We start from the raw sequence: 57,671 nt of genomic DNA, 5'->3' as shown, positions 1-57,671 counted from the left end.
GGTTCTGGTGGCTGCGCCGGAAGGGATTAAACGTGTAGAAGCTGCACATCCGGATGTCATTATGTTTACTGCATCCATTGACAGCGGTTTAAATGAAAATGGTTATATCGTTCCGGGTCTTGGCGATGCTGGCGATAAAATCTTCGGTTCAGTTCAAAAAGACTAATTTTTGAATGGAATGAAAAAAGGGGCTACTACAGCCTCTTTTTTATATAATGTAGAAAAGGCATTTTCAGAATAGGACAACAGCATGAAAGATGAATTGTATCAGGGCAAAATCAAGAAGTATGATTCTGCCAAAGGTTTCGGTTTTATTGGCTGCACTGAAGGAGATGTCTTCTTCCATATTTCAGACTTCCCTGCAGCAGAAGGGGAACCAAAACGCAATGAACGCGTGAAATTTAATGTGGTTGAAAATGGTGACAAATATAAAGCGATCAAGATTGAACGTGTCGAAGACAAATCAAAGAAAGCTAAAAAATCTAAGGTTGCTGCACATAACCAGTCAATTACTTCTGCATTATTATCAAACCTTAAGCGCTAATCTACAATGGGTAGGGCTAAATAAAGAGGCATTCGTGCCTCTTTATTTATATAAGAATTTGTCAGTGGCAGGTTTAAAACAGGCTTTGTAACCTAAAGCCTGTTTTTCTTTACGCAAACAATAAAATTTCCACCAAAGCTCTACAATCCTCCCTATTTCTCCTCAATTAAAATACATTTGTTGATTAATAGAGATAAATGTCATGTTTAAGGATGGAAAAATCAAAGCTTATGATTGCGAAGGTGCTGTGGGTATTTTGCAGATCATAGGAGAAGCTCAAGAATTAGGTTTTAAGCTACAGGATTTACCTTCGCCTGAAATTGAACCACAAATCGGAGAACGGCTTAAATTTAGAGTCATTGTCGACCAAGGTCAGATGAAACTGGACAATATGGTGCGCCTTGATATTAAAGTGCAGGATGAGTTTGTGCCAGATATTGTTGCCTTACAGTCCTTGGCACCTACAGTGTCTGTTCCGGTACGCAATTCAATTTTCTTTAGTCCGACACTATGGCTGGCATTGGTATCAGCTGTTGGTTTTATGATTTTTGGTGAAGTTTAAAGTTACGCTAGAGAGTGCCTATTTTCTATTTTTAACTTGGAATTTATCTATTCTTCAATTTTAACAGGCACCTTGCGGTGCTTTTTTGTTTCAGCATCAAAAAAATCAAGAAAGCTTTATAGTCTCTTTTTCATTACAATTATTAAAAATATTAAAGATAAGAGTGAATTATGTTTCAAGAGGGGAAAATTAAAACTTTTCACGAAGAGCGTGGTTTTGGTTTTATTCAGATCGAAGGGCAATCTAAAGAATTATTTTTTCATGTCACAGACTTTCCCAATAAAAAAATTCCGCCAAGAATTGGGGAAAAATTAAAGTTTCTGATTGTGGAAGATAATGGAAAGTTTAAGGCAGACCATATTGTCCGGCTGGATGTTAAAGTTGAAATTGATCGTCATATACCACAGAGTAAATTTGTGAATAATCCCAATCAAAGAAAAAGTAATCTGCGGAAAACAGAGAAGAAGACAAAGGGATTTAATTTTATAAATTTTCTTGTTGGTTTAATTATTTTAACTATATTCGGTGCTATTTTTATTCCATTTATATCGGGAATATATCAAAGAGAAACATTAAAAATGCAGGCTGCTGAAGTAACTAATACATCTCAGCTGGTAAATAACCCTAGAACAAATCATGCTGACTTATATAGTTGTGATGGTCGAAAGCATTGTTCAGAAATGCGTTCTTACGAAGAGGCGGTATTCTTTATTAATCATTGCCCTGGAACAATGATGGATGGTGATCGTGATGGCGAGCCATGTGAAGGGCAATTTAAAAATAGATGGTAATAAAAAAAGCACCTTCAGGTGCTTTTTTTTATTGTTAGCTTTCACAAAAATTCATAAAGGCTTTTAGCCCTGGGCCCTGATATTTCTGGCGATGCACCAGCATAAATAGCGGACGAGTCAACGACCAGAATGGGGTATCCAGAATCACCAATTGACCTTTTTCACGTAATGGTTCAATCGCAAGTTTGGAAATACAGGACATGCCGATTCCACCTGCTACAATTTTCAAGATGGCTTCATTATGTCCAAGGGTGAGACGAATGCTGGCATCTGGCACATCTTTTAAAATGGCATTGTCAAACACTTCACGGGTACCTGAACCTTCTTCACGCAAAATCCATTCCACAGATTTGAAGTCTTCAGCGGTCAGCTCACGGTTCAATTGTGCAAGGGGATGATCTGGTGCACAGCATACGGCCAGCTCATCATCACGCCAATGGATACATTGTAACTGCGGAAGATGACAGGAGCCTTCGATCAGGGCAAGATCCAGCTGGAACTGATTTACCGCTTCAATCATTTGACGGGTATTGCCAACCTGAAGCTGTAAATGGGTTTGCGGCTGAATTTTCAGGAAATCGGCCATCAGGTCAGGAATCAGATAATCTGAAATTGTCAGAGTTGCGCCTAAACGTAAATCGATACTTTGCAGCTCGCCTTTGGCGACTTGTTCAAACGATTCACAGCGACCTAAAATTTCCAGGGCTTGAGGGAGAAGAAAGCGCCCTAGATCATTCAGCTGTAAGCGTTTGCCCAGACGGTCAAATAGTGGAGCACCCAGACCATCTTCCAGATCTGCTAACGCCATACTAGCCGCACTTTGTGTAAGCTTGACGGCATCGCTAGCCTTCGTTACGGTACCCTCTTGTGCCACTGCTACAAAAACAGCCAATTGGCGTAAAGTCATGCGCATGAGTAGAGCCTTAACATTTAAAAAATATTAATAAATTATGCTGCCATGCTACCATGAGCATAGTCTTTCATGCCACGTTGAAATCATGTCAATTGAAAAATTTACCCAAGAAAAAGTTTTATCTGTACATCGTTGGACCAATACATTATTTAGTTTTACGATGACGCGCCCGGCACATTTCAGGTTTACGGCCGGACAGTTTGCGCGTATTGGCCTACAGGTGGGAGATGAACTGGTAGTTCGTGCCTATTCAGTGGTTTCATCACCTTTTGATGAAATCCTGGAGTTTTTCTCGGTAGTCGTACCCGAAGGTAAATTTACTTCCAATTTACAGCATCTCAAAGTCGGGGATGAGCTGTTTCTGGAAAAAATTTCTTATGGCTATCTGACTCTGGCACGTTATCAGTTGCCTTTACCGAAAGACCTGTGGCTAATGGGTACTGGGACGGGTCTGGCACCATTTATCTGCATGTTACAAGACTTTGAAACCTGGAGCAAATACGAAAAGATCAATCTGGTTTATAGTGTACGCACCCAGGATGAACTTGCTTATGTAGAGCGGATTCAGGAAATTGCCCAGACCTTTGGCGAAGGGCATAGCGGTTTTAAATTTATCCCGGTGATTACCCGTGAACCTGATGCACCTTTGCACGACCGGTTGCCGGTCCTGATTGCCAATGGTGAACTGGAAAAGGTAGCGGGTTTAACGTTTAATCCGGAAACGACCCATGTCATGCTTTGCGGTAATCCGGAGATGGTGAACGACACCAAAGAAGCTTTAAAGGCCCGTGGCCTAACCATGAACCGCCGTGGTGAAGGAAATATTGCAGTAGAAAATTACTGGTAAGCAAAAAGCTTAGACTCAAAGCTCCTTCTGAAAATTGAAGGAGCTTTTGAGATGAAAGATGACGAATAAACCTTAATGTAGAATCTTGTTCAGGAATTGCTGGGCACGCTCACCACGCGGGGTATTGAAGAAATCGTCTTTACTGCAATCTTCCACAATTTTTCCCTGATCCATAAAGATCACCCGGTTGGCGACCTGTCGGGCAAAGCCCATTTCATGCGTGACACACATCATGGTCATACCTTCTTGGGCCAGTCCGACCATGACATCGAGCACTTCATTAATCATCTCGGGATCAAGTGCAGAAGTCGGTTCATCAAATAACATGGCAATCGGATCCATACTCAATGCACGGGCAATCGCAACACGTTGCTGCTGTCCTCCAGAAAGTTGTGCCGGATATTTATTGGCTTGCGCACTTAGGCCGACACGATCCAGATAGGCAAGACCTTTCTGTTTGGCTTCGGCTTCAGAACGGCCCAATACCTTGATCTGGGCAATGCTCAGGTTTTCGGTAATGCTGAGATGCGGGAACAATTCAAAATGTTGGAAGACCATGCCGACGCGACTGCGTAATTTATTCAAATTTGTTTTCGGATCATTAATTTTAATTCCATCGACCAGAATATTGCCTTGCTGGATAGGTTCTAGGCCATTGACGGTTTTAATCAGGGTGGATTTTCCTGAGCCTGAAGGACCGCAGACAACGACAACTTCACCTTGCCGGATCTGCGTCGTGCAGTCAGTCAGTACCTGAAAATCTTTATACCATTTACTGACATGCTGGAGGTCAATCATGACTTTGGCTTCGTTCATACAGTTAACCTCTGCTGTAATTTTTTCACGATATATGTGGCAATCAGGCTGACGGTGAAATACACCAATCCGGCAAACAGAATATATTGGGTCAGTAAAGACATCAGGTCCCCCCGGACATAGCTGGTACGGAAAAAGTCCAGCAGGCCAATGGCATAGACCATGGTCGAGTCCTGAAACAGAATAATAGTCTGTTGTAATAACAGCGGTGTCATCTTGCGAAAGGCTTGAGGCAGAACAATCAGTCGCATGGACTGGCCATAACTCATCCCCAGTGCAGAGGCAGCATCGGTTTGACCCTTCGGAATGGACTGAATCCCGGCACGGACAATTTCCGAAAAATAGGCGGCTTCAAACAGCATAAAGGCGACAATACTGGATACCAGGGCTGTATCCATAGTCAGATATTTGCCAGTCAGCCCGGTATAGATAAAGGGCACAGCAAAATAGAACCACATCAGCACCAGCAGCAGGGGAATGGAGCGAAACAGATTCACATAGCCTTTGGCAAGCCATTTCAATACCCGGATTGATGACAGCCGCATCAAAGCAAGCAAGGTACCAATCAGAATCCCGCCAACCGTGGCAAAACATACAACTTTTAAAGTGATACTGAAACCATGCCAGAGTGCTGGTGCGGAAAGCTGTAAATCCTGAAAAAATGCAGTGAACCCTTCCATTATTTCACTCCTGCAATTAGTCCAGGTACCTGAAAGCGCTTTTCCAGAAAATTCATGAAACTGATTAAGCAGACATTAATCAGGATAAAAATCAGGGTGACGTAGGTGTAAATCTCGATGGTATTCTGGGTGTATTCACTGATGGTTTTCATCTGGGAAATGATTTCTGCAACCCCGACCAATGAAGCCACCGAGGTATTCTTGACGCAGTTGGTCAGTTCAGAACTGAGCGGTGGCAAAATCAAACGGAAAGACTGCGGTAAGATCACATAGCGATACAATTGTGCAGTGCTAAAACCCATGGCATAGCCGGCATTGACCTGTCCGCTTGGAATAGCTTCAATCCCGGTACGTACCTGTTCGCAAACCCGCGCTGCGGTAAACAGCCCCAAGCCGATACTGGCAGAAATTAGTGCCGTGGTATTGGCGCCTAAATCATTGATCCACCAGTTATGAATATAGCTGGGCAGAAAGTTGGGCACCACATAAAACCAGATAAATAACTGGATCAGTAAAGGCACATTACGGAAAATGGTCACATAGGCCGTTCCAATAGCCCGAGCTGTAGGACTGGGTAAGGTCCGCATGATGCCTAAGAGGCTGCCCAGCAGCATGGCAATTGACCAGGCGACAATCGCAATCACAGCCAACCAGCCGATACCCGTCATGATCCAGTTCAGATAGGTGGTATCCCCAATCCCGGTCGGTTGCAATAAGACACCCCAATTCCAGCTATAATTCATCGCAACTCCAACAAAGATCCTTAAACATATTAGGCTTAAGTAAGGTGGATAAGATTCAATGCTTATTGATCACGGTCATGCGGGTTGCTGATCAAATTTTTTAACGCATCAGACATGGCATAGTTCAAGTTGATATTCTTAGGTGGAATAGGCGACTGGAACCATTTTTTATACATATTGTTGATTTCACCGGAGCTATACGTGGCTTTAATAGCATCATCCACAACCTGCTTAAACTCGGGGTCACCCTTACGCAGCATACAGCCATAAATTTCATGAATCGGGGCAGTGCCAACAATGTGCCACTTCTCCGGATTTTTAGCCTTGGATTTTTCTCCGGCCAGCAGAATGTCATCCATCATGAAGGCTGCAGCCCGGCCATTTTGCAGCATTAAAAAGGATTCTGCATGATCTTTGGCAGAAATAATTTCACCAATACCCAGTTCTTTTTCGTGCTGGCGGATATAACGTTCAGATGTGGTGCCGGCAGTGGTGACGACCTTTTTACCTTTAAGATCGCTAAAGTCCTTGATTCCGGAATCGGTTGCGGTTAACAGGCGGGAACCCACTTCAAAGAAGCCGACTGAGAAATCGACCTGTTGCTGACGTTCTTTGTTGTTAGTTGTCGATCCACATTCCAGATCAACCGTACCATTGGAAACCAGAGGAATCCGATTCTGGCTGGTTACCAGGTTATAACGGATTTTTAGATCAGGCATGTTCAGCTTCTGTTTGACGGCTTCGACCACTTTTAGTTGCAGATCATGCGCATAGCCGACGGGTTGATTCGGGTTGTCGGCAATATAGGAAAATGGAATCGAGGAGTCGCGATAACCTAAAACAATGGTGCCGGACTGTTTGATTTTATTGAGTGTGCCGGAAGCCTTCTCGCCGCTTTGCTGAGTATTTGGCGCCTGATTATCACTACAGGCACTCAGTCCCAAGATCAGCGGGGTGGCACACAGCAAGGTAGCGAATTGAGATTTTAATTTCATCGTGAAACTCCATTTTTCCATTATTATGATCGAGCCTATTTTTATGCTGAGACTGTATTAAGATTATTGCTATAAAGTCTAAATGCTCGTTTATATTCATCTTAGTGGATAATTCCAGCAGGACTCAAGCTGAATTTATTGCTGAAATGTTACTGACTTAAAAAGAAAACCTGTTGGATCAGGGACAAGATGCAAATAGGGATGAGGCTGAGTTTCAAAAGACGAAAAAACAATAAGTCATAAAAAAACCTCCATTGCGGAGGTTTTTTGTTTCAAGCTTAATGTACAAACATATCCATGGATTCACGGATTTCCTGAATGGCGGTTTCGACATCGGGGCTGAGCCAGGTCGGTTCAAAGAATCCTGCATAGTGCTCAATACGGTCTGCAGGCACGACCAGACGCACTGGACAGTCTTCTTCCAGTAAGCGCCACGGAATAATCGGCACTTCATTATCTAGCCATGCCGTTACATCTCGAATATCGATAATCATTGCATTGACACAGTCCGGAAAAGGCATCACGGAAAATTCCTCGGTACGACGACGGAAATATTCCAGATCCTGCCAGCGAAGCAGGAAGCTTGGCTTGCTGAATTCAATAATTCCAATCAGATGCTGATCGCGGCTGTAGTGCAGCATGCATTGATGTGTGACGTCAGTATCAAGATCAAGCGATACACTTTGTTGACGATACGCCATATAACTCGGGTGTATAAATGAAAAGGTGGATAATTATAACGCATTTCATCGCTGAAAGGCAGCGTTCCGGATGTCTTCGCTGTAGCTCCCGTAACTGGTACGACTTATGCATATTTTCAGGGAACAACGATAAAAATAACGAGGTTGCTATGTCAGAATCAAAAAGTGTGATTGATACCGGTGTGACTGAAACAGCAGTACAGGAAGATTATTTTGCCTTGCGACAGCTCAAGAAAGGTGCTGTAGGCTGGTTGCTTCTTGTTGGTCTGGGGGTCGCGTATGTGATTTCCGGTGATTTTGCCGGCTGGAATTTCGGTCTGGCACAGGCGGGCTGGGGAGGTATGTTTATTGCGACCATTGTAGTGGCATTCATGTATCTGTGTATGTGCTTGGCCATGTCTGAAATGTCCACCATGCTGCCTACCGCCGGTGGGGGATACAGTTTTGCCCGGACTGCTTTTGGTCCCTTTGGCGGCTATCTGACCGGAAGTGCCATCCTGATTGAGTATGCCATCGCTCCGGCAGCAATTGCCTGTTTTATTGGCGCCTATTGCGAGGCCTTGTTTGGTATTGGCGGCTGGATCATTTATCTGGTGAGCTATCTGGTTTTTATGGGCTTGCATCTGAAAGGTGCAGGTGAAGCACTCAAAATCATGTTTGTGATCACCGCCATTGCCGCGATTGCCTTGATGGTGTTTATCTTTGGCATGTTGCCCTATTTTGATAGTGCAAACCTGTTTGATATTGCAGTCAGTACGAAAGCAGTTGGTGCAAGCAGTTTCCTGCCATTGGGTTATCTGGGTATCTGGGCAGCAGTGCCTTATGCGATCTGGTTTTTTCTGGCAGTTGAAGGGGTGCCACTGGCAGCCGAGGAGGCCAAAGAGCCAGCCAAATCCTTGCCGCGTGGCCTGATTGGTTCCATGCTGATTCTGGCATTCTTTGCCCTGAGTATTTTGCTGCTCGGTCCTGGCGCAGCAGGTGCAGATACGCTGAAAGATTCTGGTGCACCACTGGTGGATGCCTTGGTTGCAGTGTATGGCGCCAATACCTGGATGGCAAGTTTCGTGAATTTTGTCGGGCTGGCGGGTCTGATCGCCAGTTTCTTCTCGATTATCTATGCCTATTCCCGTCAAATTTTTGCACTCTCACGTGCCGGTTATTTACCGAAAAAACTGTCCTTGACCAACAGCAATCATGCACCTTATTTGGCCATCATTATTCCGGGGATTATTGGCTTCCTGTTGTCCCTTTCGGGTGAAGGTGATCTGCTGATTCTGATGGCAGTCTTTGGTGCCACTATTTCCTATGTGCTGATGATGATGGCTTATATCAAACTTAAACTGTCCCGGCCGAATCTGGCACGTCCTTATCAGGCACCAGGTGGTATTGTCACGGCATCGATTGCTTTAGTGCTTGCAGCCATTGCAGTGGTCGCAGGCTTTCTGGTTGATCCAAAAGTCTGGTTAATGGCAGCTGCCATTTACGTGGCACTGATTCTCTATTTCCTGCTGTATAGCCGTCATCATCTAGTGGCAGGTACACCGGAAGAAGAATTTGCCCGTATCGAGGCAGCAGAAAAGGAATTGAAATAAATTATCTAGCATGGAGAACACGCTTATGCTGTATCAGATCAATGTGGCCAGTCAGTATTATGTTTTTGAGGATTTAAAAACCCTGTTGGCCAAGGCTACGCCTGAACGTTCTGGTGATCAGCTGGCAGGGATTGCGGCCACTGATGCAACCGAGCGGGTCGCTGCACAAATGTGTCTGGCAGAAGTGCCGTTACAGCAGTTTTTGCAAGAAGCAGTGGTTCCTTATGAAAAGGACGAGGTCACCCGCCTGATCATGGATGAACATGATGCTGATGCCTTTTATCCGATCTCGCATTTTACTGTTGGAGATTTTCGTAACTGGCTGCTCAGTGCAGATGCCACCACAGAAAAGATTACGGCCTTAAAAATGGGCCTGATTCCAGAAATGGTCGCGGCAGTGAGCAAAATTATGCGCAATCAGGATCTGATTCTGGTGGCAAAAAAGTGTCGTGTAATCACACGTTTTAGAAATACCATTGGTCTGGAAGGTCATCTATCGACCCGCTTGCAGCCGAACCATCCGACTGATGATCTAATGGGGATCTCAGCTTCGATTCTGGATGGAATGATGTACGGCAATGGTGATGCAGTCATAGGAATCAATCCGGCCACAGATAATCTGCAGAATTTGACTGAGCTGCTCAAACTGCTCGATCATATTATCCAGGAATATAAGATTCCGACCCAGTCTTGTGTTTTGACCCATATCACGTCCGGAATTCAGTTGGCAAATAAAAATGTTCCGATTGATTTAATGTTCCAGTCCATTGCGGGAACCGAAAAAGCCAATACCGGTTTCGGCATCAATCTGGCGCTGTTACAGGAAGGTTATGAGGCGACCTTAAGCCTGCAACGCGGCACAGTGGGCCAAAACGTGATGTATTTTGAAACCGGACAGGGCAGTGCCTTATCCAGCAATGGCCATCATGGCGTGGACCAGCAGACCCTGGAAGCACGTGCTTACGCCGTGGCGCGTAAGTTTAATCCCTTGCTGGTCAATACCGTGGTCGGCTTTATCGGGCCGGAATATCTGTATAATGGCAAGCAGATTATCCGGGCCGGGCTGGAAGATCATTTCTGTGGCAAGCTGCTCGGTGTACCAATGGGCTGTGATATTTGCTACACCAATCATGCCGATGCCGATCAGGATGATATGGATGTACTGCTGACCTTGCTTGCCAATGCCGGACTAAATTTTATCATGGGTATTCCCGGTTCAGATGATGTGATGCTGAATTATCAGACGACCTCCTTTCATGATGCGCTCTACATCCGGCAGTTACTGGGATTAAAACCGGCCCCCGAATTTGACCACTGGCTGGAGCAGCAGGGAATTTTGGCGCAACAGTCCAATCAGCTGCACTGGCCGACCGAGCTACCGAAGCAATTTTCACGTCTAATCCTGTCTTGAGGAAGTACTATGAAACTGATTGCCGATGTGAAATTTGAGTCCCAATTACAGGATAATCCCTGGCAGAAATTGAAAGCTTTTACTGATGCACGGATTGCCTTAGGCCGAACTGGTGGCAGCTTGCCGACTCGACCAAGTCTGGAATTTCAGCTAGCGCATGCCCAGGCCAAAGATGCCGTACTGAAGCCACTTGATGTTGAATCTTTAAAATCGGTTTTGAGTAAAACAGGACTAGCCATTCTGGAAATTGACAGTCAGGCGGTAGAGAAAGATCTTTATCTTAAACGTCCCGATCTTGGGCGTGTGCTTTCAGAACACTCCAAAGCAATGTTGCAGCAATACCGGGCCGAACATCAGCAATATTGGGATGTAGCCATTGTGCTGGGAGATGGACTGTCAGCACGCGCTATTGAGGAAAATGTACCTTATTTTGTTCCAGCCTTGATAGACGCTTGCAAGGAGGGAGGCTGGAAGGTTGCGCCCATGGTAATTGCACAAGGCAGTCGGGTCGCTTTAGGGGATGAAGTCGCAGAAATCTTGAAAGCCAAAATGCTGGTTATGCTGATTGGTGAGCGGCCAGGCTTAAGCTCACCAGACAGTATGGGTATTTACTATACTTATAATGCTTTTAAAGGCTGTCATGATGCCTTGCGTAACTGTATTTCCAATGTGCGGCCTGCAGGTCTGGCATATCCAATTGCCATTCAGCGACTGGTGGCATTGATGCGTAAATCCTGCGAACTTAAGCTTTCAGGGGTGCAGTTGAAAGATGAACACCAAACCCCAGTCGATATGCAACATACCTCAGTAAAACGGCTATTTTAACCAAGGCATCAATGAGAGAATTCTGAGGGATTAGTGACTTACATCTCGTCACCATCTCACCATGTTTTGTCACAGAAGCCTTATTCACAGCTTGTTATTCTAAAAATCTACTTATGAATAACAAAGAGTGAGGATGGTTATGGTCGATGATTTCAATAAAAAACCACCTTTGAATCATCAGGCAGACGTGACGCAGAAAAAGCGTATCCCTGTTTATATCTTGATTTTGGTCGGTATTTTTTTACTTGCCCTACTGTTTTATATGTTTTCTGACATGAAGCCAGATGCAAGTGATGCGCCTGCTGGGCATCCAAATCCAAATGTGCAGCCTGCTACCCCAAATAATTCGACCCCAGTCGGTGAGCCTACACAAGGCACTGCTACCACGAATAATGGAACCGAAGCAACTGCAACTGATGGTACAGAAGCAACTGCAACCGCGACTGACGGGCAGGCCACCCAATAACTAAAAATACCTGAAAAGCTCTAGTGAACCACTGGGGCTTTTTTGCAATGGAGCATGATGTTTGAAGGTAGTGCCATCTACCTGGTGTAAGTCTGAAAACATCAAATCCAAATATGAATCCGGAAGAAGAAGGGGCTGATTGCTTCAGGGACATGCCCCGATTTCAGATAAATAGCTTAATAACAATGAGGGTAGAACAACATGAATGATTATATGAGAAGCCCGCGTGGTGGCTTCGATGCAATGTACTATTGGGATCAGTTTTATCCCATTCTTAGTGCAATTGCCATCTTAGTAATTGGCTGGATCATTGCGTTACTGGTTTCGGCAGCTGTTAAAAAGCTATTGCAGAAACTGGGAACCAATACACACTTAAATACGGCGACAGGCCATCACTCTAATGTAGAAAGCATTGTGGCTCGTGTCGTATTCTGGATTATTCTGATTATTGCCGTGATTGGTGCACTGAATGTACTGAATCTTACTGGTGTCAGTGGTCCATTCAGTAATATGATCGAGCAGTTCCTGTTATTTATCCCGCAGTTACTAGGTGCAATTGCAATTGGATTCATAGGCTGGATTGTAGCCAATCTGGTCAAGATGGGATTGCAGAAGGTACTTGACCGAACGCAACTGGATGAAAAACTCAGTGCGGAAGTAGGTGTCAGTCCGATCAGCCAAAACATCAGTCAAATTGTTTACTGGTTAATCCTGTTGCTATTTTTGCCAATCGTACTCTCGATTCTAGGTCTCAACGGTCTGTTGTTACCGGTTGAAAATATGCTGACTGATGTCGTAAGTTATTTACCAAATATCTTTATTGCTGCAGTGATCATTTTTGTCGGTTATATCCTGGCTAAAATTTTACGTGGTATCGTGGAAGGACTGGTAAATAGTTTTAATCTACAACAGCATGCTGAAAAAGTAGGAATTTTTAAAAACTCGAATGTCGCCCAGGTAATTGGTACATTCATCTTCGCCGTGGTCATTATTACTGCGCTCATCGTTGCATTTGAAGCACTGGGTATCGAGGCAATTTCTCAGCCTGCTACAGCCATGCTGTATGAAATCATGAATGCCATTCCAAATATCATCGCTGCTGCGTTGATTCTGATACTGGCTTATGTGGTGTCTAAACTGGTTGCTGCTCTGGTAGTTGAAGTAATCGCCGGTACAGGTGTTGATGAAGTTCCTGCCAAACTGGACCTCCAGCGCTTTTTAGGAACGACTAAACTTTCAAGTGTAGTCGGTTACCTGATCGTTTTCTTCACCATGCTATTTGCAGTGTCCGAAGCAGCGAATCGCCTTGGCTTTGAACAGATCAGTGGCCTGATTGCGATGTTCATCTACTTTGGTGCCAACATCCTGCTAGGTGCGGTCATTCTGGTTATCGGTTTCTGGTTGGCCAATATCGTCGCCAATATCGTACAGCGCGGCGAATACAAGAGTTCACACTGGTTAGGGAATCTGGTTCGTGTTCTGATCATGGGTCTGGTTGTAGCAATGGGTCTGCGTGCCATGGGCATTGCTGATTCAATTGTTAACCTGGCATTCGGTTTAACTCTAGGTGCTGTAGCAGTGGCATTTGCCTTGGCATTTGGTCTGGGCGGCCGTCAACCTGCTGAGCGTGTACTTACAGATCTTATTGACAAAGCCAAACGAGAAGCTAAACATCCAAATCCGGTCAAAGACAAAGCTGAAAACAGTATATTCTCTGGCTTAGGTGGCAAAAACCGTACTACCGGAACAGGTACTAATGATTCTTCAATCACAACTCCAGGAGCAGGTATCGTGCCAAATCAAGACTCAGATAATACCCCTATAGATGACGATTTATCTCATACGACACCAGCAATCCTTACGACTGCACCACAGGATGATGAGTCTTTGGGGATTGATCCAGTCTCGGACGAGGATCAAGCTGTACCGGATTCAGTAAAAGTCGATCCGACTCATCCGCCAGCCAATAATCCATTTGGTTCAACCGGAGAAAAAGAGCCGAATGTTGATATTGACCGTTCTACCCAGAACAAAGATGACCTGAAATAACCTGTTATTTCTAAGAGAAATCGACCACGCTTAAGTGGTCGATTTTTTTCAGTCCTAAGGAAAATTGCATGAATACCAAGAAACCTAACAAGGTCCTGGCGCCTTTAGTCATCGCAGGAATTACCATTGGCTTTTTTACTGCTGCCTACCGATTTATTTTTGTGAAGAGCAAACAGGACGAACAGTCTGAGCAAGAGCTGGAAAAGGAACTTCCTGAAACTGATGAATTTAACTAAAAGTGAAATCCAGCTTCGTACTTAAAAATAGAATATGGTCTTTAAAATATATATAATATTCAAGTGAATACTAAAATGATTTTGGTATTCTTCTTGCATTAAAAATATAAGGACAAGGAGATCAACAATATGTGGAAAGCACTACACCATACATTCATTGCATCTACAGCAGATGAACTGCCATTACATCTGCGAGAAGCAACGCGAAAAATGCAGCTTGCGATTAACCGTTTAGAAAGTACGGCCAATCTCAACCTGTTTAAAACAGATTATCTGGAATGAATAAAGTATCAATCCAGATCATCTATTGATTAAACATATTCCGATGCGGCATGCGCAGATGACCATGCCCATTGGAAGTTATAGCCACCTAAATGTCCGGTGACATCCACAACTTCACCAATAAAATACAAGCCTTTCTGCTTTTTACTTTCCATGGTTTTTGAGGATATTTCAGTGGTATCTACACCACCCAAAGTCACTTCAGCAGTCCGGTAGCCTTCAGTTCCGGAGGGTTTCACTTCAAAACCATGCAGACGCGCCGCAATCTGTTCCAGCTTATCATCACTGATGTTACCGATTGAAGTTTCTGCAACATCCACCCAGATCAAATTCTGCAATTCCAGAACCACACTTTTCGGTAAATATTCATTCAGTAACGTACGTAGCAGGACTTTCGGCTGGCTTTGTTTTTTAGATTTGAAGAAATCCAACAGATCAGCACTTGGAAGGAAATCTACCTTAAAACTCTGACCAACATCCCAATAATTGGAAAGCTGCAGGGAACTTGGTCCACTTAAGCCGCGATGGGTAAATAGCAGCGCTTCGGTAAAACTATTAAGCTCATTAGAAAGTGTTGCTTCTACGGCATTACCACTCAAACGCGTGGTAACTTCTTTAAATCCATCAGAGAAAGTAAAGGGGACCAGTCCGGCACGGGTTGGATAGACATGATGTCCAAACTGTTTTGCGATTTCATAGCCAATTCCTGAACCGCCTAAAGTAGGAATCGATAAACCGCCAGATGCCACCACGACCGACTCAACTTCAAAATACCCCAAAGACGTTGCAACCTGGAAACTTTGATCATCTACCGCATTGACTGCTTTGACTTCACAACTGGTTTTAATTTCGACCAGACCGGTTTTATCGCATTCTGCCAATAGCATTGACAGGATATCTTTGGCACCATTTAAGGTAAACAACTGTCCATGTTTGCGTTCCTCATATTCGATGCCATATTCGCACACTAGTCCAATAAAATCCCAGTTGGTATAGCGAGTCAGGGCTGAAATGACAAAATGCGGGTTGTGTGAAATGTAATTTTCAGGTTCGACATACAGATTCGTAAAATTACATTTTCCGCCACCTGACATCAGGATTTTTTTGCCTACTTTATTGGCTTTTTCTACCACTACGACTTTACGCCCACGTTGCGCAGCCATATACGCCGTCATTAAACCTGAGGCACCGGCGCCTATGACGAGAACATCGTATTGCTTGGAAGACATCACACACTCAAGGGAGAACAAAAGGAAAGCATTATAGACAATTTTATTTCAGCTTTCTCTATTCCAGAAAAAACAGTCCCTAGATTGCAGATGTGCACCCGATTTTAAACATAAAATATTTGAAAGCTGCTTAAAACTCATGCATAGTTTTTTTACCAACTCCATAAAAAGCATAATAAGAAGGAAAAAGCGAATGGCAAGTGCAGATGATTTAAAACAATATAATCTGATTACTTATATCCTGTATATTTTAGGATTTATTATTGGTGTTACACCATTTATCGCGATTGTGATGAATTATATCAAGCGTGACGAAATGCGCGGAACCTGGCTGGAAAGTCATGTCGATTGGCAGATTAAAACTTTCTGGATCAGTTTGCTAGGCTATATCATCGGAGGCTTGTTGACCATGATTCTGATTGGTTTCCTGATCGTGTTTGTAGTCTTTATCTGGCATATTTACCGCTTGGTCAAAGGATTAATTGCCTTGAATAATAATCAGCCGGTTCAGGCCTGAATCGGAGCAAAGGGAACATTACGGCCTTGCAGACCACCGCTATGAATCACCAACAGTCTTGATCCGGTCGGAAAATAATTTTTTTCGATCAAATCTAAAATCCCCATCAGCATTTTGGCGGTATAGACCTGCTCCAGTGGAATTGAAAACCGGGATTCAAACTCCTGAATAAACTGCATTAGTTCCAGTGAGGTTTTGGCATAACCACCACAACAGTAGTCATCGAGAATATTCCAGTTGGTTTTGCTGGTAAGTCGGGCGACTTCATCTTTTAAGAATGAACCTTTGAGTGCTGAAAATCCCAAAACCTGCTGATGGGCCTGACTGGCCTCAATCAGACCTGTAATCGTTCCGCCAGTTCCTGCCGCACAGCAAATGACATCAAATTGAGTATCATGTTCTTTTAGAATTTCCTGACAACCTTGAATGGCCAAAGCATTGGTTCCACCTTCAGGAATCACATAATGATCCGGAAACTGTTGCTGCAATTCTGTCAAAAATTCGGGTTGCTGCTTACGTCGATAATCCTTACGGCTGACAAAATGCAACTGCATCCCGAATTGTTGGGCGGTGGCTAATGTTGGATTCAATGGTCGATGAGCCAGTTCTTCCCCTCGAATAATCCCGACAGATTTAAAGCCAAAGTGCTGCGCAGCAAATGCAGTTGCCACAATATGATTGGAGTAAGCACCTCCAAAACTCAGGATATGCTGATAACCCTGTCTTTGCGCTTCAAGAAAATTATATTTTAATTTAAAGAACTTGTTCCCCGAAATCTGGGGATGCACCAGATCCAGACGCCGTAGGGTCACAGAAACATCTTTAATAAAAATCTGTTGATCGGGAATATTTTGAGCAATCGTTTCAAACATAAAAATCAAGACAGTAGGTTGTTTTACCAGTATGACGAAGGTAATAAAAGAATTAGAGACTTAGGATAGGTTATTTCTTATAGCTAGACATCGGTTTTGATGCAGAATGTCACAAATATTTTGCTGATTATTTGAGCAGGAATGTTAATCTAGAAATAGGAACTCCCTTGAGGAGGGTAGAATAATGAAAATATTATCCTATGCAGTTCTAGCTGGTGTACTGCTTGGTTTGTCGGGCTGTGATGATGCAATGAATAAGCCTAAAACCGAAAGCCGTACAATGATTATCGGTGGTGTGCCTGTCCATGACCGGGATTATAAGAGGATTGACTCCTCGGTGACCGCACGAGATCAACTGAAACAATAAGATGACCTCATGAAATATTAAGAGATTTGTGTAGAAATATTAAAGCAAAATTAATTATTTTTACTTAAAATAGCGCATTCATTTTTAAGCTGGGATAGTCACGTGGAATCATTCTGGATTTTAGGTTCTATTGCTTTCGCCCTGATGTTAGGTGCGATGAGCCCAGGGCCGACTTCTATATATGTGGCAAAAAATTCAATTGCGATTTCACGTAAGCATGGCTTATTCACCGCTTTAGGTACGGGGACTGGGGCTGCCATTTTTGGTCTGTTGGCAGTGCTGGGCTTACAGGCATTTTTACTGGCTGTACCTTCCGCCTATCTGGCCTTAAAAATTTGTGGTGGTTTATATCTGCTCTGGCTGGCTTTTAAAATTATTAGACATGCCAAAGATCCGATTGAGGCAGATGCTGCCATTACCAAGCAGATGTCGTTACGCCGTGCGTTTACCACCGGCTTGATTACACAATTGTCCAATCCCAAAATTGCCATTGTATTAGCCAGTATTTTTACTGCGCTATTACCTAAAGAAATTCCAACGCATTTTTATTTTGTCTTGCCTATCTTGTGTTTTTTTATTGATGCAGGCTGGTGTTCTCTGGTGGCAGTGGCATTGTCTGCAGAAAAGCCGCGTCGTGTTTACTTGAAATTTAAGGCCATCTTTGATCGCGCAGCAGGAGCAGTGATGACCGTATTAGGTTTGAAGCTGATTTTTGGGATGAAGTAATTATTTCTTATAAGTTCAGCTTATAGATATAAAAATAGCCGCTATTCTTGGGGCTATTTTTAATTTGGTCGTTAAAAAATATTATCGTCGGAGTTGGCAGAAATCCGGTGAATAGACAAGTCTGCACCCATAAATTCATCTTCCTGACTCAAACGAATACCGATGCAAACTTTAAGCAAACCATAAACCAGGAAGCCACCTGCCAAAGCAGTAATAATCGCCAGAGCTGTACCAAATAGTTGTGAAAGAATAGAAACACCTCCGATGCCGCCTAGCCATTGCTGACCGAAAATACCAACTGCAAGACCCCCAAAAGCACCACATACCCCATGCAAAGGCCAGACTCCTAATACGTCATCGATCTTGAGTTTATTTTGGGTATAGGTAAAGAGTTTCACAAAAATTATGCCGGCACTGATGCCGATGAAAAGAGCACCAAGCGGATGTACCACATCAGAGCCTGCACAGATCGCTACTAGTCCGGCCAATGGTCCATTATGCAGAAAGCCCGGGTCATCTTTACCTGCTATTTTGGCAGCAATAGTTCCCCCTACCATTGCCATTAAGGAATTAATCGCAACCAGTCCGGAAATAGCATCGAGGCGTTGTGCGCTCATGACATTAAAACCAAACCAGCCGACAATCAGAATCCATGAACCCAAGGCCAAAAAAGGAATTGAAGAGGGCGGATGTGCAGTAATCCGGCCATCATTTTTATAGCGGCCATGACGTGCACCGAGCAGAATTACTGCAGCCAATGCGATCCAGCCGCCCATGGCATGCACCACCACTGAACCTGCAAAATCATGAAAGCTGGCACCGAATGTATGAGCCAACCAGTCCTGAAAGCCTAAATTACCATTCCAGATCATGCCCTCAAAAAATGGATAGATCAGTGCAACCAGAAATAATGTCGCTAAAGCTTGAGCACGCATGTTGGCACGTTCAGCAATTCCTCCTGAAATGATCGCTGGAATGGCCGCAGCAAAGGTGAGCAGGAAGAAACAACGCATCAGGTTATAGCCATGATCGGCTGCCAGCGTATGGGCATCGTGGAAGAAATGCTGACCATAGGCAATATAGTAACCCACTAAAAAATAAGCGATGGCGGAGATGGCAAAGTCAGTTAAAATTTTACTTAAGGCATTCACCTGATTCTTATGCCGAACTGTCCCTAGTTCTAAAAAAGCAAATCCTGCATGCATGGCAAGCACTAGAACTGCACCCAGAAGAAGAAATAATAAGTCTACATTTTGCATTGTGCGTTCCAATTTAGTGCGTAGAATCACAAAAGAAACCCAGTATATAGAGGCAAACTGATTCTAAAAGAGGCAGGAACAAGGGAAATTTTGATGAAGAATTTCTTGAAATTGATAAGACTCGATATAAAGCACAATACAATTTTTGTGCACCAAACTAAGCCATGGGAAAAATTCATAAAGTTGAAATTTATATTATATTTTTAGATGTTTATATTTATCGTAAGAAAAACGGTGCTAAATAAGCGTGCTAAAGGTGCACATGAAAAGTGAAAGATTTTTAAGAAAAAATTTAGAAATAAATGAAACCCTAGAAAATTAGGGTTTCATGTTTAGATCAAATTATTGAAGTATTCAATTAATCTTTAAAATGTACCGGAATCCACTGATAGCTTTTACTGTCCGTAGAATAGATATGACCAATGCCTGGGAAAGGTAAATGTGGTGCTGCAATGGTCTGGCCCTGTTTTGCATATTCAGCAAAATACTTTAAACGGGTATCTACTGCTTTTTTGGGATTTATATCAAAATCTACCGCAGTCTGTGGACGGTCAAACTGAATACTGTGCGAATGCACGATGTCCCCAATAAACACCATTTCCTGACCTTGTGATTTTAAGCTAAAACCAAAATGTCCCGGTGTATGTCCAGCCGAACTGACTACATTGAAATTCTGAATCTTGTCGCCAACTTTGAAGGTTTTTAGCTGATTCTTGCTTTGGTAGGGAGCAATGGCATTTTTAATTTTATCGACTGTGTTAGTAAAGCTTGCTCGTCTTTGCTGCGGCAAACTTTCTACGCTTTTCGGATTCATCCAGAAATCCATTTCAGATTGGGAAATATAGATGGTCGCATTTGGAAAATTTGCCACGCCATTATTGCTAATGCCACAGACATGATCAGCATGTAAATGGGTTAATAAAATTGCCCCGACCTGTTCAGGACGATAACCTGCTGCTTTCAGATTGGTTAGAACCGAACCAAAATTGGGACCGTTACAGCTAGAGGCACCGCTATCTACCAACACAAGTGTTGAGCCGGTATTGACCAGAAAAGCATTTACAGAAGTTTGAATACCTTTAGCCTGATCGATATAGTATTTTTTTAAAATCTGATCCGCCTGGACTGGCGGAATATCCTTAAATAAAGCTTTGGGCAGATAATTTGTGCCATCCAGCAGGGCGGTGATCTGTAAATTTCCAAATGGATATTGATAATAACCGGCCACCTGTTTCTGTTGAGCAGGAGATACAGGTTTAGCAGCTTGACTGTGGATACTCACCCCTAAAACAGACAATGAAAATAGAGAGGTGAAGAGGGAAGTTTTTAAAATATTCATGACAATTCTTATGTTGTGGAGTTTGTTCTATGTATTAGCATGTAAACTACGGAAAAAGAATATAAAAACATTTACTTTTTTTTAAAGAGAGATAACGAATTGAACATCTGTACTAAGCATTAAGTTGAAAACTGTATATTGATTTTTTTCTAAAAATAAAATGTCTTTATTTTAAAATATTTTTATAAATAAATTACTTAGATAAGTTTCACTTTTTTAAAAAAGCCCGTTAACATGAGATATCACGAACAGCTTTGGGTATCAATATGAGTTTTTGGAAAAGAAAAAACAATGCCAGCTTTGTATTTTTTATCATTACCTTGTATGGGCTGATTGGTTTCGGACTAGGGTATGTCATCTGGGAATTTATCCTGCAAGGCTAAGTAAACCCAGCAATAAAAAAGCCTCTAGAGATAGGGGGCTTTTTTATGTATTGATTAAGTCTTAACGCATAGATGGATTTAAATAGTTTGTATCATCAAGTAGTGCAGTGATTTGGTGGTGGTAACCAGCAACTTATTTTTCTTAGGGGATTGATTCGGTTTCTTGAGCTTAGGGTAAAGCTATAAATAAGCTAAGCGTTAATGCAGTTATGATGTTTTCTTGATTGAATATTTCATCGTTATTTTATCTATTACAAAGATGTATCTTTTTTAGCATGTTTTTGAGGGAAGCTTATAGGCAATAAATAAAAAATTCTCAATTTAATAATAGAGCGTATACATGAATTTTTTGAGACTTAGCTTATCAGGACTTTACTCAGTGTTTTTATAATTATTTTATAGAAAAAATACCTGCTATTACCAAGGTTTACTCAGTTATATAGGTGTATTTGTTGATTATAAAGAAGAATAAAGTTAATTATTTGAATGCATGCTAATTATAAAAACAATATTGTTAATTTGTTTATTATGTAGAGATATTGTTTATTTATTGTTAATATTGTTTTTGAATTAATAAAAATTTCTTTAAGTCAAAAGGATTAGTATTTTGAAAAAAACAGCACTCGTTTGTTCTTTAACCTGCTTAGCTTTAACAGCGTGTTCAACAACTGAGACTTCAAAAACAATACAAGCCCCACAAGTAACGGCCGCAACTGCACAAGTAAAGTATACGGGCGCTAAAACTGCAGTTTCTATTGGAAAATTTGATAACCGGTCAAGTTATATGCGCGGGATTTTTTCTGACAATGTAGATCGTCTGGGGGGACAAGCAAAAACAATTTTAGAAACCCATTTGCAGCAAACGGGTTATTTCTCTGTTTTAAATCGTGATAATTTATCTGAATTGCAACAAGAAGCAGGATTTGGAAAATCAACGCAATCAATTAAAGGCGCACGTTTTGTATTAACAGGAGATGTTTCTGAATTTGGTCGTAAAGAAGTAGGTGATCATCAATTATTTGGTGTATTAGGTCGTGGTAAAACGCAAATTGCTTATGCAAAAGTTAATCTTAACGTAGTTGATGTGAAAACTGCAGAAGTGGTTCATTCAGTACAAGGTGCAGGTGAGTATGCGTTAAGTGAGCGTGAAGTACTTGGTTTTGGTTCAACCGCCTCTTATGACTCAACATTAAACGGTAAGGTTTTAGATTTAGCTGTACGTGAAGCAGTGAATAATCTTGTGCTTGATTTACAGACTGGTAAATGGTCGAGCAAGTAATAGGATTATTCCATGAAAAAGATATTTTTATTACTTGGTGCTGTGATGTCACTAAGCTTGGTTGGTTGTGCAAGTGGTCCTCAATCTTTATATAGTTGGGGTACATATCCACAACAAACTTATTTGTTGTTAAGTGTTCCTGAAAAAACTTCTCCTCAAGAGCAGATTGCTAAACTGGAAAAAGATATAGAAAAGGCTAAAGCTAAAAATGCGGCTGTGCCACCAGGTTTATATGCACATTTAGGGCTATTAAATTTAAATCTTAATAATGGTCCGCGAGCAGTAGAGTATTTTGAGTTAGAGCGCCAAGTTTATCCAGAATCAACTGTATTGATGGATCGGTTACTGAAAAAAATGACAGGTCAAACTACTGTTGCAGGAGCGAAAAAATGAAACAGTTAAAACGTTTATTCGCTTTAAGTGCAGTAACATTGTTATTTGCAGGGTGTGCGGTTGCACCTAAAAATACCCGTGATTTAAGCAGCTATACCACGCATATGCCAAAGTCTATTTTGGTGATGCCACCTGTGAATGAATCTCCTGATACACGTGCAACTTATAGTTATTGGTCAACAGTAACTGTTCCTGTTGCAGAAGCAGGTTATTACGTTTTCCCTATTAGCGTTGTCGACACAATGTTTAAGGAAAATGGTGTTTATAACGGTTCTGATGCTCAAACAGTAAGTGCCCAAAAGCTACAAGAAATTTTTGGCGCTGATGCCGCTCTATATGTGAAAGTAAAAGAGTATGGTTCGAAGTATCAAGTGATTCAAACGGTTGCTACGGTTGCTGTAGAAGCGAAATTGGTCGATTTAAAAACTGGTCAGCTTCTTTGGGAAGGTTCAGAAAAGCAGATCCTTGCTAATAGTAATAGTAATGCTGGTTTAGTGGGAATGCTGGTTGGAGCTTTGGTGGATCAAATCTCGAATCATTTAAGTGATAAGGCTTATGTACTATCAGGTACGGTAAGTCAATTGTTGTATTCGCCACGTTTAACTCAGCAAAAAGGTTTGTTGTATGGACCAAGATCTCCGAATTTTTCACAGAATTCGATAAGTCCTCAGCAGTAAAAAATCCCCTCAATTGAGGGGATTTTTATATTTAGGTCTAAATCTTAAGAAACCTTATCACCCGGTTTAGCACCAGATTCAGGTGAAATCACCCAAACCCCTTCGCCATTACCGGCAGCTAAAACCATACCATTTGAAATACCAAAACGCATCTTACGTGGCGCAAGGTTAGCCACCATCACCACCAATTTGCCTTTCAGGTCTTCAGGTTGGTAAAACTCACGAATACCACTGAATACATTACGTGGCTCAGCTTCACCGACATTTAACGTCAATTGAAGAAGCTTGTCAGAACCTTCAACGTGAGCAGCTTCAAGAACTTCTGCTACACGCAGGTCAACCTTCATAAAGTCTTCGATGCCAATAATTTCAGCTTCGCCAACTTTAGGCTCAGATTTTTTCTCAGCCTTCTTCTCTTTTTTCTTTTCAGCTTTAGTTGGCTCAGCAGCAGGAGCAGCTAAAGAATCTTTAGATGCATCCACCATGGCAGCAACTGCTTTTGGATCTACACGTTGCATTAACGGCTGGAATAAGGCAATTTCATGACTCAGCAGAATCGTTTCACGAGAAGCAAAATCGAAGCTTTCAAGTTGCAAGAAATCTTGAACCTGTTGAGCCAGTGTCGGCAATACAGGTGCTAAATACACTGCCAATTGACGGAACAGGTTAATACCCACAGAACATACGTTATGCACTTGTTGTTCCTGACCTTCTTGCTTAGCAAGTGCCCAAGGCTTTTTCTCGTCAATATACTGGTTGGCTTTGTCCGCAAGTGCCATGATTTCACGGATCGCTGCCGAGAACTCACGGTCTTCGTATGCTTTTGCAATAGAATCACCCGCATCAATAAAGCTTTGAACCAGTTCAGGCTCTGCACATGTTGCACTTAACTTGTTATCAAATTTGGTATTGATGAATTTTGCACAACGGCTGGCAATATTCACAACTTTACCGACGAGGTCTGAATTTACTTTTTGCACGAAGTCATCCAGATTCAGGTCAGAATCTTCAACTTTGTCAGAAAGTTTAGAAGCAAAGTAATAACGTAAATATTCTGGGTTTAAATGCTCTAAATATGTTTCAGCTTTAATGAACGTACCACGAGATTTAGACATCTTCTGACCGTTGACAGTCAGGAAACCATTCACGAATAAGCCTGATGGCGTACGGTAATTTGCACCTTCCAGCATTGCCGGCCAGAACAGGGCGTGGAAATACACGATGTCTTTACCAATGAAATGATAGACTTCATTTTTAGAATCTTTTTTCCAGAAATCATCAAAGCTTAAATCAGGACGTTTAGTCTTGATGTAATTTTCAAAACTCGACATATAGCCAATTGGCGCATCGACCCACACATAGAAGTATTTGTTTGGCGCATCAGGAATTTCAAAACCAAAGTATGGTGCATCACGTGAGATGTCCCAATCGTTTAAGCCATTTTCAAACCATTCGTCCAGCTTGTTGGCAATCGATACCGGCAGGCGACCTTCATCACGGGTCCATTTTTGCAGGTATTCACCAAAATTTGGCAATTTAAAGAAGTAATGATCAGATGATTTTTCGACTGGTGTTGCGCCACTTAAAGTCGATTTTGGATTCAGTAGTTCAGTTGCGTTATAAGTCGTACCGCACACTTCACATGAATCGCCATATTGATCTTCAGCCTTACATTTCGGGCAGGTACCTTTAATAAACCGGTCTGACAGGAACATGCCTTTTTCAGGATCAAATAACTGCGTTACAGGACGAACAGCAATATTGCCAGCTTCACGGTTTTTGATATAGATTTCTGAAGCACGGACGCGGTTGGTATCACTATGCGTAGAATCATAATGATCGAAATGCACACCGAAACCGTCAAAATCACGGATATGTTCTTTTTGCACATTGGCAATTTGCGCTTCAGGGGAAATGCCATTCGCTTCAGCACGCAGCATGATCGCTGTACCATGAGCATCATCCGCACAGACATAAGTCACGTCATGACCCATCGCGCGCATGGCACGTACCCAAATATCTGCTTGGATATAGCCAAGTAAGTGACCCATATGAATCGGGCCATTGGCGTAAGGAAGGGCATTGGTGACTAAAATTTTACGCACGGATTCACTCTCTCATTCGTATTTTATGCAATGGGCGATAATTTTACATGAGATGGAGAAGACTTGCATAAGGCTTTTGGTGAATTCTTTTTCAATAACAAAGTTGCATCGAGATGAAATGCTACTTTATGGCAAAATTATCGGGGATAATAGCTCATCCGCTATTTGCTTGAGTGCTTGACCATGTATGACGATTACGACGACTATGAAGACGATCAACCCGTCACGCGGATTAAATCGAATATCAAACAACAGACTTTAGGCAAACGCATTCTTGAAGATGCTCAAAGCTATTTAGAACAAATCTCGCAAGGCGAACATACATTTTTAATCGAAACCTTGCGTGATCTGGCACAGCAAGATGAATACTTTAATGTGTGGGCAGATCAGCTCGATCAACCTGTCGGTTCAAAAGTCGCCAATGATGCCTTGAACCTGATGCACTTCTGGCAACAGAGGCATCGTCATGAAGATGTCCAAACCTTTCATTTATTTGATGTCATCAATAGCGAAGACTTTCAAAAAGAGCTGCTCACGGCTTTTGATGCGATGCAGATAGATGAAGCCCATAAAGCCTTACGCCGTCCAGTGATCATTGAAGCCTTTAAAATGTATAAATTGGGCTGTTATGCAGGTTGTGTGCCTTTGCTCTATGCACAGCTTGAAGGCTTATTGACCGATGTGCTGATTCAACAAGGCTACTTAAAACAAAATGGAACCAAGTTTGTTGATGTCTATAAAATTGTTCCCGGTTTAAAAGGCAATGAAATTAAGAGTCTGTGGCATAAATCGAAAATTGCCACGGAAATGAATCCATACTTTGCCGAACTGGCAGCCTATAAGATGGATTCAAGCTCGAATGTGACCGCAAGTCGTCATAACATTTTGCATGGCACAGATGTGGCACATTTCACCCAAGCGCGTAGTTTTATCCTGTTTATCTGGCTGTTCTCGGTATTAAGTTTTATGAGTACCGTGCGTGCTTAAGCTAAGATCTCTGGTTACCAGTAGTTTTAATCATCCTGTAAAGGTTTAATGTAGATTAACACCAAGCATCCTTTAGCTTTAACAATCAGGCTATAACAGTATTTGAATGGGCGAGCTACAGGAAATGCGATGTCAGAATGACAGAAAAATGTTTTAGCAGAAGTGTAAAGAATGAAGATGAACAGAATGTTCAAAACACAAATCACGATTTTTTTGCGGCTGGCAGTGATTAAAGTTTGAGATCGTGAGGTTTGTGCTATCTGATGCAATGATCAGCAACAACATGTACAGGCTTTGTTGCAGTTTGCTTAATTCAGCTACTTCATTGCATGCTTTGTGCTAAAAAATTGTCTGATAATTTATTTATGACACCTTAGGAGGGTACTCATGACTCAGAATAACCAGACAAGTACTTCAAAGCAGAACCAAGATAAAGAACAACATGCACGTGAAATGAATGATCAGGTTTCAAAAGAGCAAAAGCAGAACGAGATCGATAAACAGCATAATCAGGAACACAAGAATGGACAAAATGCTCAGACCAATGCCGAGGAGAAGTCTGATACTCAGCATAGCAGCAAAAATGTAAATACTGAGCAAAAAGACAGTTCTAAAGAGAATGAGTCAGATCAAAAAACTGAAAGTTTCAAAATGGATGACTTAAAAGCCAAAGCAATTGCAATTGGTGAGGAGCTTTTGCAAAAAGGTGAAAAGCTTCTGAATGAGCTAAAACATGGCAAATCTGACAGCCAGAAAAATGGTGAGCAAGAGACAGATCACGCGAAAAAGGCCAAAGCCGATCATAAATCTCAAGACAAATCATCGGATAAGTCAGATAAACAGAATTCTAAAGATGATCAGAACGATCAGCAGGCCGGTATGGCAAATTTGAAAGACGAAGCCATGCATAAGTTTGAAGATACTAAACAAAAAATCACGGAATTAGTAAGTGAAGCTTCTGTTAAATTCGCAGAGCTGAAACAGATGGCGACGGATACCATGAACAAGATGAAGGATACTCAAGCTAAATACAGTGATGCTGATCAGCAGAAAGACGCGAAAGATACAGATTCAGCAAATGATTCCGAATCCAAAAAAGATGAATCAAAACAGGATCAGGATAAAAACACCAAGGAACAACAGGGCAAGTCTGAAAACAGTAAAAATCATAAGTAATTTATGATCATAGAGCCACTTTAATCACAGCAGGTTAGAGTGGCTTAAAATATAGAAACCTAATATAAAAAATAATGTTTACATCAAAAATAATATGTCTTCATTTACTTCTTTCTCATTCATTTTTCATTATTTATATGTGCCAAGATTTCATGAAACATTTTATAAAACCAAGTGAAATAGTTGGAAATTGAACATATCTGTTTCATCTTCTCCAATACAGTGCTTAACCTTCGCCTAAAACCCCGTTAAACTAGGCCATTCAGATGTCGATCTACATTTTTGGAGTAACCTATGTCGTGGCTTTCTTCGCTTAAATCGGTTTTTTCGCCTTCCAAGGAGGTGAACGAAGAAGCTGTGCAGAACGTACTGCAAAACTATATTTTGCCAAATTCCAGTAATGCCTTGAAAGATCGCATTACACAGGTCAATGTACAGGGTGAGATTCTGCAAATTACCCTGAATACCTATCCAGAAGAAAAAGAACAACTGCAACAGATTCATGATGAGCTGGCAGAAGCTTTGCAAAAATGTGGTATTCAAGAGCTGAATATGCATGTGATTCAGCAAAAAACTGGGCCTAAAAGTAAAAATTCGGGTGGTTGCGGACATAACCATGCTGAGGGAGAAAGCTGTTCAAGCCAACCTGCAGCACCACAAAAACCAGATCTTCCTCCTGTGGTGGATGCTTCGGCTCAAGCTGAAAAGGCAGAAGATGCTGATCCGAATAATCCACCGATTCAAAAAGCTGCACCACAACAGCGTGATGTCCCGAAACATCCTCGTATTCAGAATGTGATTCTGGTGTCATCTGGCAAAGGTGGGGTGGGTAAATCGACTACTACTGTCAATCTGGCTTTGGCTCTAAAAAAAATGGGCCTGCGGGTAGGTGTACTGGATGCTGATATTTATGGTCCAAGTATTCCGACCATGCTCGGCAATGCCGGTAAAACACCGATGATCGAAGCAGAGCAGTTTGTACCTCTTGATGCCTATGGAATGGCGGTATTATCGATTGGACATTTAACCGGTGATCACAATACTCCAGTGGCATGGCGTGGTCCAAAAGCTACGGGTGCATTAATGCAGCTCTTTAATCAGACTCTTTGGCCAGATCTGGATGTATTGATGATCGACATGCCGCCTGGCACGGGCGATATCCAGTTGACCTTAGCACAGCGTATTCCTGTAACAGGCGCAGTGATTGTGACAACACCACAAAACGTGGCCTTGCTGGATGCGACCAAAGGCATTGAGCTGTTTAACCGTGTACAGATTCCAGTCATGGGCGTGATTGAAAACATGTCGACCCATATCTGCTCAAATTGTGGTTTTGAGGAACAGATTTTTGGTACAGGTGGTGGCGATAAACTGTCTGAGCAATATCAAATTCCATTACTGGGCCGCTTACCTCTGGACGCTAAAATTCGTGAAAATGCCGATGCAGGGAAACCTTCCGTGATTGCAGGGGACGAGGCAGCAGATAGCTATATGTTAATTGCAGAGAAAATCGCAGCACAGTTACCAAAAGCGGAAAAAGATCATAGCCGGATATTTTAATTAAAAGACAGAAAATTAAAATCATTAAGCCTTAACTAAAAGTTAGGGCTTTTTTATTATTCATTTTTAAAATAGCTCGATTTAAATGATTGAAATTGACTGAAATGACTGTCTGGTTTTTACTCTAAATTATTATATAGATATTTGAATTTATTGAATAAAAATAGATTTTGGTTGGGTTTATATCTTCTCTTACAATTATTTTTTTGCAGCTTTGACTTAACTATTCTATGCTACGCGGATTAGAGCGAGGTCAAACTATGATTTCATGGTTTTTTATTGGTTTAGTGGCAACCATTCTTTTAACACCAGGCCCAACCAATACCTTATTGGCATCTTCAGGCATTCAGGTCGGATTTAAAAAAACATTTCGTTTAATTCCTGCTGAAGCCTTTGGTTATCTGATTGCTATCAGTTTTTGGGGTATTCTGATCGGGAAAATTTCCGTTCATCTTCCGCTGTTACCGACCATTCTCAAACTTTTTAGTGCTGGCTATATTCTGTTCCTTGCTGTGAAATTATGGCGGACTGCAGAGCTGAGTGAAAATTTTGATAAGGTCTCAATTCGCGCACGTGAATTGTTTTTAGCAACCTTACTTAATCCCAAGGCACTTTTGTTTGCCTCAGCCATTTTTCCTGTGATTGTCTGGAAAAGCAGCCAACATTATGTGGCTCATATGCTCGTTTTCTTGCTTTTACTGATCCCGATTGCATTCTTCTGGACTTTTTTAGGCTCAATCCTAGCCAGAAAAAATAGCCGCTGGCTCAATCAGAAAAACCTGCAGAAAACGGCTTCGCTGGTGCTAATGAGCTTTTCTATTCCTTTAAGTTATTCTGCACTTTTAAGTTTATAAGCTGATCTCGATCAGCAATTTTTGGGCAACATGAGCTCTCAGACTTTCACTTATTTTCATTAGTGGCAATTTCAGTTAAAGTACGTCGCAATAACTTGTTCTTAAGATTTTTGGATTATATCAATGGCAATTAAGTCTGATCGTTGGATTCGCGAAATGAGCGAAAAACACGGCATGATTGAACCGTATGCAGAAAACCAGGTACGTTTGGATGAAAATGGTCAAAAGCTGATTTCGTATGGCGTATCCAGCTACGGCTATGACGTGCGTTGTGCACGTGAATTTAAAGTATTCACCAATGTGCATTCTGCAATTGTCGATCCGAAGAACTTTGATGAACGCAGCTTTATTGATATCGAGTCGGATGTTTGTATCATTCCGCCGAACTCGTTTGCTTTGGCGCGTACCATCGAATATTTCCGCATTCCACGTAATGTCTTGACCGTGTGCTTGGGCAAATCGACTTATGCGCGTTGTGGCATCATTGTCAACGTGACGCCGCTTGAGCCAGAGTGGGAAGGACACGTGACTTTAGAGTTTTCAAATACTACCAATCTTCCTGCGCGTATTTATGCAGGTGAGGGTGTGGCACAGATGCTGTTTTTTGAATCTGATGAAGTCTGTGAAACCTCATATAAAGATCGTGGCGGTAAATATCAAGGTCAGACAGGTGTTACTTTACCAAAGACCTAATTGCTTTAAGCTATTGAATGACGGGACTTTATGTCCCGTTTATTTTTTTGAGATTTTCATTCATCGGAAACTGCTATTTTTCGCCTAATTGGCTTTGGCATCTGTATTAAAAATCAGCATAATGGATTCCGCATAACCATAAAAAAGACGCGGCTGGGAAGCTGAAGTATAAAGGTGCGGAGCATCAGATAAAAAGGAAAGAGCGAGATGACTCAGATCAAAGCTATATTAAAATTTCGCAAAAGTTATTTGGCGATGACCATCGGTTTCAGCCTGTTGCCTTCTGCACATGCGATGCAGGAATTATCAGACTCTTCTCTTTCTGACACCACAGGTGAGGGTGTTGCGCTGGTACTTGATGATTTTAAAATGGTGTTTCAGGGACCCAAAGATCTTTCTGATGGTTCCAGTTACGCGAGAGGAATTCAAAATCCGGGACAGGCTGATACCGGTTTTATTCGGATTATCCCAACCGGCGAAAACTATAACCAACTTGGTCAGCGTGCTTACGATAAAATTTATAAAACCTCTTATGACAGCAATGTTCTCCAAGGCAAAATCGATAGAGGGTATAACACTTTATATACTTCTACCTATAATTCCACTTATGACACGAATTATAGAAGTTTATACAGTACTTATACTCAGCCTCTTCCTGATAAATTAACTGCTGAAAGAACCAAATTACAATCTGAAATTCCTGACCGTTATTTTAATTCAGATACAATTATTCAACGCTATTTTAATGAGCGACATAATTACTATCGAGCGGGTACTAATGGGGGATTTCTGGGTGGTGATGATGATGCAAAAGTTATAAATGATGGTACAACCATTTATAAAACACGTCCTGTTAGTGAGGATCCCACAGGGGTTTTGAAATATGCTGCAAAAGCCCTGGAATATGCCACTACAAATACCTATGAAATGATTCAGTTACTGTATGGTGGTCGTGCGGGTGAAGCAAATACAAATTTAACCAATTCTACTTTTTATAAAAGTTTGAATAGTTTCACGCGTAATAATACTATTGGGGCAGAAATTACTACTTTAGTACAGCGACTTAGCGATGCATCATATGCAGCAGCAACTATCCGCGCTAAATTTGAAGCAGGACAACTTGCAGAAGCAGAGGCTAAAAGACTAACAGAAGAACTTTATACAAGCATCCTTAGAGATGCGAGAACAGCTGCTTTGCTAGAGGCAAAAAATACTCCAGTCAGTTCCCTAAGAACCAAAGCAGATGTATTTATTTATGGTCTGGCATTATCAAAAAGTGATGGTTCTCTAAGCACGCGATATAGTAATCAGGGTTTTAGTTGGGGATCGGCAGATAATCCCTGGTTATTCCGGGCAGGAACTGAGAATGTCAAACAGTTTAAGGATGCTGCTAAAGATGTAGGTTATATTGCTTTGGAAGCCCCATTAAGCCCCATCGCAGGCGTCGAAAGTGATAATAATATCAAGCTGGGCTTCTGGAGTGATATTTTTGCTCGCGCGCTTGACTCCTCTAATCTGGTAGATCCTATAACAGGTGGGCCAACATCAGGGCTTGATACGGATTACCGATTAAGAACCCAATTTGTTGCCAATGGTTTGAGTTTCAATGGCTCGCAAGTTCGTTTATTTCAAACCCTGGAATCTGATAATAAGGATTACAGCCAAACCTTAGGTATGACAAGTATAATCCGGCTAAATACTAATGACCGGCCAGAAACGCTCAGCAGTAGTGACGCTAATCTTAACAGTAAAGGTATTCGTCTCAGTACTGCAGCAAAAACCAATGCACTTGATGGTGATGGACCGACTCCGGCTTTGAACGGCAGTGTTGCTCCGATATTTCATGATTCTGAAGGTTTATATCTCTATAGTCCTAATATTAACTTGGTGCTCGGTAATATGTACCAGCCTTTTGTAGTCGGTTCAGAAGGTAATAATATTATTTTAGAAGTGACACGTATTCCTAAAATTCCTGCTATCTATAATCAAATCTATCAGAATTATGGAGGCGGACTGGGAACCACAGATCTAAAGGGTTCAACCTGTAATGTCTATAGTTGTGGTACACCAATTAAAAATAATGCTGCAGATACTAGCGCACTTTATCAGGGGCGCAATGCGACTCACAGTAGCATCTCGATAGGGACTACAGAGCGTGTCCCGGGGACCAATATGCTGCGAGCCAAGGATGGTGTGAATTCAACAGGAATCGTATTTAAAAATACTGATGGTGTAAGTAAGAATTTTGGATCTGCTGTCATTGATGGTGTCCTGATTCAGCATCTGAAAATTAAAACAACTGGTCTATAAAGGAGTATAAAATGTCCAAATTAACCATATTCTGTACATTATTGTGTACTTCTATGATCAGTTTTGCCGGATTGGAAACCCTTGATCAGCAAGAGTTAACCGATACAGTGGGGCAGGGTGGAGCTGACCTTAGCTGGACTTTATCCTTGAACCATATCTATGCAACAGATTTAAGTAAGGCTCAAATTTCCCGGCTTAACGGAAGTGGTAATCCGCTCGAAGTATTTTATGTTCTAGATCCCACCGCTTGTGGAGCAACAAAACAATTTTGCCGTCTGGCAATAGCGCCGAATAACCATGTTGATGCCAATGGAAATAAGAAGTGGTTAGTCTTTAAAGGCATTCAAGGCACAATTCAGATTGATAAGTTTTCAATTGATGGTACAACCATTATTAATCACCGTAATGAACCACAGACGGCGATGCAAATTACCTTTTACGATGATAAGCCTTTAAAAATCAGGAACTTGGGTTTTAATGCGGTTTCGATTGAAACGGGCACAGGTGCTGGCGCCTTAGAAGGTTATGCCAATACAGGTGTTTATAGTACCTATACTGGCCGTATTTATAATGCTGATGGAACTTATACAACCGCGCCCCAAGATGTTCCTTCATTTGATAAAGGTGCTGAAAAAGGATTTATGGGGTTGAACGTGCATGGAAATCTGCATATGTCAGGCAATTTGAAAATATTTGGTTATAACTGTACAGGTGGAGCACAAAGTCGTTGTTAGTAACAACGCTAAGTACAGCATAAGGATATAGAAATGAAAAAAACAACAATAAAGTTGAAGTTGCTGACGGTATGCATGTGTCTTATACAACAAAGTTATGCACTTGAAATTATCGAAGAGCAGGAGTTGAGTGAGGTGACTGGACAAGACGGTATGGTCATTACCCATGAAATTTCTAAAGCCACTATTGCCCAAGTGAATTGGTACGATCCAAACTTAAACCCCAGTACTAAAATGGGTTTAGGTTTACATAATTTTGAAATTACTGGAAAAAATAATAAACCAATTATTAGTCAACTTGAAATAGATGTAGGTGCCACACAACAGGGAGCTGGTCTCCGGCTTGCGGCAAGTATTTCCCCATTTCAAGCCACTGCAGATTTAAAGTTGGTAAAGGTTGCCTGTACCACTAATCCATGTAGCCAATCTGCGAATAGTATTCGGACTGCTGGGGAACAATCTAATCAAAGCTTAGGTGTATTGGGAATGAGTACTTCTACACCGCTGAGTGTTCTATTACAAACCAGTGCCGGTTTATTTAATAAAGACTCAATTGCCAGTATCGATTTTCAACTTAAAAATGCCACGATTAGTCATAAATTGGGTGAAAATAGCTTAATTCTAAATGACTTTAATTTTAATTTCGCGGGTCAGGGATATTTGTATATTGACCCGGCTGAAGGTGTGGTGCTCACTACGAGAAATGGTAATCAAGATCATTATGTGGATCTTAAGCGTGCTGAAGATACAACTGATCTCGTAGCTGGTCGGGTTAATCCGACCAATCCTGGGGTCAATATAGACTTGCGTTATAACACGCCAAATAACGAACGTAAAAATATTATGCGTTTAGGTGCTTCGGGTGCCGTGACCAATGCAAGGTTATCCATGAGTGCTGATCAAACCCAGATCGGTACTTTTGATGTGAGTAATAAAGTAAATGGGGTACTGGAGCGTCAGGACAAAACTGCCACAGGATACAGTAGCCTGGTTGGGGAAGGCGGGTTGAACCTGGGATTATCTGCGGATTTTACTGGTGCTAATAGTGCCGGACGTCCAGCCACTATGGCCCCAACAACATTTGAGATTGGGCATACTGGTAAGGGAAGTCATGCTGTGCAATTTTCTAATATTAGACCATTGACTACACGTAATGCTGACGGAACCTTACATGGTAAAAATGCTTATATCGACTTTGGCAATATATATATAAATACCATTACTGCAAAAAATCTCGATTTTATAATCAATGAGAATATGCAAAAGACGCTAGGCAGTAGTAGTAATGTGCTTAAACAAATACTCAGTACTACCGCGAATGGAGAAGATTTTGCCTTTATCGCCGTGCGTGGAATGGATTTTCAATCCATTGCTGCGAAAGCACGCTTTATATCAGATAACTCTTTGGCGGAAATTGGTGGGGACGGAGGTTCTTGGGGAATCGGTATTCCTATCTATAATTTGAATGCCAATGTTGCCTTGTCGGGAACGACTTATGGAGCAGACAATAAGCAGGCAATTGCTTATAACATGATGGTATCTACAGAAGGTTACGGAATTGATAAAAAAACCGGTTTGCCAAGCACAACCTCAATTATATTGATTGATGGCAAGAATGGCGATCATGGTGAGGCAGTTAACTATTATGCGGGTTTTAGGAATATCGATGCCCTGATCAAGTCGGAAGGTATTATTGGCTATGAAGATGAAGGTATTTATATTCGTGCCGATAAACTGCTGATAGGGGCCAAAGCTGAGCTTGCGATTGGTCAATTACCAGGCTCTAAATACAATTGTACCAATGCATCGGTCGCTAAGTGCGGGGGCTATGTGCCTTACGATAATTTTTCTAAACGTGATGATGTTTTGACCAATATTGCTTTTAAACTCGATGGAAATGGCGAGCTCCTCATCATTCCAGGAGTGGATCCAACCAGCGATTCACCAGATACTAATTTTTTATCTTTTGATGCAAACTTTAAATTCAGACCCCTTACTGCAGAAGAAAATGCAGACAAAAATAATCTGGGGAGCTATTTTAGTATTGCCAATGAAGATATGGATTCAACCGGTGCATTAAAAACTTCTTCAATTAACTTTAACCGGATGGAAGGTCATTTGGGTGTTAAAGGGAAAGTCCGTGTCAGTGCCGATACAGTAACTTTAGATAATCAGGTCAAACTGAATTATACAAATAATATTGCGACACCATTTAAAACCAATTTTGCGATGGCCACCAATGGCAATATGCAAAACATAGCAAATATTGCGCTGACTGGTGGGACGATTCGTAGCACGATGGGTATTACGCCACGCTAATAAGAATATAAGGACATTAAAATGAAAAAAATACTTTTAAATAGTCTGGTTGTAGCAATGTGTGCGATTACACAACAAAGTTTTGCAATGACCAGCTTAAATGATGAAGAATTATCTACGGTAGAGGGTCAGGCACTTCTTTCGATGGAAGTACAAAAAGGTTTTAAACAAATAGATAATCTTGGTAATAACTATGATCAGTCCAATATTTCTTTCTATAAATTAGGTTTAGAAGCCGAGATGGAGATCAATACCAATATTAAAAAGCTACAACTGGGTTGCGGTGGCGTGAATGGGGCGGCAGGCTGTGATATTGATATTGATAATATCGCATTAAGTGGTCTGCCCGCGAATTCGAACTATACTGCCGATGATCGCGCAAGTAGTTCAGCATTGATCACCAATCCATTTCTTCAATTTGCGATTAAAAATCCAAATCAGGCATCTACTCGTGAAGTCCTAGGCTTTCGTCTAAGCGCCGAAAAAATTCAGGGTCTTTTGACTTTGGGTGCTGAAAATAGCAATACACCTAATGGGATTAACAGTTTTAGTGGTTATATGAAGACTAAAGCAGCATCAGGTGTAGCAAACACAGCTTCTCGGGTTATGGACTATGCATCTACGGGCCAATATATTGAAGGTACTGTGAGGGGTAAATTAGGGGATTTAACCTTGCCTCTTGATTTGCATTATAAATCAAATGATTATTCCTTCACTTTGCAGGAATCAACAGCCCCATTTGCTATTCCTTCTACTATTGTTTCAGGAACACGTATGAAGGAAATTGTCTTGAAAGGAACAGGCACAGTGGAGCGTATAGATTTCAGTGGTCCATTAAAAGCGCAGTTGTTAAATGGTGCTCTGACCCTCGATAAGCAAATTACGGGCTATTTAACAGGTCTCAAGACTGATATTACAGTAAATCAAAATCTTGGCTTAATCCATGCTTTATATTTAAATAACCCGGCATCCTTATCATTACAATCACAAAAAATTCTTTGGCCAGGTGCAGCAGTCGCTGCGAATCAAGGATGGTGGCTGGCAATGGAGGATGAGGTAGATTTAGGCAGTATCTCTCCATCAGATAAAGTACAAATTACAAATGAGGTTTTACAACAAACGATTGCAGGAATTAACCATGACTTGACTAATAATGTCCGAATTTGTGGAGGCATTATCAGTGGTTGTATTGTTGGCGGTTCACTGGATGTAAGTGAAATTAAAAACCCGACTTTAATTGATTTCCCTCTAAACAATTTAAAATTACAAGGTCAAGATTTTAAGCCGAACTGCTTTGGTGGTCATAAATTCTGTTGAGGCCGAGATAACCATAAAAAATCCCGCATGAAGCGGGATTTTTTATGGTAAGGAGGAATTACTTTGCGATTTTCGCTAATAACTCTTCTTTAGAAATATTTACAGATTCAGCATCACGACGGCCTTTATACTCAAACGTACCCGCATCCAGACCTTTTTCACCAATTACAATACGGTGTGGAATACCGGTAATTTCAAGATCGGAGAACTTCACGCCTGGGCGCTCATCCCGGTCATCAAGAATGACGTCATAACCCGCTGCGGTCAATTCTGCATACAGTGCTTCAGCTGCTTCCATGGTACGTGGTGACTTATGCGCATTCATTGGCACAATCGCAACTTCAAAAGGCGCAATCGCTTCAGGCCAGATAATACCTTTCTCATCGAAGTTTTGCTCGATTGCAGAAGCTACCACACGTGTCACACCAATCCCGTAACAGCCCATGGTTACAGTAAATGGTTTGCCATCTTTACCAAGAACTTTACAGCCCAAAGCCTCAGAATATTTCTGACCTAACTGGAAGATGTGACCCACTTCAATACCACGTTTGATCTGAAGTGTACCTTTGCCATCTGGAGAAGGGTCGCCTTCAACCACGTTACGCAGATCATAAACTTCAGTGAACTGTGCATCACGTTCCCAGTTTACGCCAGTTGCGTGTTGATCTGCTTTGTTTGCACCAGCAACAAAATCAGACAATACAGATGCTGCACGATCCGCAATGACAGTTAAACCTTTTTCTACCAGACCTTGAGGACCAACGAAACCAGCAGTTAAACCTAAAGCCTGAATTTGTTCTTCGGTTGCAAAAGTCAGTGGCGCTGCAATTAAAGGATGTTTTTCAGCTTTAATTTCATTCAGTTCATGATCACCACGAAGGAACAGCGCAACCACAGGTACATCTTGACTTTCTTCAGCCGCAACACCTTGTACAAGCAACGCTTTTACTGAATGAGCAGGATCTGTACCTAAGAAGGCAGATACATCAGCAATGGTTTTCTGATTTGGCGTATCTACCAGTTTGAGTTCTTGTGTGGGTGCTGCACGTTCACCGACAAGCACCGCCTCAGCCATTTCAATGTTGGCGGCATAGTCAGATTCAGTCGAAAACGCGATATCATCTTCACCGCTTGAAGCCAGGACATGGAATTCATGTGAACCTGAACCGCCAATCGAGCCAGTGTCCGCTTGTACTGGGCGGAAATCTAAACCTAAGCGGGTAAAGATTTTGCAGTAGGCTTCGTACATTTTGTCGTAAGTTTCTTGCAAAGATTCCTGATCGGCATGGAAAGAATAGGCATCTTTCATGATGAATTCACGTGAACGCATTACACCAAAACGCGGACGGATTTCATCGCGGAACTTGGTTTGTACCTGGTAGAAATTGGCAGGCAATTGCTTGTAACTTTTCAACTCGTTACGTGCAAGATCAGTAATGACCTCTTCATGTGTTGGGCCAAGCACGAAATCATTGTTATGACGGTCTTTGAAACGTAGCAGTTCAGGACCATACTGTATATAACGTCCAGACTCTTCCCAAAGTGATGCCGGTTGAGTTACAGGCATCAATACTTCAAGAGAACCGGCATTGTTCATTTCTTCGCGAACGATCGCTGCAACTTTATTTAATACGCGAACGCCCATCGGCAACCAGGTGTATAAACCTGAAGCCAACTTACGAATCATACCGGCACGAAGCATGAGCTGATGCGAAATAACTTCAGCGTCGTTCGGGGTTTCTCTCAAAGTTGCAAATAAAAAGCGACTCGCGCGCATGGAAACTGTCCTAAAAAATTAAGCGTTAAAGCAGGGATTATACAATAAAAAATGAGGTGAGCATTTGGGAATGTCACCTCATTGTGTTGCATTAAATTATGCCATGATTTTACATGCCTGACGCAGCATAAAATTCTTAAAGTCATCCAGATAGGTAAAGATCACCGGGACCACCACCAGAGTCAGCAGGGTAGAGGTAATCACGCCACCAATCACGGCGTGTGCCATGGGTGCACTTTGTTCCCCCCCTTCGCCTAGTCCCAAGGCCAGCGGAACCATCCCCATCACCATGGCACTGGTGGTCATCAGAATGGGACGCAGACGGGTTTTACCTGCTTCAATAATCGCATCATAACGGTCTTCACCGCGGTCCATGGCTTTCTTGATAAAGTCGATTAGCAGAATCGCATTCTTGGTCACTAGTCCCATCAGCATGATGATCCCGATAATCGAAAACAGGTTCATGGTCGAATTAAACAGGAACAAGGCCAGAAATACCCCAATAAGCGACAATGGCAATGAAGCCATAATTGCCGCAGGGTGAATAAAGCTGTTGAACTGCGAACCGAGTACAATATAGATAAATACAATTGATAGGGTAATCGCGGTCAAGGCATAACCTGCAGATTCTGCCATATCGGCATTGGAACCCTGAGTGTCAAAACTATAGCCCGGTGGCATATCGAAATTTTCTTGCAAGCGGCTGATATCAGCCCCGATGTCGCCTGCAGGGCGTCCAGACGTATTCGCTTCTACGAGTACTTCACGAGCCAGATCACGTCGGTTAATCTGCGAAGCGCCGAGCTTTTCTTCAAATTTGGCCACGCTTGAAAGAGGAACCAGAATTGGTTGATTGCTGGCAGTGGTTTTATTCGAAGTGATATACATATTCTGTAAATCGCTTGGCAAGCTACGCTGGTTTTCGGTCAGGCGCAGATTTACATCATAGGTTTCACCTTTTTCATCCTGCCAGGTGGTGACATCATCACCAGCAATCAGTGGACGGACCACATTGGCAATCTGATTCACCGATAAGCCTAGATCACTGGCCAGGACACGATTGATCTGGACACCAAGCGTAGGCTTGGGCTCTTTCAATGAAGTTTCCAGATCAACAATGCCATCAATTTTAGCCATTTCCGTCATAAAACGATCGGAAATTTTTTGCAGTTCATCCAGATCAGGTCCTTTGATCGAAATCATGATCGGTTTCTGACCACCTGATACGGTTTCATCAGCGGATGCCACCGAGGTAATGCTGATTCCGGCAACAGATTGCAGACGCTGACGGAATTCATTATTCAGCTCATTCAGGGTTTTTTCACGCTCGGTACGCGGTGTCACGGTCACCCGTAAACTGACATGGTTTTTACCGCGGTCGGTTGCACCATTAATCACCCCATAGGTGGCTTTGACCTCCGGATGCTGACGAATAATCTGATCCACCTGCTGCAGTTTGGCTTGTGAATATTCAAGCGATGAATCGACTGGTGTTTCAAACTTGATCCGGATTTCGCCTTTATCCGGAACTGGTACAAATTCGGTACCAATCAGCTTGGATAACCCCAAGGCACCAAATAATGAAGCAACGGCAATCAGAAGGGTGATAAATCTGAACCGCAGTGCCAGTTTTAGCAGTTTTTCATAAACATGGCTTAAATTATCCAGCTTGCCGGAAATCCAGTTAAAGAAACGTTGTATCCGGCCTGGCTTTCTGTTCGGATCTTTTTTCTTTTCTGCCCAGTGTGCAGAGAGCATCGGGTCCAAGGTAAAGCTGACAAACATTGAGATCAGCACGGCTATACTTACCGTGACCCCGAACTGGTAGAAAAAGCGGCCAATAATACCGCCCATGAAGGCCACAGGCAGGAATACGGCAACAATGGTCAGTGTGGTGGCCAGCACAGCGAGTCCAATTTCTTTGGTGCCATCGAGTGCAGCAGTCACATGATCTTTGCCCATATCGGCATGCCGGACAATATTTTCACGCACCACAATTGCATCGTCGATCAACAGACCAATACTCAAGGACAGCGCCAGCAAAGTCATCATATTGATGCTAAAGCCAAAGGCCCAGATAAAGGTCAGCGTGCCCAAGAGTGCAATCGGCAGAGTCAAACCGGTAATTACGGTTGAACGGAAAGAACCCAGGAACAGCAGGACAATCAGCACAGCCAGTACTGCACCCTCCACAATAGTGCGGGCTACATCGCCAATGGTGCCACGGATACTTTTGGAGGCGTCCACCACCACCTGTAAGGTAGTGCCTTGTGGAAGCTGCGCTTCAATATTTTTTAAAGCTGCGTAGGTCTTGTCTACTACTTCAATAACGTTTGCATCTGAACTGCGCAAAATATCAATTGCAACTGCAGCTTTCCCATTCAAAAAGGCAGCGGATTCCAGCTCTGCCTGACTGTCTTGAATATTGGCCACTTGTCTGAGAAAAATCGGTACGCCGTTTTTATTGGCAATGACCAGATCACCGAAGGCGAGGGGATGCAGCACTTTGGAATTGATTTCAATAACCAGTTCCGAATTCCCAGACTTGAGAGTGCCTCCCGGGACTTCAATATTTTCTGCCTTTAAGGTATTAATGACACTATCTACACCGATACCAAAAGCTTGCAGTTTTTGCGGCTCTACCTGGATCCGGATCTGGCGTTGTGCATCACCTAACAGATTGACCGTACCGACCCCTGGGATTGTACGCAGTTGTGGCACAATCCGCTGGTCCAGATATGAACTCAGTGTTTTTACGTCCATATTGTCAGATTCAAATACAATCGACATCACTGCATTTGCTGTCGGATCATAACGTTCGACAATCGGTTCCTGAATTTCATCCCGGAATTCAGCAGTCACAGAGGCGATTTTATCCCGCACGTCCTGAGCTGCTGTGGTAGAGGTCACATCTAGATTAAATTCGGTGGTGATGATGGACAGGCCTTCACTAGACTGGGAAATCACCTGTTTCAAACCGGAAATGGTATTGATCTGATCTTCGAGTTTCTTGGTGATTTCCGATTCAACCGTTTCCGGAGAAGCGCCTGGATAATTGGTATAGATCACCACAAAAGGGAAATCGACATCAGGGAATTCTTCAACGCCCATCCGCTGCCATGAAGCCAGCCCCAGCACCATTAGGCAGAACATCATCATGATGGTGAAAACCGGATACTTCACACTAATTCGGGTAAACCACATATCAATGATCCTGTATGAATGGCTTTAGTTGGCGCGAAGGGTGACAGTTTTTTGCAGATCGGCTTCGCTAAACTTAACCCGGCTGACCTGATCACCATTTTCCAGTCCTTGAACTACGGCAATGTTATCGCTATAACGCTGTTCTAGTACCTGAACATTGACCTTGATAATTTTATTCTGGCGAATCACCCAGACATAGGGTTTGTTCTGGATATCCTGAATGGTATCCAATGGAATCAGCTGTCCGGAAATCTGTTGTGAACTCAGAATGTTGCCTTCAACGAAGGAGCCGATACTTAGCGAGGGAATGGTTTCATTTGGCGTGGCAAAGAATTCGATCTGGCGACTGGCCTGATCTGCAATAGGGGAAATCCGGCTAATTACGGCAGTGAGCCGGTTTGGATTACCTTGAATAGTGTATTCGATTTTACTGCCCAGCCTTAAACCTGATTGCAGATCACTGGGTACGCGTGCCTGAATTTCCAGCCGTTTCGGATCGACGATTTCAAACAGGGTTTGTCCAATTGCAACGGTCTGGCCAGGCTCAACCTGGCGCTGGGTAATTACACCACTGATCGGGCTGGTCATGATGCCATCACGATCTGCTTTCTGGGCAATATCAACATTGGCTTGCTGGGCACGGACATTTTCCAGCTGTGCCTGATAGTCCACCTGACTTTGTTCATATTCTACTTTTGAAATAAAACCCTGATCTAGCAGGCGCTTTTTACGCTGCATCATATTGCGGGCCTGATTGGCTTGCGCTTGAGTGGAGACCAGGTTGGCACGTGCTTGTGCCAGACGGGCTGCATTGTCCTGGTTATTCAGGCGTACCAGTACCTGTCCCTTGTTAACTGATTGACCTACCTGCGCGTTTACGCTGGTAGCAGTGGCAGAGACCTGTGCCTGTATGCTGCTTTGATTGACTGCACGGATGGTGCCGGTAAATGCGGTTTTTTGAACTGAATTGCCAGATTGAACCGCAACTAAATCCTGTGAAATGACTTCAATAGATTTTGGGGTTTCGGCTTGCACTGCAGGTTCATTTTTGTCGCAAGCCACTGAAAACATATTTAAGCAAAGTGCACTCACGATTAGCACAGAGCGCGGCGAAAGCATATTTAAATCATGAGAGTGCGGTGCAGGTTGCATATGAGTCCTTTTAGTTGGCTATGAATCAAAGCCTTGGCCAACTATTTGCATTTATTCAAGTGCTTTTAAACGGGCGATAATTTTGTCGTATTCTGCTTCCAGATTTCGATAGCGACTTTGTAAAGATTGAATATTCTCTTTTTGGGAAATGAGATTTTTCTGATTATTTTCCAGCATGGTTTTGAGGTGTGCCGGTGGAGTTTGACCTTTACGTAAATATTCCCGTTCCTGGCGAACGAACATGATCCGATCTTTTTGCAATTGCTTAATTTGTTCTTGCTGAAAATCAATCTGCTTTTTTAACTGGGTCAGGCTGTCATTCTTTTTTTGCAAGGCAGTCTGACTATTGTTATAGGCTCGCTTAAGTTTATGGTCTTCCGCAATCCGCTGCGCCTGTTGAGCACGTTGCGGTGCTTGTCTGATATCGGCTTCAGCGTTATAAGGACGGGCACGTTTTATGACCTGCATATTCTGGTCAAGTGCCTCATAACCATAACGGATATGATTGGGCGTTACATTGGTGCTGATATTGGCCACACCTTTACTGTCGTAATAACGATACCAAGTGGCTTTTTGTGGGAGCTGGTTACTGCTCGCACAAGTTAAGCTGAGCTGCAAGAGCAACAATACAGCAACAATGAATTGACCAGTCATTTTATTTTTATCAATGACAGCAAGTTTTGTTGAAAACTGACTCATCATTGGCTCCCCGAATTTAAAGTTGGCTAAATTACTTATTTTAAAGTAATAATCTTGTTATATTAGACTTAAATTTATCAATAAAAAACTACCGTTAGTCAAAAAAAAACCAATAACCATAATAAAATGTGAAGCTGTTGTTAAAAATAAATGATTTTGTCTACTTGTGTAGAAAATGTTCATTGATAATGCAAGTGACTTTATGTTAAAAATGTTTATCGATCGTAATAAAATAATCCTATGAGCCTTATGGCATATAGTTTCTAAAATGGGAAGGGTTAAACAAATGGACGATAAATTCCAAAATCTAAAAATTATGGTTATTGATGACTCAAAGACCATTCGTCGTACTGCAGAAACTCTTCTTCAGCGTGAAGGTTATGAAGTCATTACTGCGGTAGATGGTTTTGAGGCTTTATCAAAAATTGCCGAAGCAAATCCGGATATCGTTTTTGTAGATATTATGATGCCGCGCCTAGATGGTTATCAGACCTGCGCCTTAATCAAAAACTCTCAGAATTACCAGAATATTCCTGTGATTATGCTATCAAGTAAAGATGGCTTATTTGATCAGGCCAAAGGTCGTGTCGTGGGTTCCGATGAATACCTGACCAAACCTTTTAGTAAAGATGAATTGCTAACTGCAATCCGTAACCATATTAGTGCTTAATATATTTGATTTTTTTGGGGAATTGGCATGGCACGTATCCTAATTGTGGATGACTCACCGACAGAAACTTTTCGCTTTAGAGAGATTCTTTCTAAACATGGCTTTGATGTGATTGAAGCAGCTAATGGGGCAGATGGGGTCACCATGGCACAGGCAGAACTGCCGGATCTGGTTCTGATGGATGTAGTGATGCCGGGCGTGAATGGCTTTCAGGCGACCCGCCAGATTGCACGTGGGGCAACAACCAAACACATTCCAATCGTGATTGTGAGTACCAAGGATCAGGCTACTGACCGCGTATGGGGCAAGCGTCAAGGCGCAGCGGACTATCTAACAAAACCAGTCGATGAAAAACAATTAATAGATGTAATTAAGCAGCACCTCAATGCAGGATAAGCTCTATGGCAGCAAATGGATTTATCGAATTGCTTCGCATTGCGAAACGTGGAAATAAAAACTACGTTTCCAATGGCAATGAAGTTAACCGATGGTCGGGCATTGCTTTTGAGATGATGGGGCAATATTTTGTTGCTCCGCTGGGGGAAGTATCAGAAGTGATTTATCCCCCAAAATATACGCCGGTACCCAAGACACAAGCCTGGGTATTGGGTTTGGCGAATATCCGGGGAAGACTGTTGTCTGTTTCTGATCTGACGCAATATGTATCAGGGCAAAGCAGCCAATTTTCACCGACTCAAAAAGTATTATGCATCAACCATAATGACCAGTATGTGGGTTTGGTCGTAGATCAAGTTTTGGGTATACAACATTTCAATAAGAAAAGTTTCTTTTCGAAGAAATCTGAATTGGATAAAAACTTACAAGAATATTGTCAGGGGTTTTTCCATCAGCACAACCAGCAGTGGCATGTGTTTTTATTCAGTCGTCTGTTGCAAAATCCAAAATTTATGAACGCATCTATAAAATTTATAAATTAAATGTCGCGCTCGAAAGTAAGCAAGGCGTCAACCGGGGAGAGGCTGCATGGGCTTTAAACTTAAAAAGAAAAATACAGGTGAGAGCACTGGCCGCAAGGGCGGTAATGCTTTTTTAGCTAAGATTCAAACGCAAATAGATCAGTTATCACGTGTCTTCGGTGATAGTGAGAAATCAAAACCGCTGATCTATGGAGCAGCAGGCTGTCTTTTAGCCGCACTGATCACTTTATTGTATCTTTTTTATAGTGTACCACGTACCAACGAACTCACTCAGAGTCTGGGTGACCTGCGTCTCCTCTCGCAAACCATTTCGCGCCAGGCGACTGAGGCGACCGCGTCCGGTACGCCAGAAGCTATGAAAAACCTGACTGACTCGCAAAAAGCCTTTGCTGAAAATCTTGAGACAGTTAAAAGTATTCACTCCAATAATGATGCGTTGCAGGCGGTTGATAAACAGTGGACAGAAGTTTCCAGCAGTATTGATCTGATTACCTCGCAACAAAAGATTATTAACCAGTTATACGATACCAACATCGCGATTGGTGAGGCAATTCCGGGGATTCAGGCTGAATATAACTTGATGGTTGACCAGATGGCACGTCAAGACATGCCGTCGAACCAGGTTGTTATTGCCAAAAACCAGGTATTTATTGCGGAACGTATCTTGCGTTCGATCAGTCTAGTACTGACAGGTACTGATGGTTCACGTGAATCTGCAGATGACTTCAGTGCCGATACCGAAACTTTCGGCTCATATTTAAACGCTCAGTTAAATGGTTCTGCTGAACTGGGTGTACAGCGTATTGATGATCCAACCCTGCGTGAATCTCTGGAAGGAATCAAGGCTGAATATGATGACGTACTGGAATCTGCATCAGCAATTATTCTTAAAAACTCTGCACAGATCGTAAAAGTTCGTCAAGCCGCTGCATCAATTTTTTCCCAGTCTGATGTGCTTTTAGACAACCTGAATAAATTATCAGGTAACTCAGGTCTTAAAACGGTAGTTCCAGCTGTCCTGCTGATTGCATTATTAGTCGGTTTCTTGCTGTGTGTATTCAAGTTACTTTCTCTGCGTGGCTTGTCAGATAAGCAGCGTGTAGGCCGTTTACAAGAAGAATACGACCGTAACCAGAATGCGATTTTACGTTTACTCGATGAGATCGCCGACCTTGCAGATGGTGACTTGCGTTCATATGCAACGGTATCTGAAGACTTTACCGGTGCGATTGCCGACTCGATTAACTTTGCGATCGACCAGTTACGTGACCTGGTATCGCGTATTACTGAAACTTCACAAGAAGTTGCGCAATATACCGCGACCACACAAAGCATTACCAACCAGTTAGCCGAAGCATCGGAACATCAGGCACAAGAAATTGCCGGTGCTTCTGCAGCGATTAACGAAATGGCGATGTCGATTGACCAGGTATCTGCCAACGCCGATGAATCAGCGGTGGTAGCAGAGCGTTCAGTACAAATTGCTGCGAATGGTGCTGATGTTGTACATCGCTCGATTGAGGGTATGGACACGATTCGTGAACAGATTCAGGAAACTTCAAAACGTATTAAACGTCTGGGTGAATCTTCTCAGGAAATTGGTAACATCGTAGCCCTGATTAACGATATTGCCGACCAGACCAACATCCTGGCATTAAACGCAGCGATTCAGGCCTCGATGGCGGGTGAAGCAGGTCGTGGTTTCGCGGTCGTTGCCGATGAAGTACAGCGTCTTGCGGAACGTTCTGCCTCTGCAACCAAGCAGATTGAAGGTCTGGTAAAAACCATTCAGACGGATACGAACGAAGCCGTAATCTCGATGGAACAAACCACGGCTGAGGTTGTACGTGGTGCGAACCTGTCTAAAGATGCCGGTGTGGCACTGGATGAGATTCAAACGGTATCGAATAACCTGGCAAAACTGATTGCGAACATTTCTGATGCTGCGAAACTGCAGTCGGCTTCTGCGGGTCATATTGCGACCACGATGAATGTCGTACAGGAAATTACCTCGCAAACCACCAGTGCGACTTTCGATACAGCGCGTTCGGTATCTGAACTGGCAAACATGGCCGATGCATTACGTGAATCTGTAGCTGACTTTAAACTGCCTGAATAAAGTCAGAAATGATGGGGGAAATGTGTCTTGACTGCGGTTGAGACACGTTCAAGAAATACAGATAAAGCCTCGACAAGATGTACTTAACTTCATACGTTAGGTATCGCGTGACGGTCACAATTAAGTTTGAGCGCCCTTCTTGGCGGCATAACGTAAGAAGCATGAGCTATGAAAGAAATATTAAAAAATTTAGTTGAAACGACAACGCTTCCTGAAGATAGTTATCTTGACCAAGATGCAGAAATTCTTGAAATTTTTGTTGAAGAAATTGAAGAAATCTTCGTTGAGTTAAATGCTTTATTTCCAGAATGGTTAAGTCATCCAGATCATCAAGAAAATCTGAAGACTATTCGTCGCCATTTTCATACCTTGAAAGGTTCAGGCCGTATGGTCGGTGCCAAATCGGCAGGAGAGATGGCCTGGGCGGTGGAAGATACCCTGAATCGGGTTTTGTCGGGTTCAATTCCACTGACACCGACCGTGCAGAAATTTGCTCAAGCAGTATTGAATATCTATCAATATGCTTTATATCCGAAATTCAAACAAGTCCAGCCGCTTGATCTCGATCTGCGCCCAATGGTGCTGTTGGGGCAACAATTACAACAACAAATTACACCTGAACCTGCGCTGCAGGAATTATTGATATTGGCAGATCATTTAACTGCAGAAGGTCAAATAACAGGTCTTGAATTTGCAGATAATGCAGACAATGGGTTAGGTGCAGCTGAGCCAGCTCTAGCTCAAGTAGAAATCCCTGTTCGCAGTGATATTGAAGAGACAGTGGCAATCTTTATTGAAGAAGCAGAAGAGCATCTGGATACGATTGCGACTTTCCTTCGTACTGAAGATGAAAAATCACAAGATTATAATGCCCTGATCCGTGCGATTCATACCCTGCGCGGCAGTTCATCCATGGCGCAGATTGAGCAGATTTTTGAAGCCAGCTCCAAGGTGGAACATCTGTTCAAAACTTTGCTACAGGATGAAATTGCTTCTACTTCAAAAGAAACTGCTTTACTGATTCAGTATGCGGAGTTCGTGAGTGACTATCTGCACCTGCTACGTCAGGGCAATATCGCAAAACTGGATACGGTTTATGCGACCTTTGAACGTGTCTGGCATGATTATGGCTTTGCCGTTACTGAAAATAGCATTCAGACCCAGGGTCTGGTGTCCAAACTGGTTGAACTGGATATTGATCTGTTGTTGGATGCCGAGTTTGAATTTGATAAACGCGCCCAGGTTGATTATCCGGAATATATTCAGGCACTCAGTCAGCAGGCTGCAGAATTGCTGGCCCATACAGAGAGCCGGGCAGCCCAGGGCATTCATGAATTTACCAGTGATCTGAAATCGGCTTATGATGCATTGCTTGAAAAGCCAGTGTTATTGAAGAGCAATTATGCCTATGAGCTGTTTGCACAGGCGCATCAAGAGTTTATTCATTTGTTTGATACCCTGGCCGCAGGGCAGCGTGTCATTCTGAATGAAGAAATTCAAAAAATACTCAGTGAATTGTCTGCATTTGTGCAGCAGGATCTTGAAATACCTGCTGAAGATCATGCAATTCAGCATGTTCAGGTAACGACAGAAGTTACCCAGGCAGCCGAACCTGTGGCAACAGGCAGTGTCGATTTTGCAGGCTTGAGCCAGCGTATTGCTTTGGATCGTCAGCAGCAGCAAAGTGCTGAAACCAACCGTGATTTTGATGAAGAATTATTAAGTATCTTCCTGGAAGAAGCGGATGAATTGCTTGCAGGCATTGATGAAGACCTGAATACCTGGAGCAAAAAGCAGGATGATACAGCTTCGCTGAATAACCTGATGCGTCATTTGCATACCTTAAAAGGTGGTGCAAACATGATCTCAGCTTCACATATCGGCTTGATTGCGCATGAACTGGAAAGCATTTATGAACGTGTAATCCGCCAGCAAATTGCCGTGACCCCTGCTTTAATCCAGGTTATCCGTCTGGTACAGGACAACGTTTCGGACCGGATTCAATCCATTCGTGATGAAGGCATTGACTATCCTGCAACGGAAGCGATTTCAATTCTGCAGAATATTCAGTCGCTAGTTTCTGGACAGGCTGGGACTGCTGTTGAAAGCGCAGCTGCTGCAATTGAAGTGGAAGAGATTGAAGCTACAGCAATTTCTGAACCGCAACTGGCAGAATCAGCAACGACGGAGCAACCAGTTGCTGATCTGGCTGAAACTGAAGAATTACCGGCAATTTCGCAACCTTCTGCTGATGCAATTAATGATAGTTCAGTGGAACGTTCTGAAGAAGATGAACTGAAATCCATTGTAGAAGAATCTTTCCTCGAAGAAGCCGAAGAAATTCTGGTAAATGCCGAGAAGCTGCTCAATCAATGGTTTGACCAGCGTAGTGACCGTAGTTTATTGCTGCAATTACAGCGTGCTGCCCACAGTATCAAGGGTGGCGCACGTATGGTAGATGTTGAAGAAGTGGCCAGCGTTGCCTATGAGCTGGAAACGTCTTTCGAGCAGTTTGCCGTCTATCAGTTTAACTCGAATGCCTATGATGGTCTGTTGCAGAAAACCCTGACCTGGTTAAGACAGGCGATTTTCCAGCGCGACTATAGCGGTTTTGAGCAGCTGCACAGCAGTCTGAAAAAGATCGCCTTTGTGGATGTCACGGCACAATTGCCTGAGCGTCTGGCGAAAACAGACAATCTGGTGGTCAGCGACTTTGGCTTTGTTGAAGGCGACGGTACTGAACCACCACACATGATGGGTGAATGGGCGGATAGTGGAGCCAGCGATACCAATAACGAGATGATCCGTATCTCTGCCGATCTGGTCGAGAAGATGATTGACCTGTCTGGTGAGAACTCGATTAACCGTTCACGTATCGAGATGGATCTGGGCCAGCTTGGCAATACACTGAACGAAATGGAACTGGCGATCAAGCGTCTTGCCGATCAGTTGCGTCGAATGGAAGGAGAGCTGGAATCACAGATTATTGCCAAACATGGTTCAGAGAATTCGCGCTATGCTGACTTTGACCCGCTGGAAATGGACCAGTATTCGTCGCTCAACCAGCTGTCTAAATCACTGGCAGAATCTGCATCGGATTTGGTCGACTTCAAGAGTACCTTAGCCGACAAAATTCGCGAAACTGAAGGGCTGTTATTACAACAATCCCGTATTCAGGCCGAAATTCAGGAAAGCCTGATGCGTACCCGTCTGGTTCCGTTTGACCGGATGCTGCCGCGTTTACAGCGTATCGTGCGTCAAACCTCGACCACCTTGAACCGTCCTGCAGAACTGATCGTGCAAAATACCGAAGGTGAACTGGACCGGAATATTCTGGAGCGTCTGGTCACCCCATTCGAGCATATGCTGCGTAATGCAATTGATCACGGTCTGGAAGATACTGCAGATCGTATCGCACTGAACAAGCCGGAAGTCGGTTCGATTGTCTTGAATATCAGCCGTCAGGGAACCGATGTGATCGTGTCCTTTAGTGATGATGGTAAGGGGATTGATGCAGAGAAAATTCGTGAGAAGGCCTTAAGTCAAGGCCTGATCAAAGAAGACCAGACACTGGATTCGGAAGAGCTGTTACAGTTTATTTTCCATCCGGGATTCAGTACCGCGAAAGCAGTGACCCAGATTTCCGGTCGTGGAGTCGGTCTGGACGTAGTACAAAGTGAAATCAAATTGTTGGGTGGTCATGTGTCGGTCAGTTCACAACTGGGCCAAGGCACTATCTTTACCATTCGTGTACCGACTACCGTAGCAGTCAGCGATGCCTTGATGGTGAAAGTAGGCGATCAGCAATACGCGATTTCTCTGGCTCAGATTGACCGAATTGTGCGTATTGCGCCGATCACATTGGAAACGTACTTCAACAGTAACGACGACTATTTCAAGATCGATGGCGAAAAATATAAGCTGCGTTATTTATCTGAATTTGTGGGTAACCAGCCGATTCCACGTCTGAATAATGTTGGACATTCATTGCCGGTGCTGTTGATCAAAGGTAATAGTGGTCAAACCATTGCCTTGCTGGTCGATCAGCTGGTCGGTTCACGAGCGCAAATTGTAGTGAAACCGATTGGACATCAGTTTGCCACTATCGGTGTAGTGGCGGGTGCTACGATTCTGGGTGATGGTCAGGTTTGTCTGATTCTTGATGGACAGAATATTGCCCGTCAGATTCAGGCGACACAGCGTGTCAAACAGCTGCATGATCAGCGTGATGGATCACGTTATTCCAATGCACGCCGTCTGGTAATGATTGTCGATGACTCGGTGACTGTACGTAAGGTAACGTCGCGTCTGCTTGAACGTCAAGGCTATGATATTGTCACTGCCAAAGATGGTGTGGATGCGATCGAGCAGCTTGAAAACGTCAGACCGGATCTGATGTTGCTGGATATCGAAATGCCGCGCATGGACGGTTTTGAAGTGACCAATCTGGTCCGTCACCATGATATTCACCGTGACTTGCCGATTATCATGATTACCTCACGTACCGGTGAGAAACATCGTGAACGTGCATTTAGCCTGGGCGTAACGCACTATATGGGTAAACCGTTCCAGGAAGCGGAACTGCTGGCCAATATTCAACAACTGATTGCTGAAAAACAGGGGTAATACATGAGTCAGACCAATTCAAGCGGCAAACTGGCTGATCAGATTAGCCAGCAGGAACTTCAGCATCTGATTACGGTTTCGACCGGATTTATTGATGCCTATATTATTGACTGTCATGGTAAAGAACCGATGCTGTTGCCACAAAACATTGTTCTGTCAGCCCTGGATAGCAATACTCAGGTCAAGACCGTGGAATGGCATGAGGCACAGTTGCCGGTCTATGCAGTGAATGATCCGTTACGTCAAAATGGGGTGGCATTGGTGATTGAGGGCGATGAAATCAATCAGCGCTTTGCCCTGATGTGCAATGAAATGCCGAACACTATTCGGATTCGTATTTCCGAAGTAGTCGATGTCGATCAGCAGGTAAATGATCCTGCCATCTTTCAATATGTACGCATGGATGAGCGGCTGTTCCATATTCCCAATATGACCCATATTCAGGCTTCAATCGGACTGTAACTAAAAGCATCAACTAAAAAAGGAACTCTATAGAGTTCCTTTTTTATTACGTTATCTATTTATTTAATTCGCAAGTAAGTTGATCAGGATCTGCTCATAAATTTCAGCCAGTGGCTCTAGGTCGGCAATATCGACATGCTCATTGATCTGGTGGATCGTAGCATTTAATACGCCAAGTTCCAGTACTTGTGCACCGGTAGGTGCAATAAAGCGGCCATCAGAAGTACCACCTGAAGTGGATAGTTCGGTTGCAGTGCCTGTTACATTCAGAATGGCATTTTTAGCTGCATTCACCAGTTCGCCGACAGGAGTCAGGAAAGGCAATCCCGACAAAGTCCAGGAAACATCATATTCCACACCATGACGATCCAGAATTTCCAGGGTACGTGATTTGAGTTCTTCGGCAGTCACTTCGGTTGAATAGCGCCAGTTGCACAATAGGTTCATGGTACCGGGAACAACATTGGTTGCGCCTGTACCTGCATTGATATTGGAAATCTGGAAAGAGGTTGCCGGGAAATATTCATTGCCATGATCCCAGACTGTGTCACATAACTCGGCAATCGCTTTAGAGGCAGTATGAATCGGATTTACCGCCAGATGGGGATAGGCCACATGACCCTGTTTGCCTTTGACTGTGAGATTGGCATTTAACGAACCACGACGGCCATTTTTGACAATATCACCCAACGTATTGGTACTAGACGGCTCACCAACCAGACACCAGGTGATTTTTTCATTACGCGCTTCGAGTGTTTCAATCACTTTCACCGTACCATTAATCGACGGACCTTCTTCATCTGAAGTGATCAGGTAGGCAATCGAGCCTTTATGGTCTGGATGTTTTTCTACAAAACGTTCTGTTGCAACCACCATAGCTGCCAAAGCGGTCTTCATGTCGGCACTGCCACGACCATAAAGCTTGCCATCACGGATCTCAGGTAAAAATGGATCTGAGTTCCAGGCATCAAGATTCCCTGTTGGAACGACATCGGTATGGCCAGCAAAACAGAATACCGGGCCTTCTGTACCTTTGCGTGCCCAGATGTTATCTACATCTTCAAAACGCATGGATTCAATATTGAAACCAACCTTCTTTAGACGTTCAGCCATAATATTTTGGCAGTCATGATCGATAGGGGTAACGGAAGGCTGGCGTAATAGTTGCAGACTTAAATCGAGGGTAGCGGAAGAGCTCATGCAGTTTTCAACAGTCGATAATTTTCTCGGCCCTATGATAGGCGAATATGAGCTTGAATGTGAATGAATGAGATAAAAAAAACCCTATCTAAGATAGGGTTCTGTGAACGATCAGGAAAAAACTAGTTTTGACGAATTTCATCAGAAGTTTTTTCAGCAGTGTTGGTTACTGCATTCCCCGCTTTAGACACATCTTTGCCCATGCCTTTTACGGTGTTACAGCCAGTCAATACAAAAGCCATCATTAATGAAGCAGCAAGAATTTTTTTCATCATCATCTCCGTATAATCAATAATAAATTTATTATGATGTGGGACTAAGAGTAGAAAATATATGATCTAAAAAATATGTGGTTTTCATAGTGCTTCGGTTAATAAATGTAATGCTTTATAGAGACTTATGCGATGGATGCTGGATCAGCACCGGTTTGCGATACATATAAAAGTCATTGTGATCGACTTTTTTATAGAGACCATCCGTCCACCAGGTAGCAGTTAAACTGCTTGGCTGGGCTTGCGGATAAATCCATTCATGTCGTTGCAGACGGTAGAAACCGTGCTGGGCTGCAGGAATATACTGTCCCCATAAACCCAGCCGACGTTCGGTATTGATCCACGCAGGAATCGGCTGGTCAGCACGATGTGCAGGTAGATATAACTGTCCTTTCAGGATGCAATATCGTCTTTGAATGGAATACTGCAAAGCCTCATCAAACTGGAATTGTTTTTGTGTGAAATGTTTCATTTTTCTGATCAGGGTATCGGTACGGTTCAGGCCATACCAATGTGGCAGGCTAAAATCTGCTTCGGCCAGATAATATTTCAATGCCACTTCCCAATGTTCAATCTGTCCTGTATCAGTATTTAATAACAGGAAATCCAGCTCCCCCAGGGTTTTTGCACCTTCAATCTTTTGCAGACTATGAGCAAGCAGCTGATACGGATGATAGGCATCATCCAGTAACCAGAACCAGATCAGCATTTCAAAGCGCAGCCCTAAACGTGTACTTTTCAGTTGCTGCACAAATTTGATTAATTCTTCTGGATGCTGATCAAGAAACTCTAAACGTGGATGGTAACGGCTGAGATAGTGCTGCCAGGTCTGGCTGTCATGCAGTTCAAAGTGATGCATAAGCTCAAGTTTATCCGGAATACCGGACAAGATATTCGGACTGCCGACAGCGAATGCCAACTGACGCACCAGAGGATGTTGATAACGTTGCCATACTTCTACAAGATTTTGGTTTAAACTGGAAAAGGGCATAGTACAACCTGTGAAAAGTGCAGAAATACAACGGACAGTATCGGAAAACGCTTTATACTACCTGAATTCTGCGGTTAGGGTTGATGTATGAAAGTGTTGTTTTGGCGAAGTCTGGTGGTGCTGTTTGTGATCCTGGGCTTTATCGGTGCAATCCTGCCGGGTATGCCAACAACGGTCTTTTTGATTCTGGCCGCCTGGGCCTCATCCAAAGGCTGGCCACAAATGGATGCCTGGTTATTGAATCATCCTAAATATGGCCCGACCTTAAGAGATTGGCGTGCCCATGGTACTGTGCCGCGTAAGGCCAAATGGTTAGCCAGTATTATGATGCTGATCAGTGGAATTATCATGCTGTTTACCACGGCGCCGTTGGCAGTCAAAGCATTTACTGATATTACCATGCTCATTGTCGCGATCTGGTTATGGCGACGCCCTGAACCCAATCCGGTCATCATTCAGCAAAATGCAGTCGACCTAGAAAAGACAGATATGCCGGCAGCGCAGTCTGCAGAGAGCCAGTTAAATCCAGAAAAGTCAAACAAAGCAGAATTAAAGAAAGTAGAGTCAGAGAATAACAAGTCATGAATAACTTACAGCTGGATCAAGCCGACATCCTGATTGACCTTGCTCAACAAAAACTGTATCTGCCACGTCTAGACAGGCAATATCTGATCTCTACGGGTAAAAATGGAATTGGCGAAACTGAAAACAGTGGCCAGACTCCTCGTGGCTGGCACAAGGTCGCCGAAAAATTTGGTCAGGATGCTCCCTTAAATAGTGTATTTGTGGCACGTCAGGCGACAGGTGAAATTTATAATGCCGAATTGGCGGCAGAATTCCCGCAGCGGGACTGGATTCTGACACGCATTTTATGGCTGAGTGGCCTTGAAGCTGGTTTTAATCAAGGCCCGGGCTGTGATACCTATCAACGATATATCTATATTCATGGCACTCCAGAAACTGAAAAGATGGGGGAGCCACTGTCGCATGGCTGTATCCGCATGCGTAATCCAGAGATCGCTGAACTATTTGACCTGATCAGTGAGGATGCACTGGTTTATATTTCAGAGCAGCCATTGGATCTAAATTTGCTGGATTTTTCGAAGAGCGAATAAAATGTAGATTTTAAGATCATGTGAAAATGATTTTATTTTTATGGGTTGAATCTGCTTGTTTGAGACAGCAGAAGAAATTCATCAATCTGACCCAGCTGGTATTTTCCTCGCATGAAACGGATTAAATCATGAGTTGCAGATTAGGTTTTCTGTCATGTTCTGAATAAAAATAAATGACAGCTGAAAGATTACATGAACACAACGTCGAGTATTTTAAAGCTTTGTATAATCCTTAATCAGAATCGCAGCACATGGCATCGCTAAGACTGAAACTTCGCAGGGTAAGACACAAAATTTTGCTTCAACTTTCATTTTGAAAATTAAAAAATTTCGGTAGAGACTTAAAAAATAAACAAAAAGTGTTGTTTTTTTTAACAAACAACCTATTTTTTAATCACTCACACCTAAAAAGTGGAAAACATTCCGAAAAGCGTTTGACAGGCTGTGCAGATTCTCTATAATGCACCCATCAAACGATGATAGACGTTTAGAAAGGGCGCTTAGCTCAGTTGGTAGAGCGTCTGCCTTACAAGCAGAATGTCGGCGGTTCGATCCCGTCAGCGCCCACCAAGCTCTTTCACGTTGAGACCTTATAGTTGCAGCGGTAGTTCAGTTGGTTAGAATACCGGCCTGTCACGCCGGGGGTCGCGGGTTCGAGCCCCGTCCGCTGCGCCACTTTAAGATCTTGATTTTCGTTTGCCACATTAGCGACATTGTGTAAGTGCAGCGGTAGTTCAGTTGGTTAGAATACCGGCCTGTCACGCCGGGGGTCGCGGGTTCGAGTCCCGTCCGCTGCGCCATTTATACGATAGACCTTTTGAGGGCGCTTAGCTCAGTTGGTAGAGCGTCTGCCTTACAAGCAGAATGTCGGCGGTTCGATCCCGTCAGCGCCCACCA

Annotated in this window: 53 protein-coding genes, 4 tRNA genes and 1 pseudogene (1 of these 58 running past the window's edge); 40 read left to right on the top strand and 18 right to left on the bottom strand. The window is 42.9% G+C overall.

Annotated features, from left to right (window positions below; translation table 11 throughout):
- From upp to VXQ11_RS11075, 4 genes are all read left to right on the top strand, one after another.
- On the top strand, positions 1–166 hold the 3' portion of the coding sequence (gene upp / locus VXQ11_RS11090) for a uracil phosphoribosyltransferase (RefSeq protein WP_064096453.1). It extends 470 nt beyond the left edge of the window; 166 of the gene's 636 nt are visible here — the last part of the coding sequence; its start codon lies off the left edge, out of view; the stop codon is at positions 164–166.
- Between the two features lie 84 nt (positions 167–250).
- Positions 251–544 (top strand): cold-shock protein, encoded by a 294-nt coding sequence (locus tag VXQ11_RS11085; protein ID WP_064096452.1) that lies wholly within the window; start codon positions 251–253, stop codon positions 542–544.
- A gap of 202 nt (positions 545–746) precedes the next feature.
- Entirely contained in the window at positions 747–1,106 is a 360-nt protein-coding gene (locus tag VXQ11_RS11080) for a hypothetical protein (protein ID WP_416706048.1), read from the top strand.
- A 170-nt stretch (positions 1,107–1,276) separates the two neighbouring features.
- Positions 1,277–1,897 (top strand): cold shock domain-containing protein, encoded by a 621-nt coding sequence (locus tag VXQ11_RS11075; RefSeq protein ID WP_416706047.1) that lies wholly within the window; start codon positions 1,277–1,279, stop codon positions 1,895–1,897.
- A 34-nt stretch (positions 1,898–1,931) separates the two neighbouring features.
- On the opposite strand, the gene gigC is transcribed toward VXQ11_RS11075, so the two are convergent.
- Positions 1,932–2,810 (bottom strand): LysR family transcriptional regulator GigC, encoded by an 879-nt coding sequence (gene gigC / locus VXQ11_RS11070; protein WP_064096449.1) that lies wholly within the window; start codon positions 2,808–2,810, stop codon positions 1,932–1,934.
- 85 nt (positions 2,811–2,895) lie between these two features.
- On the opposite strand from gigC, the gene VXQ11_RS11065 reads away from it, so the two are divergent.
- Positions 2,896–3,657 carry a ferredoxin--NADP reductase gene (locus VXQ11_RS11065; RefSeq protein ID WP_416706046.1) on the top strand — a complete coding sequence of 254 codons (762 nt, stop codon included), beginning with the start codon at positions 2,896–2,898 and terminating at the stop codon, positions 3,655–3,657.
- A gap of 72 nt (positions 3,658–3,729) precedes the next feature.
- Here VXQ11_RS11065 and VXQ11_RS11060 read toward each other — a convergent pair whose 3' ends face one another.
- The 5 genes from VXQ11_RS11060 to VXQ11_RS11040 form a co-directional block, all read right to left on the bottom strand.
- Complete coding sequence (locus VXQ11_RS11060; RefSeq protein WP_171254964.1) at positions 3,730–4,455, bottom strand: amino acid ABC transporter ATP-binding protein; 726 nt, start codon at positions 4,453–4,455, stop codon at positions 3,730–3,732.
- Between the two features lie 14 nt (positions 4,456–4,469).
- Positions 4,470–5,153: an ABC transporter permease subunit gene (locus VXQ11_RS11055; RefSeq protein WP_416706045.1), complete on the bottom strand. Its 684-nt coding sequence runs from the start codon at positions 5,151–5,153 to the stop codon at positions 4,470–4,472.
- Complete coding sequence (locus VXQ11_RS11050; protein ID WP_064096445.1) at positions 5,153–5,896, bottom strand: amino acid ABC transporter permease; 744 nt, start codon at positions 5,894–5,896, stop codon at positions 5,153–5,155. Before VXQ11_RS11050 ends, VXQ11_RS11055 begins: the two co-directional genes overlap by 1 nt.
- A gap of 62 nt (positions 5,897–5,958) precedes the next feature.
- Positions 5,959–6,891: a transporter substrate-binding domain-containing protein gene (locus VXQ11_RS11045; protein WP_144724024.1), complete on the bottom strand. Its 933-nt coding sequence runs from the start codon at positions 6,889–6,891 to the stop codon at positions 5,959–5,961.
- A gap of 278 nt (positions 6,892–7,169) precedes the next feature.
- Positions 7,170–7,592, bottom strand: a complete 423-nt coding sequence (locus VXQ11_RS11040; RefSeq protein ID WP_005247880.1) for a hypothetical protein — start codon at positions 7,590–7,592, stop codon at positions 7,170–7,172.
- A gap of 149 nt (positions 7,593–7,741) precedes the next feature.
- On the opposite strand from VXQ11_RS11040, the gene eat reads away from it, so the two are divergent.
- The 7 genes from eat to VXQ11_RS11005 all read left to right on the top strand — a co-directional run bounded on the left by eat (position 7,742) and on the right by VXQ11_RS11005 (position 14,453).
- Positions 7,742–9,184, top strand: a complete 1,443-nt coding sequence (gene eat, locus VXQ11_RS11035) for an ethanolamine permease (RefSeq protein ID WP_064096442.1) — start codon at positions 7,742–7,744, stop codon at positions 9,182–9,184.
- Between the two features lie 25 nt (positions 9,185–9,209).
- Positions 9,210–10,595, top strand: a complete 1,386-nt coding sequence (locus VXQ11_RS11030) for an ethanolamine ammonia-lyase subunit EutB (protein WP_416706044.1) — start codon at positions 9,210–9,212, stop codon at positions 10,593–10,595.
- Between the two features lie 9 nt (positions 10,596–10,604).
- Positions 10,605–11,420, top strand: coding sequence for an ethanolamine ammonia-lyase subunit EutC (gene eutC, locus VXQ11_RS11025; RefSeq protein WP_416706043.1), 816 nt, complete (start codon positions 10,605–10,607; stop codon positions 11,418–11,420).
- A gap of 139 nt (positions 11,421–11,559) precedes the next feature.
- Positions 11,560–11,886 carry a hypothetical protein gene (locus VXQ11_RS11020; RefSeq protein ID WP_064096439.1) on the top strand — a complete coding sequence of 109 codons (327 nt, stop codon included), beginning with the start codon at positions 11,560–11,562 and terminating at the stop codon, positions 11,884–11,886.
- Positions 11,887–12,087: 201 nt separating this feature from the next.
- Positions 12,088–13,935, top strand: coding sequence for a mechanosensitive ion channel (locus VXQ11_RS11015; RefSeq protein WP_064096438.1), 1,848 nt, complete (start codon positions 12,088–12,090; stop codon positions 13,933–13,935).
- A 68-nt stretch (positions 13,936–14,003) separates the two neighbouring features.
- Positions 14,004–14,171 carry a hypothetical protein gene (locus VXQ11_RS11010; protein WP_171254957.1) on the top strand — a complete coding sequence of 56 codons (168 nt, stop codon included), beginning with the start codon at positions 14,004–14,006 and terminating at the stop codon, positions 14,169–14,171.
- A 129-nt stretch (positions 14,172–14,300) separates the two neighbouring features.
- Positions 14,301–14,453, top strand: coding sequence for a hypothetical protein (locus tag VXQ11_RS11005; protein WP_171486362.1), 153 nt, complete (start codon positions 14,301–14,303; stop codon positions 14,451–14,453).
- Positions 14,454–14,482: 29 nt separating this feature from the next.
- Here the strand turns inward: VXQ11_RS11005 and VXQ11_RS11000 are convergent, their stop codons facing one another.
- Positions 14,483–15,682 carry an NAD(P)/FAD-dependent oxidoreductase gene (locus VXQ11_RS11000; RefSeq protein ID WP_416706042.1) on the bottom strand — a complete coding sequence of 400 codons (1,200 nt, stop codon included), beginning with the start codon at positions 15,680–15,682 and terminating at the stop codon, positions 14,483–14,485.
- Between the two features lie 193 nt (positions 15,683–15,875).
- Here VXQ11_RS11000 and VXQ11_RS10995 point away from each other — a divergent pair, with 193 nt between their 5' ends.
- Complete coding sequence (locus VXQ11_RS10995) at positions 15,876–16,199, top strand: DUF4870 family protein (protein ID WP_064096436.1); 324 nt, start codon at positions 15,876–15,878, stop codon at positions 16,197–16,199.
- On the opposite strand, the gene VXQ11_RS10990 is transcribed toward VXQ11_RS10995, so the two are convergent.
- A complete protein-coding gene (locus VXQ11_RS10990) occupies positions 16,190–17,071 on the bottom strand; it encodes a 1-aminocyclopropane-1-carboxylate deaminase/D-cysteine desulfhydrase (RefSeq protein WP_416706041.1) in 882 nt (293 codons plus the stop codon). The genes VXQ11_RS10995 and VXQ11_RS10990 overlap by 10 nt on opposite strands.
- Before the next feature lie 184 nt (positions 17,072–17,255).
- Between VXQ11_RS10990 and VXQ11_RS10985 the strand changes: the two genes are divergently transcribed.
- Together VXQ11_RS10985 and VXQ11_RS10980 are read left to right on the top strand one after the other, a co-directional pair.
- Positions 17,256–17,438 (top strand): NF038215 family lipoprotein, encoded by a 183-nt coding sequence (locus VXQ11_RS10985; RefSeq protein WP_416706040.1) that lies wholly within the window; start codon positions 17,256–17,258, stop codon positions 17,436–17,438.
- A gap of 102 nt (positions 17,439–17,540) precedes the next feature.
- Positions 17,541–18,164 carry a LysE family translocator gene (locus VXQ11_RS10980; protein WP_064096433.1) on the top strand — a complete coding sequence of 208 codons (624 nt, stop codon included), beginning with the start codon at positions 17,541–17,543 and terminating at the stop codon, positions 18,162–18,164.
- Positions 18,165–18,235: 71 nt separating this feature from the next.
- Here VXQ11_RS10980 and VXQ11_RS10975 read toward each other — a convergent pair whose 3' ends face one another.
- The gene (locus VXQ11_RS10975) at positions 18,236–19,423 is read right to left on the bottom strand and encodes an ammonium transporter (RefSeq protein WP_416706039.1); all 1,188 of its coding nucleotides are present in this window, start codon (positions 19,421–19,423) and stop codon (positions 18,236–18,238) included.
- A 358-nt stretch (positions 19,424–19,781) separates the two neighbouring features.
- Complete coding sequence (locus VXQ11_RS10970) at positions 19,782–20,762, bottom strand: MBL fold metallo-hydrolase (protein WP_416706038.1); 981 nt, start codon at positions 20,760–20,762, stop codon at positions 19,782–19,784.
- A gap of 266 nt (positions 20,763–21,028) precedes the next feature.
- On the opposite strand from VXQ11_RS10970, the gene VXQ11_RS10965 reads away from it, so the two are divergent.
- The 4 genes from VXQ11_RS10965 to VXQ11_RS10950 all read left to right on the top strand — a co-directional run bounded on the left by VXQ11_RS10965 (position 21,029) and on the right by VXQ11_RS10950 (position 23,494).
- The gene (locus tag VXQ11_RS10965) at positions 21,029–21,145 is read left to right on the top strand and encodes a hypothetical protein (RefSeq protein ID WP_404793566.1); all 117 of its coding nucleotides are present in this window, start codon (positions 21,029–21,031) and stop codon (positions 21,143–21,145) included.
- Positions 21,146–21,752: 607 nt separating this feature from the next.
- On the top strand, positions 21,753–22,424 hold the full coding sequence (locus tag VXQ11_RS10960; RefSeq protein ID WP_064096430.1) for a CsgG/HfaB family protein: 672 nt from the start codon (positions 21,753–21,755) through the stop codon (positions 22,422–22,424).
- Between the two features lie 12 nt (positions 22,425–22,436).
- Positions 22,437–22,817, top strand: coding sequence for a DUF4810 domain-containing protein (locus tag VXQ11_RS10955; RefSeq protein ID WP_416706037.1), 381 nt, complete (start codon positions 22,437–22,439; stop codon positions 22,815–22,817).
- Positions 22,814–23,494, top strand: a complete 681-nt coding sequence (locus tag VXQ11_RS10950) for a DUF799 domain-containing protein (RefSeq protein ID WP_416706036.1) — start codon at positions 22,814–22,816, stop codon at positions 23,492–23,494. The genes VXQ11_RS10955 and VXQ11_RS10950 overlap by 4 nt, the downstream gene beginning before the upstream one ends.
- 44 nt (positions 23,495–23,538) lie before the next feature.
- On the opposite strand, the gene metG is transcribed toward VXQ11_RS10950, so the two are convergent.
- Positions 23,539–25,599 carry a methionine--tRNA ligase gene (gene metG, locus VXQ11_RS10945; protein WP_416706035.1) on the bottom strand — a complete coding sequence of 687 codons (2,061 nt, stop codon included), beginning with the start codon at positions 25,597–25,599 and terminating at the stop codon, positions 23,539–23,541.
- Positions 25,600–25,782: 183 nt separating this feature from the next.
- On the opposite strand from metG, the gene VXQ11_RS10940 reads away from it, so the two are divergent.
- The 9 genes from VXQ11_RS10940 to VXQ11_RS10900 all read left to right on the top strand — a co-directional run bounded on the left by VXQ11_RS10940 (position 25,783) and on the right by VXQ11_RS10900 (position 37,549).
- Positions 25,783–26,586, top strand: coding sequence for a hypothetical protein (locus VXQ11_RS10940; RefSeq protein ID WP_064096426.1), 804 nt, complete (start codon positions 25,783–25,785; stop codon positions 26,584–26,586).
- 387 nt (positions 26,587–26,973) lie between these two features.
- Positions 26,974–27,762: a hypothetical protein gene (locus VXQ11_RS10935; RefSeq protein ID WP_416706034.1), complete on the top strand. Its 789-nt coding sequence runs from the start codon at positions 26,974–26,976 to the stop codon at positions 27,760–27,762.
- 294 nt (positions 27,763–28,056) lie between these two features.
- A complete protein-coding gene (gene apbC, locus VXQ11_RS10930) occupies positions 28,057–29,322 on the top strand; it encodes an iron-sulfur cluster carrier protein ApbC (RefSeq protein ID WP_416706033.1) in 1,266 nt (421 codons plus the stop codon).
- A 260-nt stretch (positions 29,323–29,582) separates the two neighbouring features.
- Positions 29,583–30,176 (top strand): LysE family translocator, encoded by a 594-nt coding sequence (locus tag VXQ11_RS10925; protein WP_064096423.1) that lies wholly within the window; start codon positions 29,583–29,585, stop codon positions 30,174–30,176.
- A gap of 123 nt (positions 30,177–30,299) precedes the next feature.
- Positions 30,300–30,869, top strand: a complete 570-nt coding sequence (gene dcd / locus VXQ11_RS10920; protein ID WP_004280726.1) for a dCTP deaminase — start codon at positions 30,300–30,302, stop codon at positions 30,867–30,869.
- A gap of 207 nt (positions 30,870–31,076) precedes the next feature.
- Complete coding sequence (locus tag VXQ11_RS10915; protein WP_416706032.1) at positions 31,077–33,179, top strand: hypothetical protein; 2,103 nt, start codon at positions 31,077–31,079, stop codon at positions 33,177–33,179.
- An 11-nt stretch (positions 33,180–33,190) separates the two neighbouring features.
- Positions 33,191–33,913: a hypothetical protein gene (locus VXQ11_RS10910; RefSeq protein WP_416706031.1), complete on the top strand. Its 723-nt coding sequence runs from the start codon at positions 33,191–33,193 to the stop codon at positions 33,911–33,913.
- Positions 33,914–33,946: 33 nt separating this feature from the next.
- Positions 33,947–36,232 carry a hypothetical protein gene (locus tag VXQ11_RS10905; RefSeq protein WP_064102475.1) on the top strand — a complete coding sequence of 762 codons (2,286 nt, stop codon included), beginning with the start codon at positions 33,947–33,949 and terminating at the stop codon, positions 36,230–36,232.
- Positions 36,233–36,253: 21 nt separating this feature from the next.
- On the top strand, positions 36,254–37,549 hold the full coding sequence (locus VXQ11_RS10900; protein ID WP_416706030.1) for a hypothetical protein: 1,296 nt from the start codon (positions 36,254–36,256) through the stop codon (positions 37,547–37,549).
- Between the two features lie 58 nt (positions 37,550–37,607).
- Here VXQ11_RS10900 and VXQ11_RS10895 read toward each other — a convergent pair whose 3' ends face one another.
- The 4 genes from VXQ11_RS10895 to VXQ11_RS10880 all read right to left on the bottom strand — a co-directional run bounded on the left by VXQ11_RS10895 (position 37,608) and on the right by VXQ11_RS10880 (position 44,381).
- The gene (locus tag VXQ11_RS10895; protein ID WP_416706029.1) at positions 37,608–39,326 is read right to left on the bottom strand and encodes a proline--tRNA ligase; all 1,719 of its coding nucleotides are present in this window, start codon (positions 39,324–39,326) and stop codon (positions 37,608–37,610) included.
- A 96-nt stretch (positions 39,327–39,422) separates the two neighbouring features.
- The gene (locus VXQ11_RS10890; protein WP_064102472.1) at positions 39,423–42,530 is read right to left on the bottom strand and encodes an efflux RND transporter permease subunit; all 3,108 of its coding nucleotides are present in this window, start codon (positions 42,528–42,530) and stop codon (positions 39,423–39,425) included.
- A gap of 24 nt (positions 42,531–42,554) precedes the next feature.
- Positions 42,555–43,682 (bottom strand): efflux RND transporter periplasmic adaptor subunit, encoded by a 1,128-nt coding sequence (locus VXQ11_RS10885; RefSeq protein WP_416706028.1) that lies wholly within the window; start codon positions 43,680–43,682, stop codon positions 42,555–42,557.
- A 51-nt stretch (positions 43,683–43,733) separates the two neighbouring features.
- Positions 43,734–44,381, bottom strand: a complete 648-nt coding sequence (locus VXQ11_RS10880; protein WP_416706027.1) for a hypothetical protein — start codon at positions 44,379–44,381, stop codon at positions 43,734–43,736.
- 286 nt (positions 44,382–44,667) lie between these two features.
- Here VXQ11_RS10880 and pilG point away from each other — a divergent pair, with 286 nt between their 5' ends.
- From pilG to VXQ11_RS10850, 6 genes are all read left to right on the top strand, one after another.
- The gene (pilG, locus tag VXQ11_RS10875; RefSeq protein WP_064096414.1) at positions 44,668–45,051 is read left to right on the top strand and encodes a twitching motility response regulator PilG; all 384 of its coding nucleotides are present in this window, start codon (positions 44,668–44,670) and stop codon (positions 45,049–45,051) included.
- A gap of 27 nt (positions 45,052–45,078) precedes the next feature.
- On the top strand, positions 45,079–45,447 hold the full coding sequence (locus VXQ11_RS10870; protein WP_064096413.1) for a response regulator: 369 nt from the start codon (positions 45,079–45,081) through the stop codon (positions 45,445–45,447).
- Between the two features lie 5 nt (positions 45,448–45,452).
- Positions 45,453–45,989 (top strand): chemotaxis protein CheW, encoded by a 537-nt coding sequence (locus VXQ11_RS10865; RefSeq protein ID WP_064102470.1) that lies wholly within the window; start codon positions 45,453–45,455, stop codon positions 45,987–45,989.
- Positions 45,990–46,035: 46 nt separating this feature from the next.
- On the top strand, positions 46,036–48,108 hold the full coding sequence (locus VXQ11_RS10860) for a methyl-accepting chemotaxis protein (RefSeq protein WP_064096411.1): 2,073 nt from the start codon (positions 46,036–46,038) through the stop codon (positions 48,106–48,108).
- Between the two features lie 168 nt (positions 48,109–48,276).
- Positions 48,277–52,734: an Hpt domain-containing protein gene (locus VXQ11_RS10855; protein WP_416681359.1), complete on the top strand. Its 4,458-nt coding sequence runs from the start codon at positions 48,277–48,279 to the stop codon at positions 52,732–52,734.
- Positions 52,735–52,737: 3 nt separating this feature from the next.
- On the top strand, positions 52,738–53,196 hold the full coding sequence (locus VXQ11_RS10850; protein ID WP_416681362.1) for a hypothetical protein: 459 nt from the start codon (positions 52,738–52,740) through the stop codon (positions 53,194–53,196).
- 63 nt (positions 53,197–53,259) lie between these two features.
- Here the strand turns inward: VXQ11_RS10850 and dapE are convergent, their stop codons facing one another.
- The 3 genes from dapE to VXQ11_RS10835 all read right to left on the bottom strand — a co-directional run bounded on the left by dapE (position 53,260) and on the right by VXQ11_RS10835 (position 55,659).
- Positions 53,260–54,396 carry a succinyl-diaminopimelate desuccinylase gene (dapE, locus tag VXQ11_RS10845; protein ID WP_416706026.1) on the bottom strand — a complete coding sequence of 379 codons (1,137 nt, stop codon included), beginning with the start codon at positions 54,394–54,396 and terminating at the stop codon, positions 53,260–53,262.
- 122 nt (positions 54,397–54,518) lie between these two features.
- Positions 54,519–54,668: an entericidin A/B family lipoprotein gene (locus VXQ11_RS10840; protein ID WP_064096407.1), complete on the bottom strand. Its 150-nt coding sequence runs from the start codon at positions 54,666–54,668 to the stop codon at positions 54,519–54,521.
- 115 nt (positions 54,669–54,783) lie between these two features.
- Complete coding sequence (locus VXQ11_RS10835) at positions 54,784–55,659, bottom strand: DUF1853 family protein (protein ID WP_416706025.1); 876 nt, start codon at positions 55,657–55,659, stop codon at positions 54,784–54,786.
- An 87-nt stretch (positions 55,660–55,746) separates the two neighbouring features.
- On the opposite strand from VXQ11_RS10835, the pseudogene VXQ11_RS10830 reads away from it, so the two are divergent.
- The 6 genes and pseudogenes from VXQ11_RS10830 to VXQ11_RS10805 form a co-directional block, all read left to right on the top strand.
- Positions 55,747–56,100: pseudogene (locus VXQ11_RS10830) on the top strand (YbaN family protein); the annotation flags it as partial.
- A gap of 140 nt (positions 56,101–56,240) precedes the next feature.
- Entirely contained in the window at positions 56,241–56,774 is a 534-nt protein-coding gene (gene elsL / locus VXQ11_RS10825) for a cell wall-recycling L,D-carboxypeptidase ElsL (protein ID WP_064096404.1), read from the top strand.
- Between the two features lie 494 nt (positions 56,775–57,268).
- Positions 57,269–57,344 (top strand) — tRNA-Val (locus tag VXQ11_RS10820).
- 28 nt (positions 57,345–57,372) lie between these two features.
- Positions 57,373–57,449, top strand: a tRNA-Asp gene (locus tag VXQ11_RS10815).
- 48 nt (positions 57,450–57,497) lie between these two features.
- Positions 57,498–57,574, top strand: a tRNA-Asp gene (locus VXQ11_RS10810).
- Between the two features lie 21 nt (positions 57,575–57,595).
- A tRNA-Val gene (locus VXQ11_RS10805) sits at positions 57,596–57,671 on the top strand.

This window comes from Acinetobacter sp. 197, from assembly GCF_048148385.1.
GTDB classification, from domain to species: Bacteria; Pseudomonadota; Gammaproteobacteria; order Pseudomonadales; family Moraxellaceae; genus Acinetobacter; species Acinetobacter pecorum.
The sequence above is the reverse complement of the archived record's forward strand: the minus strand, read 5'-3'. Positions and strand labels throughout refer to the sequence as shown.

Excerpts from the sequence above, each read along its gene's own strand:
- VXQ11_RS11085 (WP_064096452.1), top strand. The coding sequence starts at position 251 with ATGAAAGATGAATTGTATCAGGGCAAAATCAAGAAGTATGATTCTGCC.
- VXQ11_RS11080 (WP_416706048.1), top strand. The coding sequence starts at position 747 with ATGTTTAAGGATGGAAAAATCAAAGCTTATGATTGCGAAGGTGCTGTG.
- VXQ11_RS11075 (WP_416706047.1), top strand. The coding sequence starts at position 1,277 with ATGTTTCAAGAGGGGAAAATTAAAACTTTTCACGAAGAGCGTGGTTTT.
- gigC (WP_064096449.1), bottom strand. The coding sequence starts at position 2,810 with ATGCGCATGACTTTACGCCAATTGGCTGTTTTTGTAGCAGTGGCACAA.
- VXQ11_RS11065 (WP_416706046.1), top strand. The coding sequence starts at position 2,896 with ATGTCAATTGAAAAATTTACCCAAGAAAAAGTTTTATCTGTACATCGT.
- VXQ11_RS11060 (WP_171254964.1), bottom strand. The coding sequence starts at position 4,455 with ATGATTGACCTCCAGCATGTCAGTAAATGGTATAAAGATTTTCAGGTA.
- VXQ11_RS11055 (WP_416706045.1), bottom strand. The coding sequence starts at position 5,153 with ATGGAAGGGTTCACTGCATTTTTTCAGGATTTACAGCTTTCCGCACCA.
- VXQ11_RS11050 (WP_064096445.1), bottom strand. The coding sequence starts at position 5,896 with ATGAATTATAGCTGGAATTGGGGTGTCTTATTGCAACCGACCGGGATT.
- VXQ11_RS11045 (WP_144724024.1), bottom strand. The coding sequence starts at position 6,891 with ATGAAATTAAAATCTCAATTCGCTACCTTGCTGTGTGCCACCCCGCTG.
- VXQ11_RS11040 (WP_005247880.1), bottom strand. The coding sequence starts at position 7,592 with ATGGCGTATCGTCAACAAAGTGTATCGCTTGATCTTGATACTGACGTC.
- eat (WP_064096442.1), top strand. The coding sequence starts at position 7,742 with ATGTCAGAATCAAAAAGTGTGATTGATACCGGTGTGACTGAAACAGCA.
- VXQ11_RS11030 (WP_416706044.1), top strand. The coding sequence starts at position 9,210 with ATGCTGTATCAGATCAATGTGGCCAGTCAGTATTATGTTTTTGAGGAT.
- eutC (WP_416706043.1), top strand. The coding sequence starts at position 10,605 with ATGAAACTGATTGCCGATGTGAAATTTGAGTCCCAATTACAGGATAAT.
- VXQ11_RS11020 (WP_064096439.1), top strand. The coding sequence starts at position 11,560 with ATGGTCGATGATTTCAATAAAAAACCACCTTTGAATCATCAGGCAGAC.
- VXQ11_RS11015 (WP_064096438.1), top strand. The coding sequence starts at position 12,088 with ATGAATGATTATATGAGAAGCCCGCGTGGTGGCTTCGATGCAATGTAC.
- VXQ11_RS11010 (WP_171254957.1), top strand. The coding sequence starts at position 14,004 with ATGAATACCAAGAAACCTAACAAGGTCCTGGCGCCTTTAGTCATCGCA.
- VXQ11_RS11005 (WP_171486362.1), top strand. The coding sequence starts at position 14,301 with ATGTGGAAAGCACTACACCATACATTCATTGCATCTACAGCAGATGAA.
- VXQ11_RS11000 (WP_416706042.1), bottom strand. The coding sequence starts at position 15,682 with ATGTCTTCCAAGCAATACGATGTTCTCGTCATAGGCGCCGGTGCCTCA.
- VXQ11_RS10995 (WP_064096436.1), top strand. The coding sequence starts at position 15,876 with ATGGCAAGTGCAGATGATTTAAAACAATATAATCTGATTACTTATATC.
- VXQ11_RS10990 (WP_416706041.1), bottom strand. The coding sequence starts at position 17,071 with ATGTTTGAAACGATTGCTCAAAATATTCCCGATCAACAGATTTTTATT.
- VXQ11_RS10985 (WP_416706040.1), top strand. The coding sequence starts at position 17,256 with ATGAAAATATTATCCTATGCAGTTCTAGCTGGTGTACTGCTTGGTTTG.
- VXQ11_RS10975 (WP_416706039.1), bottom strand. The coding sequence starts at position 19,423 with ATGCAAAATGTAGACTTATTATTTCTTCTTCTGGGTGCAGTTCTAGTG.
- VXQ11_RS10970 (WP_416706038.1), bottom strand. The coding sequence starts at position 20,762 with ATGAATATTTTAAAAACTTCCCTCTTCACCTCTCTATTTTCATTGTCT.
- VXQ11_RS10965 (WP_404793566.1), top strand. The coding sequence starts at position 21,029 with ATGAGTTTTTGGAAAAGAAAAAACAATGCCAGCTTTGTATTTTTTATC.
- VXQ11_RS10955 (WP_416706037.1), top strand. The coding sequence starts at position 22,437 with ATGAAAAAGATATTTTTATTACTTGGTGCTGTGATGTCACTAAGCTTG.
- VXQ11_RS10950 (WP_416706036.1), top strand. The coding sequence starts at position 22,814 with ATGAAACAGTTAAAACGTTTATTCGCTTTAAGTGCAGTAACATTGTTA.
- VXQ11_RS10940 (WP_064096426.1), top strand. The coding sequence starts at position 25,783 with ATGTATGACGATTACGACGACTATGAAGACGATCAACCCGTCACGCGG.
- VXQ11_RS10935 (WP_416706034.1), top strand. The coding sequence starts at position 26,974 with ATGACTCAGAATAACCAGACAAGTACTTCAAAGCAGAACCAAGATAAA.
- apbC (WP_416706033.1), top strand. The coding sequence starts at position 28,057 with ATGTCGTGGCTTTCTTCGCTTAAATCGGTTTTTTCGCCTTCCAAGGAG.
- VXQ11_RS10925 (WP_064096423.1), top strand. The coding sequence starts at position 29,583 with ATGATTTCATGGTTTTTTATTGGTTTAGTGGCAACCATTCTTTTAACA.
- dcd (WP_004280726.1), top strand. The coding sequence starts at position 30,300 with ATGGCAATTAAGTCTGATCGTTGGATTCGCGAAATGAGCGAAAAACAC.
- VXQ11_RS10915 (WP_416706032.1), top strand. The coding sequence starts at position 31,077 with ATGACTCAGATCAAAGCTATATTAAAATTTCGCAAAAGTTATTTGGCG.
- VXQ11_RS10910 (WP_416706031.1), top strand. The coding sequence starts at position 33,191 with ATGTCCAAATTAACCATATTCTGTACATTATTGTGTACTTCTATGATC.
- VXQ11_RS10905 (WP_064102475.1), top strand. The coding sequence starts at position 33,947 with ATGAAAAAAACAACAATAAAGTTGAAGTTGCTGACGGTATGCATGTGT.
- VXQ11_RS10900 (WP_416706030.1), top strand. The coding sequence starts at position 36,254 with ATGAAAAAAATACTTTTAAATAGTCTGGTTGTAGCAATGTGTGCGATT.
- VXQ11_RS10895 (WP_416706029.1), bottom strand. The coding sequence starts at position 39,326 with ATGCGCGCGAGTCGCTTTTTATTTGCAACTTTGAGAGAAACCCCGAAC.
- VXQ11_RS10890 (WP_064102472.1), bottom strand. The coding sequence starts at position 42,530 with ATGTGGTTTACCCGAATTAGTGTGAAGTATCCGGTTTTCACCATCATG.
- VXQ11_RS10885 (WP_416706028.1), bottom strand. The coding sequence starts at position 43,682 with ATGCAACCTGCACCGCACTCTCATGATTTAAATATGCTTTCGCCGCGC.
- VXQ11_RS10880 (WP_416706027.1), bottom strand. The coding sequence starts at position 44,381 with ATGAGTCAGTTTTCAACAAAACTTGCTGTCATTGATAAAAATAAAATG.
- pilG (WP_064096414.1), top strand. The coding sequence starts at position 44,668 with ATGGACGATAAATTCCAAAATCTAAAAATTATGGTTATTGATGACTCA.
- VXQ11_RS10870 (WP_064096413.1), top strand. The coding sequence starts at position 45,079 with ATGGCACGTATCCTAATTGTGGATGACTCACCGACAGAAACTTTTCGC.
- VXQ11_RS10865 (WP_064102470.1), top strand. The coding sequence starts at position 45,453 with ATGGCAGCAAATGGATTTATCGAATTGCTTCGCATTGCGAAACGTGGA.
- VXQ11_RS10860 (WP_064096411.1), top strand. The coding sequence starts at position 46,036 with ATGGGCTTTAAACTTAAAAAGAAAAATACAGGTGAGAGCACTGGCCGC.
- VXQ11_RS10855 (WP_416681359.1), top strand. The coding sequence starts at position 48,277 with ATGAAAGAAATATTAAAAAATTTAGTTGAAACGACAACGCTTCCTGAA.
- VXQ11_RS10850 (WP_416681362.1), top strand. The coding sequence starts at position 52,738 with ATGAGTCAGACCAATTCAAGCGGCAAACTGGCTGATCAGATTAGCCAG.
- dapE (WP_416706026.1), bottom strand. The coding sequence starts at position 54,396 with ATGAGCTCTTCCGCTACCCTCGATTTAAGTCTGCAACTATTACGCCAG.
- VXQ11_RS10840 (WP_064096407.1), bottom strand. The coding sequence starts at position 54,668 with ATGAAAAAAATTCTTGCTGCTTCATTAATGATGGCTTTTGTATTGACT.
- VXQ11_RS10835 (WP_416706025.1), bottom strand. The coding sequence starts at position 55,659 with ATGCCCTTTTCCAGTTTAAACCAAAATCTTGTAGAAGTATGGCAACGT.
- elsL (WP_064096404.1), top strand. The coding sequence starts at position 56,241 with ATGAATAACTTACAGCTGGATCAAGCCGACATCCTGATTGACCTTGCT.